The sequence below is a fragment of the Microbispora siamensis genome (assembly GCF_016863095.1).
Taxonomy (GTDB): Bacteria; Actinomycetota; Actinomycetes; order Streptosporangiales; family Streptosporangiaceae; genus Microbispora; species Microbispora siamensis.
Genome location: NZ_BOOF01000017.1, coordinates 167,752 through 223,600, shown reverse-complemented (window position 1 = coordinate 223,600; position 55,849 = coordinate 167,752). Strand labels below are relative to the sequence as shown.

Annotated in this window: 57 protein-coding genes (2 of these 57 running past the window's edge); 30 read left to right on the top strand and 27 right to left on the bottom strand. The window is 71.5% G+C overall.

What is annotated here, in order from left to right:
* The 12 genes in view from Msi02_RS17160 to Msi02_RS17110 are tightly spaced (at most 18 nt apart) and all read left to right on the top strand, a layout consistent with a single transcriptional unit that may run on beyond the window.
* Positions 1-122: the 3' portion of a nickel-dependent hydrogenase large subunit gene (locus tag Msi02_RS17160; protein WP_204049268.1), read on the top strand. The gene continues 1,654 nt to the left of window position 1, outside the view; only the last 122 of its 1,776 coding nucleotides appear in the window; the start codon falls outside the window, past its left edge; the stop codon is at positions 120-122.
* Positions 119-613, top strand: coding sequence for a NifU family protein (locus tag Msi02_RS17155; RefSeq protein WP_239108462.1), 495 nt, complete (start codon positions 119-121; stop codon positions 611-613). Before Msi02_RS17160 ends, Msi02_RS17155 begins: the two co-directional genes overlap by 4 nt.
* On the top strand, positions 610-1,221 hold the full coding sequence (locus Msi02_RS17150; RefSeq protein ID WP_204049267.1) for a DUF5947 family protein: 612 nt from the start codon (positions 610-612) through the stop codon (positions 1,219-1,221). The genes Msi02_RS17155 and Msi02_RS17150 overlap by 4 nt, the downstream gene beginning before the upstream one ends.
* A gap of 2 nt (positions 1,222-1,223) precedes the next feature.
* The gene (locus tag Msi02_RS17145; RefSeq protein WP_204049266.1) at positions 1,224-1,859 is read left to right on the top strand and encodes a DUF6084 family protein; all 636 of its coding nucleotides are present in this window, start codon (positions 1,224-1,226) and stop codon (positions 1,857-1,859) included.
* Entirely contained in the window at positions 1,856-3,133 is a 1,278-nt protein-coding gene (locus Msi02_RS17140) for a hypothetical protein (protein WP_204049265.1), read from the top strand. The genes Msi02_RS17145 and Msi02_RS17140 overlap by 4 nt, the downstream gene beginning before the upstream one ends.
* A complete protein-coding gene (locus Msi02_RS17135; protein WP_204049264.1) occupies positions 3,130-3,621 on the top strand; it encodes a hydrogenase maturation protease in 492 nt (163 codons plus the stop codon). The genes Msi02_RS17140 and Msi02_RS17135 overlap by 4 nt, the downstream gene beginning before the upstream one ends.
* The gene (locus Msi02_RS44540; RefSeq protein WP_372974768.1) at positions 3,615-3,719 is read left to right on the top strand and encodes a DUF6893 family small protein; all 105 of its coding nucleotides are present in this window, start codon (positions 3,615-3,617) and stop codon (positions 3,717-3,719) included. Before Msi02_RS17135 ends, Msi02_RS44540 begins: the two co-directional genes overlap by 7 nt.
* Positions 3,720-3,724: 5 nt before the next feature.
* Positions 3,725-4,132: a hydrogenase maturation nickel metallochaperone HypA/HybF gene (locus Msi02_RS17130; RefSeq protein ID WP_193205594.1), complete on the top strand. Its 408-nt coding sequence runs from the start codon at positions 3,725-3,727 to the stop codon at positions 4,130-4,132.
* Positions 4,107-4,355 carry a HypC/HybG/HupF family hydrogenase formation chaperone gene (locus Msi02_RS17125; RefSeq protein ID WP_373308274.1) on the top strand — a complete coding sequence of 83 codons (249 nt, stop codon included), beginning with the start codon at positions 4,107-4,109 and terminating at the stop codon, positions 4,353-4,355. Before Msi02_RS17130 ends, Msi02_RS17125 begins: the two co-directional genes overlap by 26 nt.
* 6 nt (positions 4,356-4,361) lie before the next feature.
* Positions 4,362-5,486: a hydrogenase formation protein HypD gene (gene hypD, locus Msi02_RS17120; protein WP_139579948.1), complete on the top strand. Its 1,125-nt coding sequence runs from the start codon at positions 4,362-4,364 to the stop codon at positions 5,484-5,486.
* On the top strand, positions 5,483-6,559 hold the full coding sequence (gene hypE / locus Msi02_RS17115) for a hydrogenase expression/formation protein HypE (protein WP_275414149.1): 1,077 nt from the start codon (positions 5,483-5,485) through the stop codon (positions 6,557-6,559). Before hypD ends, hypE begins: the two co-directional genes overlap by 4 nt.
* 18 nt (positions 6,560-6,577) lie before the next feature.
* Entirely contained in the window at positions 6,578-6,925 is a 348-nt protein-coding gene (locus tag Msi02_RS17110) for a hypothetical protein (RefSeq protein WP_204049262.1), read from the top strand.
* Here Msi02_RS17110 and hypF read toward each other — a convergent pair.
* The 6 genes from hypF to Msi02_RS17080 all read right to left on the bottom strand — a co-directional run bounded on the left by hypF (position 6,922) and on the right by Msi02_RS17080 (position 16,760).
* Positions 6,922-9,195 (bottom strand): carbamoyltransferase HypF, encoded by a 2,274-nt coding sequence (gene hypF / locus Msi02_RS17105; RefSeq protein WP_204049261.1) that lies wholly within the window; start codon positions 9,193-9,195, stop codon positions 6,922-6,924. The two genes, Msi02_RS17110 and hypF, sit on opposite strands and share 4 nt — an antisense overlap.
* Positions 9,196-9,266: 71 nt before the next feature.
* The gene (locus Msi02_RS17100) at positions 9,267-10,325 is read right to left on the bottom strand and encodes a cobalamin B12-binding domain-containing protein (protein ID WP_204049293.1); all 1,059 of its coding nucleotides are present in this window, start codon (positions 10,323-10,325) and stop codon (positions 9,267-9,269) included.
* Entirely contained in the window at positions 10,325-11,914 is a 1,590-nt protein-coding gene (locus Msi02_RS17095) for a PP2C family protein-serine/threonine phosphatase (protein ID WP_204049260.1), read from the bottom strand. The genes Msi02_RS17100 and Msi02_RS17095 overlap by 1 nt, the downstream gene beginning before the upstream one ends.
* A 129-nt stretch (positions 11,915-12,043) precedes the next feature.
* Positions 12,044-13,672 carry a cellulose binding domain-containing protein gene (locus Msi02_RS17090; RefSeq protein ID WP_204049259.1) on the bottom strand — a complete coding sequence of 543 codons (1,629 nt, stop codon included), beginning with the start codon at positions 13,670-13,672 and terminating at the stop codon, positions 12,044-12,046.
* 159 nt (positions 13,673-13,831) lie between these two features.
* The gene (locus Msi02_RS17085; RefSeq protein WP_204049258.1) at positions 13,832-15,802 is read right to left on the bottom strand and encodes a cellulase family glycosylhydrolase; all 1,971 of its coding nucleotides are present in this window, start codon (positions 15,800-15,802) and stop codon (positions 13,832-13,834) included.
* 34 nt (positions 15,803-15,836) lie between these two features.
* Positions 15,837-16,760, bottom strand: coding sequence for an ROK family protein (locus tag Msi02_RS17080; protein ID WP_204049257.1), 924 nt, complete (start codon positions 16,758-16,760; stop codon positions 15,837-15,839).
* Positions 16,761-17,034: 274 nt separating this feature from the next.
* Between Msi02_RS17080 and Msi02_RS17075 the strand changes: the two genes are divergently transcribed.
* Positions 17,035-17,994 (top strand): sulfite exporter TauE/SafE family protein, encoded by a 960-nt coding sequence (locus tag Msi02_RS17075; RefSeq protein WP_239108461.1) that lies wholly within the window; start codon positions 17,035-17,037, stop codon positions 17,992-17,994.
* Here the strand turns inward: Msi02_RS17075 and Msi02_RS17070 are convergent.
* Positions 17,976-18,689 (bottom strand): dienelactone hydrolase family protein, encoded by a 714-nt coding sequence (locus tag Msi02_RS17070; RefSeq protein ID WP_204049256.1) that lies wholly within the window; start codon positions 18,687-18,689, stop codon positions 17,976-17,978. The two genes, Msi02_RS17075 and Msi02_RS17070, sit on opposite strands and share 19 nt — an antisense overlap.
* A gap of 151 nt (positions 18,690-18,840) precedes the next feature.
* Between Msi02_RS17070 and Msi02_RS17065 the strand changes: the two genes are divergently transcribed.
* Positions 18,841-20,289, top strand: a complete 1,449-nt coding sequence (locus tag Msi02_RS17065) for an alpha/beta fold hydrolase (protein WP_204049255.1) — start codon at positions 18,841-18,843, stop codon at positions 20,287-20,289.
* Between the two features lie 16 nt (positions 20,290-20,305).
* On the opposite strand, the gene Msi02_RS17060 is transcribed toward Msi02_RS17065, so the two are convergent.
* Together Msi02_RS17060 and Msi02_RS17055 are read right to left on the bottom strand one after the other, a co-directional pair.
* Entirely contained in the window at positions 20,306-21,271 is a 966-nt protein-coding gene (locus Msi02_RS17060; protein WP_204049254.1) for an LLM class F420-dependent oxidoreductase, read from the bottom strand.
* 28 nt (positions 21,272-21,299) lie between these two features.
* Positions 21,300-22,412, bottom strand: coding sequence for an NADH:flavin oxidoreductase/NADH oxidase (locus Msi02_RS17055; protein ID WP_204049253.1), 1,113 nt, complete (start codon positions 22,410-22,412; stop codon positions 21,300-21,302).
* A 93-nt stretch (positions 22,413-22,505) separates the two neighbouring features.
* Between Msi02_RS17055 and Msi02_RS17050 the strand changes: the two genes are divergently transcribed.
* The 3 genes from Msi02_RS17050 to Msi02_RS17040 all read left to right on the top strand — a co-directional run bounded on the left by Msi02_RS17050 (position 22,506) and on the right by Msi02_RS17040 (position 24,192).
* On the top strand, positions 22,506-22,847 hold the full coding sequence (locus tag Msi02_RS17050; protein ID WP_204049252.1) for an ArsR/SmtB family transcription factor: 342 nt from the start codon (positions 22,506-22,508) through the stop codon (positions 22,845-22,847).
* A gap of 85 nt (positions 22,848-22,932) precedes the next feature.
* Positions 22,933-23,097, top strand: a complete 165-nt coding sequence (locus tag Msi02_RS17045) for a hypothetical protein (protein WP_204049251.1) — start codon at positions 22,933-22,935, stop codon at positions 23,095-23,097.
* A gap of 36 nt (positions 23,098-23,133) precedes the next feature.
* A complete protein-coding gene (locus tag Msi02_RS17040; RefSeq protein ID WP_204049250.1) occupies positions 23,134-24,192 on the top strand; it encodes a sulfite oxidase in 1,059 nt (352 codons plus the stop codon).
* On the opposite strand, the gene Msi02_RS17035 is transcribed toward Msi02_RS17040, so the two are convergent.
* Positions 24,189-25,178 (bottom strand): zinc-binding dehydrogenase, encoded by a 990-nt coding sequence (locus Msi02_RS17035; protein WP_204049249.1) that lies wholly within the window; start codon positions 25,176-25,178, stop codon positions 24,189-24,191. The two genes, Msi02_RS17040 and Msi02_RS17035, sit on opposite strands and share 4 nt — an antisense overlap.
* A gap of 172 nt (positions 25,179-25,350) precedes the next feature.
* Between Msi02_RS17035 and Msi02_RS17030 the strand changes: the two genes are divergently transcribed.
* The 3 genes from Msi02_RS17030 (at position 25,351) to Msi02_RS17020 (ending at position 27,738) form a co-directional block, all read left to right on the top strand.
* Positions 25,351-26,166, top strand: a complete 816-nt coding sequence (locus Msi02_RS17030) for an SAM-dependent methyltransferase (RefSeq protein ID WP_204049248.1) — start codon at positions 25,351-25,353, stop codon at positions 26,164-26,166.
* Positions 26,167-26,242: 76 nt separating this feature from the next.
* Positions 26,243-26,518, top strand: coding sequence for an isoamylase early set domain-containing protein (locus tag Msi02_RS17025; RefSeq protein WP_079313765.1), 276 nt, complete (start codon positions 26,243-26,245; stop codon positions 26,516-26,518).
* A gap of 38 nt (positions 26,519-26,556) precedes the next feature.
* Positions 26,557-27,738 (top strand): zinc-dependent alcohol dehydrogenase, encoded by a 1,182-nt coding sequence (locus Msi02_RS17020; protein WP_204049247.1) that lies wholly within the window; start codon positions 26,557-26,559, stop codon positions 27,736-27,738.
* A gap of 3 nt (positions 27,739-27,741) precedes the next feature.
* Here the strand turns inward: Msi02_RS17020 and Msi02_RS17015 are convergent, their stop codons facing one another.
* The 6 genes from Msi02_RS17015 to glnII form a co-directional block, all read right to left on the bottom strand.
* Positions 27,742-28,569, bottom strand: a complete 828-nt coding sequence (locus Msi02_RS17015) for a metal ABC transporter permease (RefSeq protein WP_204049246.1) — start codon at positions 28,567-28,569, stop codon at positions 27,742-27,744.
* Positions 28,566-29,447 (bottom strand): metal ABC transporter permease, encoded by an 882-nt coding sequence (locus tag Msi02_RS17010; protein ID WP_204049245.1) that lies wholly within the window; start codon positions 29,445-29,447, stop codon positions 28,566-28,568. The genes Msi02_RS17015 and Msi02_RS17010 overlap by 4 nt, the downstream gene beginning before the upstream one ends.
* The gene (locus Msi02_RS17005) at positions 29,444-30,205 is read right to left on the bottom strand and encodes a metal ABC transporter ATP-binding protein (RefSeq protein WP_079313769.1); all 762 of its coding nucleotides are present in this window, start codon (positions 30,203-30,205) and stop codon (positions 29,444-29,446) included. The genes Msi02_RS17010 and Msi02_RS17005 overlap by 4 nt, the downstream gene beginning before the upstream one ends.
* Positions 30,202-31,125, bottom strand: a complete 924-nt coding sequence (locus tag Msi02_RS17000) for a metal ABC transporter substrate-binding protein (RefSeq protein WP_079313770.1) — start codon at positions 31,123-31,125, stop codon at positions 30,202-30,204. Before Msi02_RS17000 ends, Msi02_RS17005 begins: the two co-directional genes overlap by 4 nt.
* A 343-nt stretch (positions 31,126-31,468) precedes the next feature.
* Complete coding sequence (locus Msi02_RS16995; protein ID WP_239108460.1) at positions 31,469-32,524, bottom strand: glycerophosphodiester phosphodiesterase; 1,056 nt, start codon at positions 32,522-32,524, stop codon at positions 31,469-31,471.
* Positions 32,525-32,626: 102 nt separating this feature from the next.
* A complete protein-coding gene (glnII, locus tag Msi02_RS16990) occupies positions 32,627-33,640 on the bottom strand; it encodes a glutamine synthetase (RefSeq protein ID WP_204049243.1) in 1,014 nt (337 codons plus the stop codon).
* A gap of 233 nt (positions 33,641-33,873) precedes the next feature.
* Here glnII and Msi02_RS16985 point away from each other — a divergent pair, with 233 nt between their 5' ends.
* Entirely contained in the window at positions 33,874-34,440 is a 567-nt protein-coding gene (locus Msi02_RS16985) for a hypothetical protein (protein WP_204049242.1), read from the top strand.
* 34 nt (positions 34,441-34,474) lie between these two features.
* Here the strand turns inward: Msi02_RS16985 and Msi02_RS16980 are convergent, their stop codons facing one another.
* Entirely contained in the window at positions 34,475-35,245 is a 771-nt protein-coding gene (locus tag Msi02_RS16980) for a DUF72 domain-containing protein (RefSeq protein WP_204049241.1), read from the bottom strand.
* A gap of 91 nt (positions 35,246-35,336) precedes the next feature.
* Between Msi02_RS16980 and Msi02_RS16975 the strand changes: the two genes are divergently transcribed.
* From Msi02_RS16975 to Msi02_RS16965, 3 genes are all read left to right on the top strand, one after another.
* Positions 35,337-35,882, top strand: coding sequence for a type 1 glutamine amidotransferase domain-containing protein (locus Msi02_RS16975; protein WP_204049240.1), 546 nt, complete (start codon positions 35,337-35,339; stop codon positions 35,880-35,882).
* Positions 35,883-35,948: 66 nt separating this feature from the next.
* Positions 35,949-36,827 (top strand): sugar kinase, encoded by an 879-nt coding sequence (locus Msi02_RS16970; protein WP_204049239.1) that lies wholly within the window; start codon positions 35,949-35,951, stop codon positions 36,825-36,827.
* Between the two features lie 766 nt (positions 36,828-37,593).
* Positions 37,594-38,022, top strand: coding sequence for a fasciclin domain-containing protein (locus Msi02_RS16965; protein ID WP_204049238.1), 429 nt, complete (start codon positions 37,594-37,596; stop codon positions 38,020-38,022).
* Here Msi02_RS16965 and Msi02_RS16960 read toward each other — a convergent pair.
* Positions 37,997-40,492, bottom strand: coding sequence for a GcvT family protein (locus tag Msi02_RS16960; RefSeq protein WP_204049237.1), 2,496 nt, complete (start codon positions 40,490-40,492; stop codon positions 37,997-37,999). The genes Msi02_RS16965 and Msi02_RS16960 overlap by 26 nt on opposite strands.
* A gap of 72 nt (positions 40,493-40,564) precedes the next feature.
* On the opposite strand from Msi02_RS16960, the gene Msi02_RS16955 reads away from it, so the two are divergent.
* Complete coding sequence (locus Msi02_RS16955) at positions 40,565-41,482, top strand: choline/ethanolamine kinase family protein (RefSeq protein WP_204049236.1); 918 nt, start codon at positions 40,565-40,567, stop codon at positions 41,480-41,482.
* An 11-nt stretch (positions 41,483-41,493) separates the two neighbouring features.
* Entirely contained in the window at positions 41,494-43,053 is a 1,560-nt protein-coding gene (locus tag Msi02_RS16950; RefSeq protein WP_204049235.1) for an amino acid permease, read from the top strand.
* 13 nt (positions 43,054-43,066) lie between these two features.
* Here the strand turns inward: Msi02_RS16950 and lipB are convergent, their stop codons facing one another.
* From lipB to Msi02_RS16920, 6 genes are all read right to left on the bottom strand, one after another.
* Positions 43,067-43,705 (bottom strand): lipoyl(octanoyl) transferase LipB, encoded by a 639-nt coding sequence (gene lipB / locus Msi02_RS16945; protein ID WP_193205629.1) that lies wholly within the window; start codon positions 43,703-43,705, stop codon positions 43,067-43,069.
* Between the two features lie 52 nt (positions 43,706-43,757).
* The gene (locus Msi02_RS16940; protein WP_079313782.1) at positions 43,758-43,973 is read right to left on the bottom strand and encodes a PspC domain-containing protein; all 216 of its coding nucleotides are present in this window, start codon (positions 43,971-43,973) and stop codon (positions 43,758-43,760) included.
* 105 nt (positions 43,974-44,078) lie between these two features.
* A complete protein-coding gene (locus Msi02_RS16935) occupies positions 44,079-44,876 on the bottom strand; it encodes an ABC transporter ATP-binding protein (protein WP_079313783.1) in 798 nt (265 codons plus the stop codon).
* Positions 44,873-45,931: a FecCD family ABC transporter permease gene (locus Msi02_RS16930; RefSeq protein WP_239108471.1), complete on the bottom strand. Its 1,059-nt coding sequence runs from the start codon at positions 45,929-45,931 to the stop codon at positions 44,873-44,875. The genes Msi02_RS16935 and Msi02_RS16930 overlap by 4 nt, the downstream gene beginning before the upstream one ends.
* 2 nt (positions 45,932-45,933) lie before the next feature.
* Positions 45,934-46,968, bottom strand: coding sequence for a FecCD family ABC transporter permease (locus Msi02_RS16925; RefSeq protein ID WP_079313784.1), 1,035 nt, complete (start codon positions 46,966-46,968; stop codon positions 45,934-45,936).
* Positions 46,969-47,007: 39 nt separating this feature from the next.
* Positions 47,008-48,057 carry an ABC transporter substrate-binding protein gene (locus tag Msi02_RS16920; protein WP_204049233.1) on the bottom strand — a complete coding sequence of 350 codons (1,050 nt, stop codon included), beginning with the start codon at positions 48,055-48,057 and terminating at the stop codon, positions 47,008-47,010.
* Between the two features lie 178 nt (positions 48,058-48,235).
* Between Msi02_RS16920 and Msi02_RS16915 the strand changes: the two genes are divergently transcribed.
* A complete protein-coding gene (locus tag Msi02_RS16915) occupies positions 48,236-48,814 on the top strand; it encodes an LURP-one-related family protein (protein ID WP_204049232.1) in 579 nt (192 codons plus the stop codon).
* A 255-nt stretch (positions 48,815-49,069) separates the two neighbouring features.
* Positions 49,070-50,212 (top strand): transcription termination factor Rho, encoded by a 1,143-nt coding sequence (gene rho, locus Msi02_RS16910; RefSeq protein WP_204049231.1) that lies wholly within the window; start codon positions 49,070-49,072, stop codon positions 50,210-50,212.
* Here the strand turns inward: rho and Msi02_RS16905 are convergent.
* From Msi02_RS16905 to deoC, 3 genes are all read right to left on the bottom strand, one after another.
* The gene (locus Msi02_RS16905; RefSeq protein WP_204049230.1) at positions 50,209-51,084 is read right to left on the bottom strand and encodes an aldehyde dehydrogenase family protein; all 876 of its coding nucleotides are present in this window, start codon (positions 51,082-51,084) and stop codon (positions 50,209-50,211) included. The two genes, rho and Msi02_RS16905, sit on opposite strands and share 4 nt — an antisense overlap.
* A gap of 224 nt (positions 51,085-51,308) precedes the next feature.
* Positions 51,309-52,736, bottom strand: coding sequence for an aldehyde dehydrogenase family protein (locus tag Msi02_RS16900; protein ID WP_204049229.1), 1,428 nt, complete (start codon positions 52,734-52,736; stop codon positions 51,309-51,311).
* A gap of 15 nt (positions 52,737-52,751) precedes the next feature.
* Positions 52,752-53,690, bottom strand: coding sequence for a deoxyribose-phosphate aldolase (gene deoC, locus Msi02_RS16895; protein ID WP_079313790.1), 939 nt, complete (start codon positions 53,688-53,690; stop codon positions 52,752-52,754).
* Between the two features lie 207 nt (positions 53,691-53,897).
* On the opposite strand from deoC, the gene Msi02_RS16890 reads away from it, so the two are divergent.
* Both Msi02_RS16890 and Msi02_RS44000 read left to right on the top strand, forming a co-directional pair.
* Entirely contained in the window at positions 53,898-54,065 is a 168-nt protein-coding gene (locus Msi02_RS16890) for a hypothetical protein (RefSeq protein ID WP_179155022.1), read from the top strand.
* A gap of 117 nt (positions 54,066-54,182) precedes the next feature.
* Positions 54,183-55,849 carry the 5' portion of an ATP-binding protein gene (locus tag Msi02_RS44000; RefSeq protein WP_275414148.1) on the top strand. 1,198 nt of this gene lie beyond the right edge of the window, so only the first 1,667 of its 2,865 coding nucleotides appear in the window; its start codon is at positions 54,183-54,185; its stop codon lies off the right edge, out of view.

Here is a 55,849-nt window from a genome sequence, read left to right as displayed (position 1 = left end):
ACATCATGCGCACGGTCCGCAGCTTCGACCCGTGCCTGCCCTGCGGCGTCCACATGTACCTCGGCCGGGGCAGGCAACTGCGCGTGGTGCACAGCCCGCACGCGTTCACGGGGACGCCATGACGTACGACGTGGCCGTGTCGGGCGAGCGGATCGAGCGGCTGCTCGGTGCGCTGGTGGACTCCGAGATCCGTGCCACGGCGGAGGAACTCCTGCGGGAGATCGTCGGCCTGTACGGCGCGGGCCTCGAACGCGTCATGGCGATCGTCACCGAGGCCGGGGCGGCCGGCGCGCTGCGCGATCTGGTGGAGGATCCGCTGGTCGCGGGCCTGCTCGTGCTGCACGACCTGCACCCGCTGACCACCGCCGAGCGGGTGCGGGCCGCGCTCGACGGCCACCCCTATGGTCACGAGGTCGAGCTGCTGGGCGTGGAGGGCGGCGTCGTACGAGTGCGCCTGAAGGGGGCCTGCGGCTGCCCCTCGTCGCGGATCGCCGTCACCGAGTCGATCGAGCGCGCCATCGCCCGGGTGGCCCCCGAGGTGGCGCGGGTGGACGTCGAGAGCCCGGTCAGGGATGCCGTGACACTCCTGCAGATCGGCAGGCGCCCGGCATGAGCACCGGCCTGCGCCGCTTCCGCGAACCGGCCCGAGCCGAGTCCGTGGAGCGGTGCGAGATGTGCGCCGAGCTCCTGGAGGGGGAGCACGGGCACGTCGTCGACCTGGAGAGCCGGGCGCTTATGTGCGTCTGCCGGGGCTGCCGCCTGCTGTTCGTCCGGCCGGGTCAGGGGCGGTATCGGGCCGTGCCCGACCGCTTCCTCTACGCGCCGTCCTTCCGGGTCTCCCCCGCCGACTGGGACGACCTGGGCATCCCGGTGCGTACGGCGTTCTTCTTCCACAACTCCTCGCTCGGCCGGACCGTGGCCTTCTATCCCAGCCCGGCCGGGGCGACCGAGTCGCTGCTCCCGCTCGCGACCTGGGAGCGGGTGCTCGCGGCCAACCCGGCGCTGGCGGAGGCCGAGCCCGACGTCGAGGCGCTGCTGGTCGACCGGGCTCCCGACGGGTCGTTCTCCTGCCATCTCGTGCCGATCGACGCCTGCTACCGGCTCGTCGGCCTCGTACGGCTGCACTGGAAGGGCTTCGGCGGCGGGCAGGAGGCGTGGGAGGCCATCGACGGCTTCTTCGCCGCCCTGCGCCGGCGGGCCCGTGTTCTGAAGGAGGTTTGACCTTGGACGATGGTCTCCGCTTCGACTGCCTGGACGCCCGGCCCGAACCGTACGCGGCCTCGCCCACGCTCGTCTTCCGCCTGCGCGTCACCGACCCCTCCCCCGAGGGCGTCCACGCCATCGCGCTGCGCTGCCAGATCAGGATCGAGCCGCACCGCAGGCCGTACGGGCCGCGGGAGGCGGCGCTGCTGGCGGACCTGTTCGGCGAGCCGGCCCGGTGGGGCGACACGCTGCGGCCGGTGCAGTTCGCCATGGCGCAGGCGATGGTGCCCGCCTTCACCGCGAGCACGGAGATCGACCTGACCGTGCCGTGCGGCTACGACCTGGAGGTGGCCGCGGGCCGGTACTTCGCCGCGCTGGACGACGGCGAGATCCCGCTGCTGCTGCTGTTCAGCGGCACCGTGCTGGCCCGCTCCGGCGGCGGGGTGAGCATGCGGCAGATCCCCTGGCACTGCGAGACCCGCCACCGCCTGCCGGTCGCGGTGTGGCGCGAGACGATCGACACCGCCTTCCCCGGTGCCGGCTGGCTGCGGCTGCGCCGCGACACCGTGCGCGAGATCCTCCGCTTCAAGTCCGAACGCGTGCTCGCGACCGTCGACGAGGCGATCGAGCTGCTCATGAAGGAGGCGGGCCGGTGACCGCGCCGATGGAGGCGGCCCGCCGCGTCGCGGACGCCGTGCTGTACGAGGGCTACCTGCTCTACCCCTACCGCGCCTCGGCCGCCAAGAACCGCATGCGCTGGCAGTTCGGCGTGCTCGTGCCGCCGAACTACCCCGGCGAGCCGTCGAGCAGCGTGACCGAGTGCCTGCTGGAGGCCCCCGGAGACGCCCAGCTCGATCTGCGCCTGCGGTTCCTGCACGTCAGGAGCAGGACGGTCGAGCGGGAGGAGGACGACGGCTACTGGCCGGTGCCGAAGCTGACCGTCGGCGGGCGCGACTACCTCAGCTTCGACGAGGCCACCGAGCGGGAGGCCCGGACCGCGGTGTCCCTGGCGCACGTGACGGCCAGGCGGTGCACGATCGAGGTCCGGGTGCCGGGCGACCGCCTCATCGAGCCCATCGACGACCCCGGCGGCGAGCGGACCGGCCGGATCGTCTGCGAGCACCAGCCGCTCGACGCGGAGATGCGGATCTCCGCCGAACGGCTGCCCGGGCCGTACGGGCTGGTCCGCCTGCGGGTCGAGGTGGAGAACACGGCCCACTGGGAGCGGGCGGACGCGCCGCGCGAGGAGGCCCTGCGCCGCTCTCTGGTCGCCGCCCACCTGTTGATCGGGGTGAGCGGAGGGGCCTTCGTCTCGCTGCTCGACCCGCCGATGTGGGCCGAGGCGGCGGCGCGGCAGTGCCGCAACGAGAACACCTGGCCGGTCCTGGTGGGCGAGCCCGGCCGCCGCGACGTCGTGCTGTCCTCGCCGATCATCCTGTACGACCACCCGGCCATCGCCCCGGAGAGCCCGGGCGACCTGTTCGACTCGACCGAGATCGACGAACTGCTCACGCTGCGCACGCTGACCCTGACCGAGGAGGAGAAGCGGGAGGCCCGGGTCACCGACCCACGCGCGGCCGAGATCCTCGAACGGGCCGCCGACCTGCCGCCGGAACTGCTCGAACGCCTCCACGGCGCCATCCGTCACCTGGAGGTCCCCGCCAGGACGACGCCGGAGGACGACGCCGTGACCGTGGCCGGGGTCCGGATCGCCAAGGGCAGCCGGGTGCGGCTGCGGCCGGGCCACCGCCGTGCCGACGCGCACGACATGTTCCTGGCCGGGCGGATCGCCCGGGTCGAGGCGGTGTTCCTCGACGTGGACGGGGTGCGCCACCTGGCCGTCACGCTGGAGGACGACCCGGGCTCCGACCTGCAGCGCGAGCAGGGACGGTTCCTCTACTTCGCGCCGGACGAGGTGGAACCCGCATGAGAACCCTGGTGGCCGGCGTGGGCAACGTCTTCCTCGGCGACGACGGTTTCGGTGTGGCGGTGGCCCGCCGCCTCGCCGACATCGGGGTGCCCGACGGGGTGGAGGTCGGCGACTTCGGCATCCGGGGCATCCATCTCGCCTACGAGCTGACCTCGGGATACGACCTCACGATCCTCGTGGACGCGATCCCGTCGGGGCGGGCCCCCGGCACGCTGTCCGTCGTCGAACCGGCACCGGAGTCCCCGACGCCGGCCCCCGGTGGATGTTTCGTGGACGCGCACGCGATGACCCCCGACGCGGTGCTCACGCTCGCCTCCGGCCTCGACCTCCCGCGGGGAGACAGAGTCCTGCTGGTCGGCTGTGAACCCGCCGACGTGTCGCCGGGGATGGACCTGAGCCCGCCGGTCGCGGCGGCCGTCCCCCAGGCCGCCGACCTCGTGCTCGAACTGATCGCACAGGAGTTCGCGGAGGAGGAACCGCGATGCTGAAACGCCTGGTCTTCGTGCTGCTGGTGACCGGGGTGGCCGTGCTGGTCGTCCAGTCGCTGCCCGACATCCGACGTTATTTGCGAATCAGAAGGATGTGACCCCGATGCACGAGTTCGGGATCGCCGAGGCCGTGGTCGACGCCGTCGAGCGCCGGGCCGACGGCAGGCGGGTGCGCCGGGCCCGGGTGCGGGCGGGCGCCCTGCTGCGCATCGCTCCCCAGGCCCTCGACCAGGCCTTCTGCCTGGCCTCCGCCGGCACGGTCGCCGAGGGCGCGACGCTCGACCTGGTCATCGAGCCCGTACGGCTCATCTGCCGGGGCTGCGGGCACTCCGCGATGTGCGCCGACCCGCTCACGATCTGCGGATTGTGCGGCGGGATCGACGTCGACACCGAGGGCGGGGACAGCCTCGTCCTCGAATCCATCCAGCTCGACCCCGACACCACTGCGGAGGCGTCCTATGTGCCTGGGCATTCCGGGCGAGATCGTGGAGATCCCGCCCGGCCAGACTGACCTCGCCAGGGTCGACGTGAGCGGGGTCCGGCGGGCCGTCAACATCGGCCTGCTCGACGGCCAGCCCCTGGGTCCCGGCGACTGGGTCCTGATCCACGTCGGCTTCGCGCTGTCGAAGATCGACGAGGCCGAGGCCAGGGCCGCGCTTGAGTTCCTGGAGGGCATCGGCCAGGCGTACGAGGACGAGCTGGCGGCTCTGCGCGACTCGTCCATAGAGAGGTGAGCGGCGGTGCGTTTCGTCGACGAGTACCGCGACGCGGACAAGGCGCGGGCGCTGTCCGCCAGGATCGCGAGCCTGTGCGAGCCGGGCCGGGCCTACAAGTTCATGGAGGTGTGCGGCGGCCACACCCACACGATCTACAAGCACGGGCTGGAGGACTACCTGCCCGAGACGATCACACTGGTGCATGGTCCCGGATGCCCGGTCTGCGTGATCCCGATGGGCCGCGTGGACGACGCGATCCACATCGCCGAACGGCCGGACGTGATCATGACGTCGTTCGGGGACATGATGCGGGTGCCGGGCGGGCGCGGGTCGTTCTTCGACTCCACGGCCCAGGGAGCCGACATCCGCATGGTCTACTCGCCGCTGGACGCCCTGAAGATCGCCCGGCGGGAGCCGGACCGCCAGGTCGTCTTCATGGCCATCGGGTTCGAGACCACCGCGCCGTCGACCGCCATGACCGTGCTGCGGGCGGCGGCCGAGGGCGTGCGGAACTTCTCGGTCTTCTGCAACCACGTGACGATCATCCCCGCGATCAAGGCCATCCTGGACTCGCCCGACCTGCGTCTCGACGGCTTCATCGGCCCCGGCCACGTCTCCACGATCATCGGCTGCCGGCCGTACGAGTTCATCGCCCGCGGCTACGGCAAGCCGCTGGTCGTGGCGGGCTTCGAGCCGCTGGACATCCTCCAGTCGGTCTACATGCTGCTGCTCCAGCTGGCGGAGGGGCGGTCGGAGGTCGAGAACCAGTACGCCCGGGTCGTGCCGTGGGCGGGCAACATCCGTGCCCTGCGGGCCGTCAACGAGGTGATGGAGCTGCGGCCTTACTTCGAGTGGCGCGGCCTGGGCTTCATCTCGCACTCGGCGCTGCGCATGCGCGAGAAGTACGCGGCGTACGACGCGGAGCGGCTGTTCGACATCCCCGGCAACCGGGTGGCCGACCCGAAGGCGTGCCAGTGCGGCGAGGTGCTCAAGGGCGTGCTCAAGCCGTGGGAGTGCAAGGTCTTCGGCACTGCCTGCACGCCGGAGACGCCGATCGGCACCTGCATGGTGTCGTCCGAGGGCGCCTGCGCGGCCTACTACAACTTCGGCCGCTTCTCCCGGCAGCGGGTGAGGGAGGCGACGCGGTGACCAGCCGTGAGGAACAGGTCCTCGAACGCATCGACCGGGCCAGGCAGCGCAAGGCCCGTGTGCGCGAGGAGCACATCACGATGGCCCACGGCGCCGGCGGCAAGGCGACCCAGACCCTGATCGAGGCGGTCTTCCTCGACGCGTTCCGCAACCCGCTGCTCGAACCGCTCGAGGACGGCGCGGTGTTCGGCGCGGGCGGCGCGCGGCTCGCGTTCACCACCGACTCCTACGTGGTCTCCCCGCTGTTCTTCCCGGGCGGCGACATCGGCGACCTCGCCGTCAACGGGACCGTGAACGACCTGTCGGTGTGCGGGGCCCGGCCGCTGTACCTGTCGGCCGGCTTCGTCCTGGAGGAGGGGTTCCCGGTCGAGGACCTGCGGCGGATCAGCGCGTCGATGGCGCGGGCCGCCGCGGCGGCGGAGGTGTCGATCGTGACCGGGGACACCAAGGTCGTGCAGCGTGGCAAGGCCGACGGCTGCTACGTCACCACGGCCGGTGTGGGACTGCTGGAGCGGGACACGCGCCTCGGCGTCGCCCACGCCCGTCCCGGCGACGCCGTCCTCGTGTCCGGCCCGGTCGGCGAGCACGGTGTCACGATCATGCTGGCCCGGGGCGAGCTGGACATCGAGGCCGACGTGACGTCGGACACCGCCCCGCTCAACGGTCTGATCGCCGCACTCCGGGCCGCTGTCGGCGAAGGGGTGCGGTGCCTGCGGGACGCCACCCGGGGCGGTGTCGCGACGATACTGAACGAGATCGCCCGCGCCTCCGGCGTCGCCGTCGTCGTCGAGGAGGACGCGGTGCCCGTACGGCCGGCCGTACGCGGAGCCTGTGAGCTGCTCGGGATCGACCCGCTCTACGTGGCCTGCGAGGGCCGGATGGTCGCGGTCGTGGACGGGGGCGCGGCCGAGTCCGCGCTCGCCGCGCTGCGGAGCCACCCGCTCGGCGAGGGCGCCGCGATCGTCGGCCGCGTCCGGGACGATCCCCCCGGACTGGTGCTGCTGAAGACCTCCTTCGGCGGCACCCGGATCATCGACGTGCTGGTCGGCGACCCGCTGCCGCGGATCTGCTGACCGGGAGGTGACTGCATCATGAGCGAGACCGAGCACGGCTACTCCCCGGATGTCGGAGGCGGCAGCGAGGAGGCCAAGCGGGCGGGCGACCTGGCGTTCCGGCCGGAGGCCGCGGGCGAGCCCGGGCCCGGGCGGAAGCCGTCCGCCGAGGAGGAGTCGGGCGTGACCGCGGGCGAGTCGCTCACCAGGGGCGGCGAGGAGCTCGCCAAGCAGGAGCAGGAACCCGGCCGGGACCAGGTGGGGGTCAAGGGCAAGACCGACCGTCCGCACGGCCGCTCCACCCTTGAGGACTCCACCGGTATCGCACCGGAGGGGCCCATCGACGAGGAGAGCCCGTCCCTGCCCGCGGGCGACCAGGGCGGCTAGATCGCGTCGCGGGCCGCGGCGACGGCGGCCTGGCCGAGGCTGACGCCGCCGTCGTTCGGGGGGACGCGGTGGTGGGTGAGCACGGTGAAGCCGCGCTCCTCCAGCAGGGTCACGGCCCGGCCGAGCAGCAGCAGGTTCTGGAACACGCCGCCCGACAGGGCCACGGTGGACACGCCCGTGGCCTCGCGGATCACCGCGCATCCGGCGGCCACGATCCCGGCCACGGCGTTGTGGAACCGTGCGGCCACGACGTCACGCGGCACACCCGCGCGCAGGTCGTCGGCTGCCCAGCGGACCAGCTCCACGCCCGGCACGGCGAACCGGGCGCCCGCGGGAACGAGGCCGCCGGGAACGAGGCCGCAGGGATAGGCCTCGTCCACCGCCGGGTCGGCGAGCTGCTCGAACTCGACCGCGGCCTGGCCCTCGTAGTTGATCGTGTCGCGTACGCCCGCGATCGCCGCCACCGCGTCGAACAGGCGGCCCATGCTGGAGGTGAGGGGCGCGTTCCCGCCCCGGCGGGCCAGCGCGACGACGGCCGGCCACCGCCCGGCGTTGCGCCGTACGACGTCCAGGTCCTGGGGGACGTCCCCGTCGTAGGCGAGATCGAGGTAGGCGGCCGCCATGCGCCAGGGCTGCCGGATCGCGGTCGCGCCCCCGGGCATCGGCACCGGCGCCAGATGGCCCGCCCGCTCGAATCCGGCCAGGTCGGCGACGAGGAACTCGCCGCCCCACAACGTGCCGTCCGAGCCGTACCCGAGGCCGTCGAAGGCCACCCCTACGACCGGCCCCGCGACGCCGTTGTCGGCCAGGCAGGAGGCGACGTGGGCGTGGTGGTGCTGCACGCCGACGAGGTCGGCGTCCTGATCGAGAGCCCACTTGGTGGACAGGTATTCCGGGTGCAGGTCGTGCGCGACCACCTCGGGCGTGATGTCGAACAGCCGCCGGAAATGCTCGACGCCCTCGGTGAACGACCGCAGGGTCTCGTGGTTCTCCAGATCGCCGATGTGGTGGGAGACGAACGCACGGTCCCCTTTGACCAGGCAGAACGTGTGCTTCAGCTCGGCGCCGCAGGCGAGCACGGGCCGGGGGGCCGCCCGGGCGAGCGGCAGCGGGTGCGGCACGTATCCCCGCGACCGCCTGATCGGCAGGTCGCGGCCCCGGAAGACCCGTACGACCGAGTCGTCCGTACGGATGTGGATGGGGCGGTCGTGGGTCAGGAAGGCGTCGGCGATGCCGCCGAGCCGTTCCAGAGCGTCCTCGTCCCGGTAGGCGATCGGCTCGTCGGACACGTTTCCGCTGGTCAGCACGATGGGCTGGCCCAGCGCCCCGAGGAGCAGGTGGTGCAGCGGGGTGTAGGGCAGCAGCACGCCCAGCCACCGGTTGCCCGGCGCTACGGAGGGCGCGACGGGCGCGTCCGGCAGCCGCCGCAGCAGCACGACGGGGCGGGCGGGCCCGGTCAGCAGGCGCTCCTCGGCCGGGTCCACCGCGCACAGCAGCCGCGCCGCGGCCAGGTCGCCCGCCATCACCGCGAAGGGCTTGTCCTCGCGGTGCTTGCGCGACCGCAGCGCCGCCACGGCGGGCTCGTCCGCCGCGAGCGCCGCCAGGTGGTAGCCGCCGAGTCCCTTGACCGCCAGCACCCCGCCTTCCCCAAGCAGCCGTACGGCCCGCTCCAGCGGGTCGCCGGCGCCCGCGGGACCGACGAAGCGCAGCCGGGGCCCGCAGGCGGGGCAGCACACGGGCTGGGCGTGGAAGCGCCGGTCGGCGGGGTCGTGGTACTCCCGGGCGCAGTCCGCGCACATCGGGAAGCCGGCCATCGTGGTGTTCACCCGGTCGTAGGGCACGTCGCGGACGATGGTGAAGCGCGGACCGCAGCCGGTGCAGTTGGTGAAGGCGTAGCCGCACCTGCGGTCGGCCGGGTCGGTCAGGTCGCGCAGGCACGCGTCGCAGGTCGCCACGTCCGGCGAGACGAGCGCGTGCCGGTCCCCACCGGCCGCGCTCGGCGCGATCACGAAGGTGCTGCGGCCGGTGACGGGCGCCGGGCCCGTGCTGATCCGCTCGATGACCGCCAGCGGCGGCGGGTCGCCGGTCAGCGCGGCGAGGAACTCCTCGACCGGCGCGCTGCCGCCCTCGACCTCGATGAAGACCCCGCGCTCGTCGTTGCCGACCAGCCCGGCGAGGCCGAGCCGCGTGGCGAGGCCGTACACGAAGGGCCGGAAGCCGACCCCCTGCACGATCCCCTCGACCCGGACGGCGACGGCACGCCTGCTCACCCCCACATTGTCTCAGCGAGGGAGGTCCAGCACGTCGTCGAGGGCGACGACCTCGATCAGGTGACGCACAATCAGACGCTCGTCTCTGTTCGTTGGTCGGCACAGCACGTCTGCGCCGCGGCGACGCCCTCCTCCAGCAGCGCCCGGGCGTGGGGGCAGTCCGTCAGTACATCACGGAAGACCCCCAGACCGAGCACGACGGACTCCGCAGGCACCTTCCTGGCCACCAGCACCTGGCAGGTCCAGGTGACGAATTCGGTGAACAGCGCGGCGTCGTGGACGTACATCGCGGCGATCAGGAAGTCGGCGATGTGACCGAGATCCTCGGCGGTGTGCTCCAGTTGCCGGGCGCTGTAGCCGCCCATCGGGGCGTACGCCTCCCTGAGCGCGTCCGTGACGCGGGCCAGCAGGTCGGCACGGTGCCGGGTCAGGTACGCGTACTCCTCGCCGCCGAGATCGGCCGCGGCGCCGCCGGGGCCGTCGTGGGCGGCGGGAAAGGACGGCAGCCCGGCGGCGAGCCGGTCGGCCGCCGCGTCGGCGGTGGGCGCCCACGCCTCCGCGCCGAGCAGGCGGGCGAAGCGGCCGTCGGCGCCGAACCCGGCCCCACCGGCCAGCACGGGGATGCCCACGGCCTGGCAGGCGGCGATGGTGGCGTGCGCGCGGGGCAGCCGGGTCGGCAGCGTGCAGCCGAGCGCGACCACGTCGGGCCCGGTCTGGTGCAGGTGCGTGATCAGATGCGGGCCGGGCACGCTGGCCCCCAGGAAGTCGACCTGCCACCCCCGCAGGCGCAGCACCTCCGCCATGATGCGGGTGGGCAGCGCGTGATACTCGCCGTCGGCGCAGGCCACGGCCACCCGGCCGCGGGTCGGAGTAGGCCGGACGCGCCCGCTGACGGCGGCCACGGCGCGCTCGCTGATCGCGGTCGCCCCGTGCTCGCGCGCCACCGACCACTCGTTCGACGCCCACAGCTCGCCCACGCGGCGCTGGCCCGGGGCGATGATCCGCAGCAGCACGTCCTCGGCGGACACGCCCTCGTCCATCAGGCCCAGGACCAGGTCGACCGCGCCGTACTCGTCGGCCCGGCCGATCAGGTCCAGGTAGCGCCCGGTGGCCGCCTCCAGGTCGTGCATCACCACGATGTCTCCGTCCGCCCCGTCCCCGCCCGTACGGCGAGCAGGGCGCGGTCGTCCTGCTGCCCGCCCCGGCCTCCGCCGAGCCACTCGGTGCTGAGCTGCTCCAGCCGCTCCACCAGGGCCTCGGCCGGCATTCCCGCGCAGGTCGCCAGCGCCTCCTTCAGCCGTGCCTCGCCATACATCTCCCGGCCGCTCGGGCCGCCGAACGCCTCGGTGATGCCGTCGCTGTACAGCAGGCACACCTCGCCGGGCGCCAGGTCGAGCGTGGCGGGCCTCAGGGTGATCTTCTTCAACGCGCCGAGGATGGAGCCGCGGACCGCGACCTCCTCCACCGTGCCGTCCCTGCGCAGGACCAGCGGCGGCGGGTGCCCGGCCACGGCCAGGTCGACCAGCACGTGATCGCCGGGTGCGGTCCGCAGCGCGGCGAGGATCATCGTGACGTAGGAGTTCGGCGACGGGGAGGCGAGCAGCGACCGGTTGAGCAGTTCGAGCAGCCGGTCGGGACGGCTTTCCAGCAGCAGCAGCGTACGCAGGCTGTGGCGGACCTGACCGGCGAGGACCGCCGCGCGGGCGCCCTTGCCGCAGACGTCGCCCAGGATGACCAGCGGCGGCCGTTCCACGATCCCGCTGTCGGGCGCCGCGTCGGGCAGGTAGACGTCGTAGAAGTCGCCGCCGATGGCGCCCGCCTGCTGCGAGGCCCGCAGCCGGCCGGCCAGCCGCATGCCCTCGATCTCCGGAAGGTCGGGCGGCAGCAGGTCACCGGTCAGGATCGTGTTGATCGTGCTCTGCTCCCGGAACAGGGAGGCCGCCGAGATCGCGGCGCCGGCCCGGGTCGCGAGGTCGCGCGCCATCACCTGGTCGTCGTCGTCGAACGGCGACCGCCCGGCGCCGCGGGCGAGCACGATCGCCCCGGCGGGCACGCCGTTGCCGGGCAGCGGGAGCACCAGCAGGTGGCCCGCCGGGCCGAACCCCTCCGGCAGCAGCCAGTCCGGCGCGCCGCCCGGGTCCTGTTGTCCCGCGACGCCGTGCCGCAGGCCCGCGAGCGCGTCGGTCAGACCGGGCACCTCCGCCGCCGCGGCGGCCGGCAACGTGCCCTCCTCCGGTCCGTACCGGCCGGCGACGGCGCGCACCCACCCCATCCGGCGGCGGGAGGTGGGCGGCAGCAGCACGATCGCCACGTCGGACAGGAAGTCGGCGCCCAGCTCCGTCGCGGCCCGGGCGCACCGGTCCGGGTTGAGCGAGGCGGACAGGCGGCGTCCCGCCTCCAGCAGGAACTCGGTGCGCCGCGCCGCGCTCAGGTCGGTCAGATACCAGGCGAGCCGGCCGTCGCCGACCGCCTCCGCGCGGATCCGGATCGCCCGGCCGCCGTGGATCACGGTCCGGCCTTCGGGGGCGGACGGGACGGAGTCGAGCGGCGCGGGCACGTGCAGGCCCGGCTCGACCCGCGGCACCAGGCGGACCGCCACCGCGTTGGCCAGCGTCACGACGCCCTCCGCGTCGCTCAGCACGATGCCCTCGCCGCTGCCTTCGAGCAGCGCCGCCACGAGATCGGGGGACAGCCGTACGGCGCCGGTGGCGCCTTTCACCCGTGCGTTCCCGTCATGGCCGCGTCCCCCGATTCCGATTCGTTCCTCCAGCCTACCTTTGCCCCATAAACGGAAATATGCACTGGTTGCCGCGGGCCGGGGCGTGTCCCGGCCCGCGGCGGGACGGGCTCAGCCCTTGGCGCAGACGGCGCCGTTGAGCGTGAACTGTGCGGGGACGCCGTTGGTGCCGGTGGTGGACCTGCCGTTCAGGCCGAAGTTGACGGAGCCGCCGGCCGGGATGGTGCCCGTCCACGACTCGTTGACGGCCGTGACCCGCTTGCCGCTCTGGGTCGCCTTGGCGTTCCAGACGCTGTTGATCGTCTGGTCACCCGGGAAGGAGAAGACGAGCGTCCAGCCGTTGATCGCCGTCGCGCCGCCGTTCTTGATCGTGACGTCGGCGTTGAAGCTGCTCCCCCAGTCCGAGAGCCGGTACGTCACCGTGCACGCGGCGGGCGTCACCGACGGCGAAGGAGACGGGGACGGAGAGGCGGAGGGAGAGGGAGAGGGTGAGGGTGAGGGCGACGGGGACGGGCTGTTCGAGGGGCCGGCGCCGTTCCTGGCCGCCTGCCGCTGCGAGTGGGCGCGGAAGGCCGCCAGTTCCGGGGCGCCCGCGGAGACGCCGAACTTCCCGTCCACGCTGCGGTCCTGATACCACCAGAACGCGCTGCCGTCGCCGTCGGCCGCCTCGAAGTCGGGGAACAACGCGCTCCACCAGGCGGAGCGATCGACGTTGTGCACGTTGAACTCGCCCATGAAGAACGGCTTGCCGACGAGGGTGTGCGAGTCGGAGATCCAGGCCCGGATCAGCGCCTTGGTCTGGTCGATGCTCAGGTTCGCCCAGGACTCGGTCGGATAGGGGTGGGCCGAGGTGAAGTCGACGTACGGCGACTGATGGATGAAGACGAACGGATTGCCCTCGTCACCGCCGAAGCCGTATTTCGTGCCGTGTCCCTCCAGGCCGGTGCCCAGCATGTGGTTGGGGTCGATCCCCTTCACGAAGGCGCCCATCTCGTCGACCCACGCGCGCAGGGTCGTTCCGCTGACGTTCTCCGAGGCGCTCTGGTCCTGGTAGCGGGGCTCGTTCATCAACTCCCAGGCGAAGATCGTCGGGTCGTCCTTGTATTTGATCCCGCTGTAGTGGTTGACGCGGTTGAGCGCGTGGCTGACGTAGTTCTTGTACGAGGTGAAGCAGCCGGGGCACCTCGTCTTGTCGAAGAACGCGGCCCGTCCCGGGTGGCCGCCCGACAGGCCCTCCCACTGGAGCCGGGTGTCGATGCCGCCGTAGGCCTCCCAGTAGTTCTCGAAGACCGGGATCAGCCGGACGCCGTGCGCCTTGGCCGACTGGATGATGTAGTCGAACTGGGCGAACTCCTGCTCGTTGTAGACGCCCTTGGACTTCTCGAACCCGTGCCAGTCCTCGTGGCTGAACATCCACACCCGCAGGACCGTGACCTTGTCGGCCTGGAGGTTCGCGAAGTGCGCGTCGATCCGCGCCTTGTCCATGTACTGCGTCTCGGTGTCACCCGAGCCGCTGCCGAAGGTGAACAGGTCGTAGGTGTTCGCGCCGGCGAAGTAGAAGGTCCTGCCGTCGAGGCAGAAGTGGATCCCGCAGCGATAGGCGAAGCCGGCGGGAACGGCCGCGGCCCCGGCGCGCCGCGCCGACGCGCCGGTCAGAACCGGCACGAGAGCGAGCAGGGCCACGGCGATCACGACGAGGACGGCGGGCAGACGGCGTAAGGCAGGGGGGTGGTCCTTCACGTGCTTCTCCCTGAATCGGTTGAGCGCCGGAATCAGAAGGTCTTCCGGTTGCCCTTGAGTCAAAAACTTAACCAGTTAAGTTTCAAGACCCAAAGTGGGGCGGCCGGGAGGCGCGGGCCGGGGGTCGGGACCGGCCCGCGCCTGCTCCTGCTCCGCCCCCTACTCGGCCCGGATGTCGTCGATGTGGAAGGTGCCGGGGCTCATCCAGACGAACATGCCGCGCACGTCCTTGAGGTCCTCCGTCGTGCAGGACATCGCCGAGGTGAGGTCGATCTCCACCGTCCCCGTGCCGTCCTGGTTCTGCCAGCCCCAGGTGGACTGGCACCAGGCCCAGCCGGAGCCGGTCTGCAGCGCGACGCTGGTCGAGGTGCCCGCGGCCCCCGTCTTGATGTCGTACTTCAGCGTGCCCTTGGCCGACAGGTCGACGGGCTCGGGGAAGGCCGCGCCGAACCAGCCGCCGCCGGTCGCGTCCACCCGCAGTCCGTACGTGCCGTCGGTGGCCCACTCGGCGGACTGGGCGACCGTGCCGGCGTCGCTCTGCCAGTTGCCGGGCGCCCAGCCCTGCACGCCGTCCTCGAAGGAGAACAGCCTGATCGCCGCGCCCGGGTCGGGCTTGACGGTCACCGTGATCGTGGCGGTGCCGGACCACCGCAGCAGGCTGTCACGCACCCGGTACGTCGCCGAGGCCCGGCCGCTGAAGCCCTCCGCGGGGGTGAAGGCGACCTTCCCCGACGCGTCGGCGGTGAACGTGCCGCCGGTCACGGTCAGGCTCGCCTGACGGCCCGCCGTGGCCGGGTCGAGATCGAGCGTCTCCGGCCTGATCCTGGCGAGGTACGCGACGTCGTTGGCGGTGGCGTCCACCGTGACCGCCGTGCCGAAGGTCGTGACGGCCGTGTCGTCGTCGGCCACCGGCGGGAAGAGCGGCAGCCTGCCGCGGATCGCCGCCGAGGCGTTGGTGATCGTCGTGCACACCGGACTGGGACAGTAGACGGTGAAGCCGTCGTAGTCGGGGTAGAGCGTGCCGTCGTCCTGCGTGCCCGCGATCAGCCAGTACAGGAAGCCCGCGCCGCCGCCGGACACGAAGGCGTCCGTCCACTCCCGGTAGACGGGGTTGCGCACGGCCTTGCTCAGCAGGCCGAACTCGCCGAGCATCACCGGCTTGCCGATCCTGCGGCCGTCGGCGAGGTGCTTCTTGATCCAGGTCGTGCCCCAGGCGGCGTCCTTGCCCCATCCGTCCGGATAGAGGTGCAGGGACATCAGGTCCATCTTCGGCAGCTTCGCCAGCGCGACGGTGTCCACGCCCTCGCCGCAGTTGTCGGTCCAGTCGGAGCCGCCCGGGTCGGTGCAGTAGAAGCCCTCGTCACCCGCGCTCACCAGGTGCTTGGCGTCCACCGACTTGATGTGCCGGGACATCTCGTCGGCCCAGGCCGTGACGGTGGCCGTGGTGCAGCCGGACGAGGTCGGGTAGTTGCCCGACCCCTTGCACCGGGGCTCGTTGGCCAGCTCCCAGGCCATGATCGTGGGGTCGTCCTTGTAGGCGACGCCGGTCAGCGTGTTGACCCGGTTGAGCAGGTGCGTGATCCAGCCCTTGAACCAGCCCTTGATCGTCGCGTTCGTGTAGAAGTCGTCGTGATACTGGCCCTTGGCCCAACGGACGTACTGGTCCATGCCGCCATAGGCGTTCCAGTTGTTGACGAACGGGATGACCAGCTTGATCCCGGACTGCCTGGCCTTCCACAGCACGTAGTCGAGGTGCTCCAGGCCGTCCGCCCCGTCGTTGTAGGCGGGTTCGGTTCCGTCCCAGTACTGGAAGTAGACGCCGTCCGCCTTGCCCTGGATGGAGTCGGACCCGTCCCGGTCGCCGATGTCCAGCGACCCCCAGTTGCGGATCACGGACAGGTCGGCGGCCTTCGCGCGGGCGAACACGTCGTCCACCATCGCGTGCGACTTGTACATCAGGTAGTAGTTGTTGCTCCCGGCGAAGCGGAACGGCTTGCCCTTCAGCACGAGCCGGGCGCCCGCGCGCTTCACGAAGCCACCGTCTCCCGTGGCGGCGCTCGCCGCGGCCGGCGCGGCCGTCAGCCCCACCAGCACGGCGGCCAGCACGGCAGCCGTACGCAGTCCTCTCATCGACGCTCCTCGTGGTCGGGGAGGCCCGGGCCGGTCAGGTGCCCGGGTCGTCGTCCTGCAACAGGACGAGGGCGGCGGCGCCGAAGAGCCCAGCGTCGCGGCCCAGGGAGGTCGGGTCCACCCGCAGGCGCCGCAGGAAGCCGAGCCCGGCGTTCCTCTCGATCGCCTGCCTGAGCGGGCCGAACAGGATCGGCCCCGCCGCGGCCACGCCCCCTCCGATGACGACGTGGTCGAGGTCGAACAGGGCGGACGCCGTGAGCACGGCGGTGGCCAGCGCGTCGGCGGCGCGCCGGAATGCGAGCGTGGCGGTGGGATGCCCGGCCCGGGCGTCGGCGGCCAGCGCCCGGGCGTCCTCACCGGTCCAGCCGTTCGCGACGGCCCACCGCACCATGCCGGGCCCGCTCGCGATGGTCTCGACGCAGCCGACGCCGCCGCAGGGGCACGGCTCGCCGTCGGGATCGACCGTGATGTGGCCGATGTGCCCGGCGTTGCCCGTCGGGCCGACGTACGGCACGCCGTCGAGGACGAAGCCCCCGCCGACGCCGGTGGAGACCACCATGCCGAGCATGGCGCGGCTCCGGGCCGCGCCGTCCTCGCTCAGGCCGCGCCACCACTCCCCGAGCGCCATGCACTGAGCGTCGCCCGCGAGCCGTACGGGCCGGCCAGGCAGCACCTCGCCGAGCGCGTCCACCAGCGGGAACTCACGCCAGGCGGGGATGTTCACGGGGCTGACGGTGCCCCGGCGCGGGTCGAGCGGCCCGGCCGAGCCCACCCCGATCCCGTCGAGGCGGGCGGGCGGCACGCGCTCGGTGATCCGGTTCACGACCTCCGACAGCGTCCGGTCGGCCGAGCCCGGGCCGCGCAGCGGCACCTCGGCGCGGGCCAGCATCTCGCCGTCGGGCGCGACGGCCGCGGCGGCGAACTTCGTGCCGCCGATGTCCACCGCGAGGACGGTCATCGCCGCATCCCCAGCCCTTCACCACATGTACCACTTAACCGGATAAGTCCCGGCAAAGGTATTGGGTGCGTGACCACCACGTCAACGGGTGATCAGCGGTGTGATCCTCCCGCGACCTCCCACAGTCTCGATCACGGCGGGAAAGCGCAGCCAGGCGCGGGTGACCGGCCCGTCACGGGGTACGCCGCGACAGATCGGCCGAACCGGTTCAGTCAGAAAGGTTCACCACGACAGGGGGTATCCATAATTCCGATGGGTTAGGTAGGGTTAGCGGGTGCATTTCGACTACACCATGGCGATCGGCTCATTCCTGGTCGCCGTCGTCGTCGGCCTCACCGGTATGGGTGGCGGCGCGCTCATGACGCCCATGCTCGTGACGTTCTTCGGCGTGCCGCCCCTCGCCGCCGTCTCCAGTGACCTCGTCGCCGCCGCCGTCATGAAGCCGGTGGGCAGCCTCGTGCACCTGCGCCGGGGGACGGTCAACCTGAGGCTCGTCGCGTGGCTGTGCGCGGGCTCGGTCCCCGCGGCGTTCTGCGGGGTGCTCATCGCCCGCGCCCTCGGCAAGGGCGAGGCCGTGCAGGAGGTGATCCAGAAGGGTCTCGGCGTCGCCCTGCTCATCGCGGCGGGGGGCCTGGCCGTACGCGGCTACCTCGCCATGCGCGACCGCGCCGAGGGCCGCACCCCCGAGACCGGCCGCCGCACCGCCGCCCCCGGCGAACCGGCCGCGACCGAGATGCCCTCCGTCACCGTACGGCCGCTGCCGACCGCACTGGTCGGGGCCGTCGGCGGGCTGGTGGTCGGCATCACCTCGGTCGGCTCCGGCTCACTCATCATCGTGGCCCTGCTGGCGCTCTACCCCGCGCTGAAGGCCAACCAGCTCGTCGGGACCGACCTCGTCCAGGCAGTGCCGCTCGTCATGTCGGCCGCGCTCGGCCACCTGCTGTTCGGCGAGTTCACGCTGTCGGTCACGGTCGCGCTGCTGGCGGGCTCCATCCCCGGCGTCTACCTCGGCTCGCGGATCTCCTCGCGCGCCCCCGGCGGGCTGATCCGCCGCGTCCTGGCGTTCGTGCTGCTCGCCTCGGCGCTGAAGATGTTCGGCGTCGGCAACACCGAGACCGTCTGGGTGCTGGTCGCCGTGCTGCTGCTCGCCCCGGCCTTCTGGATGGTCCTGCGTGTGCGGTGCGGCCTGCCCGCGCTTCCCCGGAAGCGGGAGGCTCAGGCCGCCGGGAGGTGACGGCGCAGGAAGTCCATGGCCAGCCCCCATGCCGTACGGCCCGCATCCGGGTTGTGGAACATCGGCGCGAAGAAGTTGTGGAAGGCGTGGCCGGCCTCCTCCTGCACGTGGACCTCCACGTCCGGCCGTCCGGCCGCCGCCTCCTCCACGACCGCCACCCTGTCGCGGGGGATGTAGGGGTCCCGGCCGCCGAAGTGGAACTGGATCGGGCAGCGGATGTCGCCCATCAGCCGCGGCGCGTCCGGCACGGCCGAGCCGTAGAAGGACACCACGGCCGACAGGCCGCTCCCGTCGGCGCGGGCCGCGATCGCGTAGGCCAGCGAGCCGCCGAGGCAGAAGCCGAGCGCACCGGTCCCGCCCGTCACCTCGGGCCGCGCCGCGAGCGCGGCCAGCGCGGCGGCGCAGTCGTCCGCGCCCTTCTCCGGGTCGAAGTCCGCCGACAGCTCCAGTGAGGCGCGCAGCCCCTCCTCGTCGTGCGCGGCCGCCCAGCCGGGCCGCAGCCGCCAGAACAGGTCCGGCACACCCACGACATAGCCGAGGGCGGCGAGGTCGGCGGCGACGGCCCTGATGTAGTCGCTCACGCCCCAGATCTCCGGGATCAGCAGCAGCCCCGGGCCGCTCCCCCGCTCCGGAATCCACAGGCGCAGGTCGAAGCCGCCGTCCGCGACCGTCACCGTCTGCGTGCGCTCGGGCATCGTTCCTCCCATCCGCGGTGCCGACCGCGATCATCTCACGCGCCGTCAGACCTCCGGCGTACGGCCTCGCGGCGGCCATACGGGCGAGGTAGCGACGGTCCCGCCGGACGGACGATCCCGAAGGCCGCCCGGGCCGGGAGGATCGGGAGACGTGATCAAAGCGATGGCCGCGCTCCTCGCCGCGGCCGCCCTCCTCGCCTCCCTGCAGGCCTGCGCCTCGCCGCCCCGCCCGCGCCCGGCCTCCGACTGCGGTCCCGGCGCGACCTGCGGCACCCTGCGGGTGCCGCTCGATCGGACCGACCCGGCGGCGGGCACGGTCACGATCGGCTACACCCTGGTGCGCCACCTCGACGGCTCGCGGCCCGCGCAGGGGACGGTCGTGCCCAACCCCGGCGGCCCCGGTGCCTCGGCGACCGCCGCCCTCGCCATGTACGCCACCGGTTATCGCGACCTGCTCAAAACCCACGACCTGCTGCTGGTCGACCCGCGCGGGACCGGTGTGTCGGAGCCGCTGCGCTGCCGCGCGGCCTCCGGGCTGACCACCGCGAGCCCGCGGGCCGAGATCGTGGCGGCGATCGGCGCCTGTGGTTCCGAGCTGGGTGACCGGGCCCGCCACTACACGACGGCCGCCGCCGCGGACGACATCGACGCCGTCCGCGCTCACCTGGGGATCGACCGGATCGACCTGCTCGGCCAGTCGTACGGCACCTATCTGATGACCGTCTACGCCCGGCGCCACCCTGACCACGTCGGGTCGATCGTGCTGTCGGGGGCCTACCCGCTGCGGTTCGACCCGTGGGCCAGGCAGAACGCGCGGGCCCTGCGCCGGGCGGTCGGCGCGTTGTGCGACCGCTCACGTGGCGCTTGCGAAGGGCGGGCGGTGCTGGCGGACCTCGGCGCGGTCGCCGCCCGCCTGCGGCGGAGCCCGGTGCCGCTTGAGGGCGGTCTGCTGGACGAGGCGGCCCTCGCCGGAATGGTCTACCAGGTCGCGTCGGACGACCCCGAGCTGTTCGGGCGGCTGCCCGCGATCCTGCGCCGGGCCGCCGGCGGCGACACCGGGCCGCTCGCGGCGCTGGCCGGTCAGGTCCGCGACGGCGCGGTGCGAGACGGCGACGACTTCAGCGTCGCCCTGTTCGCCGCGGTGGTCTGCGGCGACTACCCGGCGCCGTGGGACGCGGGCACGCCGGTCGCGGACCGGCCCGCACGGTATCGCGCCCGGCTGGCCCGGCTCGATCCCGAGGACTTCCGGCCCTTCAGCCCGCAGGCCTGGGTGAGCGGCATTCCCGACCGGGGCGACGTCTGCGCGGGCTGGCCGGGTGCGTCGGCGACGCCGTCCGGCGGGCCGCCGCCCCGCGTGCCGGTGCTCGTGGTGTCGGGCGAGTTCGACCTGAACACCCCGGTCGAGGAGGGACTCCTCGCGGCCCGGCAGTACCCGCGAGCCGAGTCGGTGACGGTGCCGAACAGCGGGCACGTGCCGGAGAGCGGCGGGAGCGCGGCCTCCTGTGTGGTCGCGCTGCAGACCGCCTTCGTCCGCAGCGGGAGGCTGCCCGCCACCGGCTGCCTCGGCGGCATTCCGGCCGTCGTGGTCGAGCGGGACTAGTCGTGGTCGAGCGGGACTAGAGGTCGCGCAGCGCCGGGAGGAGCTCCTTCTCCGACCACTCGAAGAACTCCCGCTGGCGCTCCCGTCCGACCTGCACGAGCGCGAGGTGGGTGAAGCCGGCCTCGGTGTACTGCCGCACGGCCTCGACCACGGCGCCGACGTCCGCGCCGCAGGGCACCTTCTCGGCCACGTCCTCCGGCCGTACGGTCTCGGTCGCGGCGGCGAAGTTCACCGGCGCGGGCAGCTCCGACATGACCTTCCAGCCGGCCACCGACCAGCGCCACAGGCGGTGCGCCCGCTCGATCGCGGCGTCCTTGTCGGGGTCGTAGCAGACGGCCAGCTGGCCGTAGACGGGCTTGCCCTCGCCGCCGGACGCGGCGAACTTCTCCACCAGCGACCCGTCCGGGTCCGTCGCCACGAGGCCGTCGCCGAGCTCGCCCGCGATGTCCACCGACTGCTCGCCGGACGCCGCGACCGCGATGGGCACCGGCCGTTCGGGCAGGTCGAACAGCCGGGCCGAGTCGATGTCGAAGTACTCGCCGCGGTAGTTGCGGTAACCGCCCTGGAAGAGCTCCTTGATGACCTCGATGGCCTCGCGGAACATGTCGTGCCGGGTGTTCACCGGCGGCCAGCCGTGCCCCACCACGTGCTCGTTCAGGTTCTCGCCCGCGCCCACGCCGAGGGTGAACCGGCCGTCGCTGAGCACGCCCATCGTGGCCGCCTTCTGCGCCACCACCGCCGGGTGGTAGCGCATGATCGGGCACGTCACGTAGGTCATCAGCGGCAGCCGTTCGGTGGCCTGCGCCACCGCGCCCAGCACCGACCAGGCGTACGGAGAGTGGCCCATCTCCTCAAGCCACGGGAAGTAGTGGTCGGAGATGACCGCATAGCCGAACCCCACTCGCTCGGCCGTGACCGCGTCCTCCACCAGCTCCTTCGCGGGTGACTGCTCGCACATGAGTGTGAATCCGATCTCTGCCATACGGCCACCCCTACCCACTGGCGCGCGGTCAGACCGCGCGGTGGTACTGGTCGGGCCACCGCCCGGGCACACCCAGTCCCCGAGAACCCAGCTCGCGCGCCGCCAGGTTCGGCCAGTAGGGGTTGCGCAGCAGCTCACGGCCGAGCATGACCGCGTCGGCCTGCCCGGAGGCGACGATCTCCTCCGCCTGGCGCGGCTCGGTGATGAGGCCGACGGCCGACGTGGGCAGGTCGGTCTCCGCCTTCACCCGGGCCGCGAACGGCACCTGATATCCCGGCTCCACCGGGATCCGGGCCTTCGGCGCGTTGCCGCCCGTCGAGACGTCGAGCAGGTCCACCCCGTGGGCGAGCAGTTCCTTGGCCAGCCGCACCGTGTCGTCGGCCGTCCAGCCCTCGCGGGGGTCCTCGGGGTTCTCGCTCAGCCAGTCGGTGGCCGAGACCCGGAAGAACAGCGGCAGCTCGTCCGGCCACTCGGCGCGTACGGCGTCGACCACCTCCAGGGCGAAGCGGGCGCGGTTGGCGAAGGAGCCGCCGTACGCGTCGGTGCGCCGATTGCTGAACGGCGACAGGAACTCGTGGATCAGGTAGCCGTGGGCGCCGTGGATCTCCACCACCGTGAAGCCCGCCGCGAGCGCGCGCCGCGCGGCCGCCGCGAAGTCCTCCACCACCCGCCGGATGTCCGCCTCGCTCAGCTCCTCCGGCACCGGGTGGCCCTCGTCGAACGGGATCGGGCTGGGCGCGACCGGTTGCCAGCCGTGCTGCTCGGGGCCGACCGGCGCGCCGCCGCGCCAGGAGCGGTCGGTGGACGCCTTACGCCCGGCGTGGCCGAGCTGGATGCCGGGCACCGCGCCGTGCTCGGTGAGGAACCGGGTGATGCGGCCGAACTGCGCTTGTTGGCGCTCGTTCCACAGCCCGAGGTCGGCGGGGCTGATCCGGCCCTCGGGGGACACGGCGGTGGCCTCGACCACGATCAGACCCGCCCCGCCCACCGCCCGGGAGCCGAGATGGGTGAGGTGCCAGTCGGTGGGCACGCCCTGCTCGGGCCCCTCCACGGCCGCGCTGTACTGGCACATCGGCGCCATCCAGGCGCGGTTGGGGATGGTCAGGCTCCGCAGGGTCAGGGGCTCGAACAACGCGCTCACGCCGCGCTCCTCTCTCATCGGGACCCTTGTACGATAGCTTTCGTAGTACGGCATCTGTCAAACTACGAAGACCTTCGTACAAAGGGAGGCCCGATGACCTCACAACCCCGGACGCTCGACCATCCGGACCGGTCCGAGATCCGGCTGGAGGACGTGCTGCACGCGCTGTCCGACCCCGTACGCCTCCAGATCGTGTGCTTCCTGGCCGCCGAGGGCGAGTCCTCCTGCTCGGCGATCGACCTCGCGGTCAGCAAGTCGACGACCACCCACCACTTCCGGGTGCTCCGCGAAGCGGGCGTGATCAGGCAGGTCTACCGGGGAACCGCGAAGATGAGCTCCCTGCGCCGCGAGGATCTCGACGCCCTCTTCCCCGGCCTGCTCGACACCGTGGTCACCGCACACGAGGCCCAGCAGGCCAGGACTGTGACCGTTTAAACGGACTTGACCAGTCACACCCTTTGCCGTACCTTTGTAACTGCCAAAGAAATTTAAGACAGTTACAACGGGGACCTGGACGGTAATGATGTTCTACGACTACTCCCTGGCCACCGAGCGCGTCACGCAGTTGCACCGCGAGGCCGACAACGCACGCGTCGCCAGCCGCCTGGTCGCGGCCCGGCGCTGGTCGCGTCTCGCGTCCTGGGCACAGCGTCAGGCCCGCAGGGCGAGCCACGACCTGGGCTGACGGCCGTCACCGCGTCGGTCCGGAGGGGAAGGGCCGATGCGTACGACACGCGACATCCGCACGGCGGTGGTGAAGCCGGTCATCGCCGCCCTCATGGAGGACGCGGGCACCGGCCTCGACTACGGCACCCGGCCCGACCGCCTGCCGGGCCTGCTCACTCCCCTTGACCGTTTCTTCGTCCGCAACCACGCCCCGACTCCCCGTCTCGACGCGAGAACCTGGACGCTGCGCGTCGAGGGCGGCGGCGTGCGCCGCACCGTCCGCTACACCTACGACGACCTGTGGCGCCGGTTCCCGCTCGTGTCCGTCGTCCGGACGCTGGAGTGCGCGGGCAACCGGCGCGCCCTCTTCGGCGCCGAGCACGGGCGCCGCTTCGGCGGGGTGCAGTGGGGCCGCGGCGCGATCGGCACCGCCGAGTGGACCGGGATCCCGCTGCGCGACCTGCTCGAACCCGCGGGCCTGACGGACGCCGCCGTCGAGGTCATGCCGGAAGGGCTCGACGAGGCGCGCGGACGCCGCCCGATGCCCCTCGCCAAGGCCCTGGCCCCCGACACCCTGCTCGCGCTCGCCATGAACGGCGAGATCCTGCCGCCCGACCACGGCTTCCCCGCCCGCGTGGTGGTCTCCGGCTGGCTCGGCGCCGCGAGCATCAAGTGGGTGGGCCGGATCGAGGTGTCCGACCGGCCGCTGCGCGTGCCGTGGAACACCGAGGACTACGTGATCGTCGCCCCCGGCCGTCCGGCCGTGCCGATCACCTCCACGCCGGTCGCGAGCCTGGTCGAGCTGCCCTGGCCCGCACGGCTGCATCCCGGCCCGCAGACGATCCGCGGCCGGGCGTACGCCGGGGAGGACCGCGTGGCCGCCGTCGACTACCGGATCGACGACGGCCCCTGGCGGCCGGCCACACTCGACGGGCCGGACCTCGCGGGCGCCTGGACCCGCTGGCGGTTCCCCTGGGACCCCGCCCCCGGCGCACACGTCCTGCGGGTGCGGGCCACCGACGAGCACGGCCGCTCCCAGCCCGAGGCCACCCCCTGGAACGACCTCGGCTACTGCCACAACTCGGTGCTCCCCCACCCGATCCTGGTCGCTTAGGGGACGAGCACCACCTTGCCCGTGGTCGCACGGGTCTCCAGCGCGGCGTGCGCGGCGGCGGCGTCCTTGAGCGCGATGCTCTGCACCAGCGGGACCAGCGCCCCCGACCCCGCGGCCGCCAGCGCCCGCTCCTCCAGGCCCCGCAGGCCACCCGGCCGCTTCAGCACCCGGGGGCCGACCGCCACCGCCGCAGTGATGCCGCGCGCGTACAGGTCCTCCGTGGTCAGCGCGGTCGGGCCGCCCTCGGCGTCCGCCCAGCCGAACAGCACGATCCTGCCGCCGACGCCGAGCAACTCCAGGGTCTTGCGCCCGAGGTCCCCGCCGACGCCGTCGAGCGCCAGTGTGACCTCCCGGTCGCCGAGGAGCGCCCGCACCTCATCGGGCCAGCCGGGAACGGCGTAGTCCACGGCGTGGTGCGCGCCCAGCGCCAGCACCCGGCTCACCTTGGCCGCGCCGCCCGCGAGCCCGACGACCGTGGCCCCGGCCCGCACCGCCGCCTGCACCAGCAGGTTGCCGATGCCCCCCGCCGCCGCCGTCACCACGACGACGTCGTCCGCCCGGATCTCCGCGACGTCGAGGATGCCCATGGTGGTCCGGCCGGTGCCGATCATCGCCACCGCCTCGCCGTACCCCAGGCCGTCCGGGATCTCGTGGATCGCCGAGACGTCCCGTACGGCCAGTTCGGCGTAGCCGCCGGGAGCCATGCCGAGGTGGGTCACCACCCGCCTGCCGACCAGGCCCGGGTCGACCCCGGAACCGACGGCGTCGACGACCCCGGCGACCTCGCGGCCGGGGATCGTGGGCAGATCGGGAACTGGGATCGGACCGCCGGCGTACTTCCCCGCCCGCAGCGTGGTGTCGACCAGGTGCACCCCCGCCGCCCGTACGGCCACGCGGACCTGGCCGGGCCCCGGCTCGGGATCCTCGACCTCCTCGTAGACGAGATTCTCGGCGGGACCAAAGGCGTGCAGTCGTATGGCGTACATGTGTCCCGTTATAGATCTCCGGGACACGCCCCCACATCGGACGATGGTCCTAGGTCGTATGTAGGCCGATAGATGGAGTCACAGAGTTATGGCGTTCTTCGTTGGGTTTTTCCTCGGCGGCCCTTATGCTCGCACCAAGTCCTCTTTACTACCGTGAGTGAGGAGATGTTGCGTGGCTGATGACGCGCCGCCACCTGGTATCGATGCGCGCGTCCCCAATCCCGCGCGCATGTACAACTACTTTCTCGGCGGAAAGGACAACTTCGCGGCCGACCGGGAAGCCGCGGAGAAAGTGCTGAAGGTCGCGCCCGAGGCCCCCGCGCTGGCCCGCCGCAACCGCGCCTTCCTGCGCCGGGCCGTACGCCATCTGGTGGCCGAGGCCGGGATCCGGCAGTTCGTGGACATCGGGACCGGACTGCCGACCGAGGGCAGCGTCCACGAGGTGGCGCACGAGATGGACCCCGGTGTCCGGGTGGCGTACGTGGACAACGACCCGGTGGTGCTCGCGCACTCCCGGGCCCTGCTGTCGGGCACCGCCGCCACCACCGTCACCGTGCGGGGGGACCTGCGGCGCCCCGAGGAGATCCTGGCCGATCCGGAGCTGCGGTCACTGATCGATCTTTCCGAGCCGGTCGCCATCCTGCTCGTGGCCGTGGTGCACTTCCTCACCGACGACAAGCCGGCCGAGCTCGTGGCCCGCCTCAGGGAGTCCGTGGCCCCCGGAAGCCACCTCGTGCTGTCCCATGTCACCGACGAGGAACGGGCCGGCGACGCCCGCGAGGGGGCGGCCGTCTACCGGCAGGCCAGCACCGGCGTCACGCTGCGGAGCCGCGAGCAGATCCGCGAGCTGTTCGACGGCTTCCACCTCATCGAACCGGGCCTCGTCCCGCTCGACGACTGGCGGCCCGACGACGAGAACCTGCTCGCCCGGCAGGCCCGCCGTCACCTGCCCACGTGGTTCCTCTGCGGGGTCGGACACGCGCCCTGAAAAGGCCGTGAATATTGTGTTACGTCCTGCGTGTACTTGTTTCTTCCTTTAGGGGCGATACGCCAGGCTATGCGGCATGCTCAAGCGCACCAGGTTGTTCGGGCAGAAGACCCGAGTCACCTTCACCCTGCCCGTTGACGAGCCCTCGGGGACGGTCAGCGTGGTGGGCGACTTCAACGACTGGCTGCCCGGCCGCCACGAACTGCTGCGGCGCAGGAACGGCACCCGCACCGTGTCGGTGATCCTCCCGCCCGGCGCGCACCGGTTCCGCTATCTCGCGACGGGCGGCGTCTGGTTCGACGACGACAGCGCCGACCAGGTGGACGACCAGGGCAGCGTGCTGCACCTCTGACTGTTTCTCCGGCTGGAAGCAGGGCAGACGGGGAAACCATGAAGGCAGTTACCTGGCACGGCAAACGCGACGTACGGGTGGAAGAGGTCCCCGACCCCGCCATCAAGGAACCCACCGACGCGATCATCCGGGTCACCACGACCGCCATCTGCGGCTCCGACCTGCACCTGTACGAGGTGCTCGGCCCGTTCATCGGCGAGGGCGACATCCTCGGCCACGAGCCGATGGGCATCGTGGAGGAGGTCGGCGCGGAGGTCACCCACATCTCCCCCGGCGACCGCGTGGTGATCCCGTTCAACATCTCGTGCGGCCACTGCTTCATGTGCGACCGCGCGTTGTACGCCCAGTGCGAGACCACCCAGGTCCGCGAGTACGACACCGGCGCCGCCCTCTTCGGCTACACGAAACTGTACGGCGAGGTGCCCGGCGGCCAGGCGCAATACCTGCGCGTCCCGCAGGCGCACTTCGGGCCGATCAAGGTGCCGGACGGGCCGCCGGACGAGAGGTTCGTCTACCTCTCCGACGTGCTGCCCACCTCCTGGCAGGCCGTCGAATGGGCCGAGGTGCCCGACGGCGGCAGCGTCACCGTCTTCGGCCTCGGACCGATCGGGCAGATGTCGGCCCGCATCGCGCGCCACCGCGGCTACCGCGTGATCGGCGTGGACATCGTCCCGGAACGCCTGGAGATGGCCCGGCGGCACGGCATCGAGGTGATCGACGGGAACGAGACCGACGACGTGCCCGAGGCGATCCGGTCGATGACCGGGGGCCGGGGCACCGACTCGGTCATCGACGCCGTCGGCATGGAGGCGCACGGCTACACCGTGGGCAAACTCGCTCAAACGGTCACCGGGATGCTGCCCGACAAGGCCGCCGCCGCCATGATGACCCGCGCCGGCCTCGACCGGCTCGCCGCCCTGCAGGACGCCATCGAGACCGTACGCCGCGGCGGCACGATCTCGATCAGCGGCGTGTACGGCGGGATGACCGACCCCATGCCGATGCTGCAGATGTTCGACAAGGGCATCACGCTCAGGATGGGCCAGGCCCACGTCAAGCGGTGGGTGGACGACCTCATGCCGCTCCTGACCGGCGACGGCGATCCCCTGGGGGTCGAGGACCTGGCGACCCACCGCCTGCCGCTCGACCAGGCCCCGCACGGCTACGAGATCTTCCAGAAGAAGGAGGACGGCGCGATCAAGGTGCTGCTCAAGCCCTGACGATCAAGCCCTGACGGCCGCGGCCCGCCTGACCCGGCCGCGTACGGCGGTGCCGAGGAAGACCGCACCGAACACCAGGCCCACGAACAGGGCGATGGAGGCCCCGGTCGCGACGTTCCACAGCGTGGAGACCCACACGCCCGCGAGGGCGCACGCGACCCCGATCGCGGCGGCGAGCGGGAACAGCGGCGCGAGCCTGTCGGTGAGCAGGCGGGCGGTCGCGGCCGGGCCCACGATCAGCGCCACGGCGAGGATCGTCCCCAGCGCGGGCACGGTGGCGACGACGGTCACCTCGACGACCGCGAGCAGCGCGAAGTCCAGCAGCACGGTGGGCAGCCCGAGCGCCGCCGCCCCCACCGGGTCGAACGCCGCGAGCAGCAGTTCCTTGCCCATCAGGGCGAGCAGGAGCAGCACGCCGGCGGCGACGGCGGTGGTCGCCACCAGGTCGCCCGTGCCGACGGCGAGGACGTCCCCCACCGTGTAGGCCGCCAGGTCCTTGGTGAAGCCGTCCTGGGCCGACACCAGCACCACACCGAGCGCGAAGCCGCCCGACAACGCGATGCCGGTGGCCGTGGTGAAGTCCTGCCCGCGGCCCCGGCCGAACGCGAGGACGGCGGCGACCACCAGCAGCCCGAACAGCCCGCCGCCGAGATAGAGGTTCACCCCGAGCAGCGCCGCGATGACGATGCCGGGGAACGTCGCGTGGGTGAGGGCCATCGTGAAGAACGGCAGCCGCCGCGCGATCACGAAGACCCCGACCACCCCTCCCAGCACGCCGACCAGGACGGCCTCGACGAGAGCCCGGTGAACGGTGGAGTCGAGCCAGTTCACGCCGCCTCCAGGACCGAGCGGCGGCGGGCCCGGCTCAGGCCGGCCTTCCTGCGGACGAACCCGGCGGCGTGGGCCAGGCCGTACATCGCCACCAGGACGAGCACGACGGTCGCGCCGGAGGCGAGCCTGACGCCGTACCCGACCGACGCCTCGTAGCTCACGACGAGCCCGAGCCACCCGGCGGCCGCGCCGACGAGGCAGGCGAGCGGCACGATGACCGCGAGCCGGTCCGACAGGCTCCGCGCCGCCGCGGCCGGCACGATGAGCAGCGCGATCACGAGGATCGTGCCGACCGCCTTGACGGCGGCCACGACGACCAGCGCGACCGCGACGTTCAGCACGAGGTCGAGCAGGCCCACGCGCACACCGGCCGCCTGGGCGCCCTCGGGGTCGAAGGCGCGCAGCAGCAGCGGCCGCCGCAGCACCGCGAGCAACGCCACGACCACGACCGTCACGACGGCGGTCTGCGCGAGTTGCGCCTCGGTGACCGTCAGCACCCGCCCGAACAGGAACGCGGTGAGGTCGGAGGTGAAGCCCGTCTGCCGCGACACCAGCACCACGCCGACCGCGAACAGCGTGGTCAGCAGCATGGCGAGCGCGGCGTCCTCGCTCACCCGGCGGCGCTGCGTGAGCAGCGTGAGCAGGACGGCCGTGGCGACCCCGGCGGCCAGCGCACCCCAGAAGATGCCGCCGTCCCCGGCCATGAGGTGGCCGATGACCACGCCGGGGAAGACGGTGTGCGTCAGGGTGTCGCTGACGAAGGCGAGCCGGCGCAGCAGCACCAGCACGCCGACCGTGCCCGCGAGCGCGCCGAGGACGACCAGTTCGACCAGCGCGCGGGCCATGAACGGCAGGTGGAAGGGTTCGAAGAGAATCATGTCTGGGTCACGATCACGCGGTCGCCGCGCAGTTCGAGCGCGTGCCCGCCGTACGTCGCCCGCAGCCGCTCGGGCGTCAGCACGTCGCCGGTCGGGCCGAAGCCGAACTGGTGCCGGTTGAGCAGGCACACCTCGTCGCAGGCGAGGTGCGCGATGGCGAGGTCGTGGGTGCTGACGACGACGGAGGCGCCCTTCGCCTTCAGCGAGCCGATCGCCTCCAGCAGCGCGTGCTGGCTGACCGCGTCCACGCCGTTGAACGGCTCGTCGAGCAGCAGCATCCGAGGCTTGGCGGCGATGGCCCTGGCCAGCAGCACCCGCTGGCGCTGCCCGCCCGACAGCGTGCCGAACCGGTCGCGCGCCCGCCCGGCCAGCCCGACCCGCTCCAGGGCGTCGGCCACCTCGGCCCGGTCCTCGGCGGAGGGGCGGCGCAGCCAGCCGATCCGCCGGTAGCGGCCCATCATCACCACCTGCTCGACCGACACCGGGAAGTCGGGGTCGAGCGTGTCGGCCTGGGGCACGTAGGCGACGTCGCGGCGGGCCTGCGCCGGGGGCCGGCCCAGCACCTCGATCCGGCCGCGTACGACCGGCACCAGGCCGAGCAGCGCCTTGATGAACGTGGACTTGCCGGCGCCGTTCGGGCCGATCAGCGCCACGGCCTCGCCCTCGTGGACGACGCCGTGCAACTCCTCCAGGACCGGGACGTCGCCGTAGGCCACGCTCGCCCGGTCGAGCACCAGGGTCGGCGCGCGCTCACTCATGCGGCGGTCCCCCTCAACGCGTTGACGATGGTGTCGGTATTGTGCTCCTCCATCTGCAGGTAGGTCGCACCGGCCGACCCCTCGGGGCCCAGTGAGTCGCCGTACAGCGCGTCCTCGCCGGCCACGACCGTCACCCCGGCCTCGCGGCCGATCGCCTCGGCCGTCTTGGGCGGCAGCGACGCCTCCGAGAAGATCGCGGCCACCCCGGTCGCCTTGATCTTGGCGACGAGGTCGGACACCTGCTTGGCGGACAACTCGGCCGAGGTGTCGAAGCTCGGGATGATCGAGCCGACGAACGTCAGCTTGTAACGGTCGAGGTAGTAGCCGAAGGCGTCGTGGTTGGTCACCAGCTTGCGCCGGTCGGCGGGGACGGACTCGATCTTCTTCGCGATCTCGGTGTCGAGCGCGCCGAGCTTCGCGTCGTACGCCGCCCGGTTGGCCTGGTAGGCCGCGGCGTCGTCCGGATCGGCGGCGGCGAACCCCTTCTCGATCGTGGCGACCATCGTCTTGACGTTCAGCGGGTTGTGCCAGATGTGGGGATCGCCGTTGCGGATCCGTACGCCCTGGGAGGCGTCGACCACGGGCCCGTCGAAACCGGCGGCCGAGATCGTCTCGTCCAGCCACTTCTCCAGGCCCACCCCGTTCTTGACGAGCACGTCGGCCTCGGCGATGGCCTGCATGTCGGCCGGGGACGGCTCGTAGTCATGGGGATCGACGTTCGGCTTGAGCAACTGGTGGACGCTGACCCGGTCGCCGCCGACGTTGCGGGCGAAGTCGGCCACCTGTGTGGTGGTCGCCACCACCTTCAGCGGCCGAGCCGGGTCGGAAGAGGAAGTGGGCTTGTCCGCGCCGCCGCACCCGGCGGCGAGCAGGACGAGCAGGGCGGCGGACGACAACGTACGGGCAAGCGGCGAGAGCACGACGAATCCTCAAGTCGGCATATCAAAGTCGGTGCATCAGGGGAAACATCCCTTCCAAATGTCTCGCAAATGAAAATCATTGTCAACTTAGGACACTTCGGCCGTTAGTACGGCCGTGCCACCAGTCCACCGGCAGCGCCGGCCGTCACCCAGGGCGACTGCGAGTACGTTCAGACGGCACGCCGCGAGCTCGTGACCGCGTCCGAGCAGAGCGTCATGGACATGACGCAGATCTTCAAGCTGGTCGAGCTGGGCAGTATCGTCTGGTTCCTCCCCGCCTCGATCGCACGGCGCTACCCCCGGCCTGAGATCGCCTACCGCGCCGTCGCCGGCCTCGATCCGGTCACGCTGTCGGTCGCCTGGCCGCAGGACGCGCGCTCGGGTCCGTCGCCGCCTTCGTCCGCGCGGCCATGGCGGTCGCGGACATGGCGGTCGCGGACAGCACGGCCCGGGCCGTGCCGGGGTTGTCGGCGAACACGCCGTCCACGCCGAGGTCGTAGAGCATCGCCAGCCAGCCCATCACGTCGCCGGTCGCCCGCGCGTACGCCGGAGAGGCCGGGTCGCCGCGCCGGAAGTCGGCCGGGAGATGGGCGTTCTCGTCGCGGACGGTCCACACGTGCACGTCGAGACCGGCCCGGTGGGCGTCCCGCACCAGCGTCGTGGGGGCAAGGAGGCGGCCGTCGGGTCCCGTCGGGACGACCCGCGAAGTCGCCACGCCGATGCCGTCCGCGTACGTCGCGACCTCCGCGAGCCCATCGGGCGTGACCATCCGGTCGTACGGCGTGCCGGAGCCGCTGACGAGCTGGATCAGCGGCAGCCGTGTCTTCCCGCGCAGCTCGCGCAGGTTGGCCGCTTCGAACGACTGGATGAAGACCCGATCGTCCCGGTCGCGCCGGCCGTGCCGGCCCAGCACGTCGAGCAGCGGCTCCTCCAGCGGCAGGCCGATGGAGGCGAAGTAGGTGGGGTGCTTGGTCTCCGGGTACACGCCCACGCCGTGCCGCGTGGCCAGCTCCACGACCTCGTCGAACGTCGGGATCGGGGCCAGTCCGTCGAAGGCGGTGTTGCCCGGGCGCAGGTCGGGGATGCGCTCGACGGCCCGCAGCGTGCGCAGTTCGCCGAGCGTGAAGTCCTCGGTGAACCAGCCGGTGACCGCGACGCCGTCGATGGTCTTGGTGGTGCGGCGGTCGGCGAACTCGGGGTGGCTCGCCACGTCGGTGGTCCCCGAGATCTCGTTCTCGTGGCGGGCCACCAGGACGTGGTCCCTGGTGGAGACCAGGTCGGGCTCGATGTAGTCGGCTCCGAGCGCGATCGCCGTCTCGTACGACGGCAGCGTGTGCTCGGGGCGCAGGGCGCTGGCGCCCCGGTGGCCGATGACGACGGGTTCCGGCTGGTGTGACACAGCGGCCACCGTACCGCCACCGTCATACGCGTACGGCTCCCGCGCCTGGACGCGGGAGCCGTACGGAGATGGGGGAACCGTGTCAGTTCCTCGTGGAGCCGATCAGACCTGGCCGGCCTTCTCCAGAGCGGTGCAGCAGGTGTCGACCATCAGGCGGGTGACGACGTAGGGGTCGACGTTGGCGTTGGGGCGCCGGTCCTCGATGTAGCCCTTCTTGTCCACCTCGACCTGCCACGGGATGCGGACCGAGGCGCCGCGGTCGGAGACGCCGTAGCTGAACTTGTCCCACGGGGCCGTCTCGTGGTGGCCGGTGAGGCGGTCCTCGATGCCGTGGCCGTAGTTCTTGACGTGCTCCATGGCGTTGTCGGCCAGGGCCTCGCACGCGGTGATGATCGGGTCGTAGCCCTCACGCATGGCCTTGGTGGAGAAGTTGGTGTGCGCGCCCGCGCCGTTCCAGTCGCCCTTCACCGGCTTGGGGTCGAGCGTGGCGGCGACGTCGAACTCCTCGGCGGTGCGGTAGAGCAGCCAGCGGGCGACCCACATGTGGTCGCCGACCTCCAGCGGACCCCCCGGACCCACCTGGAACTCCCACTGGCCGGGCATGACCTCGGCGTTGATGCCGGAGATCTTGAGGCCGGCGGCCAGGCAGCGGTCGAGGTGCAGCTCGACGATGTCACGGCCGAACACCTCGTCGGCGCCGACACCGCAGTAGTAGCCACCCTGGGGGGCGGGGAAACCGCCCAGCGGGAAGCCGAGCGGGCGGCCCTCCTTGAAGAAGGTGTACTCCTGCTCGATGCCGAACCACGGGTCCTGGTCGGCGAACCGCTCGGCCACCTCGGCGAGCGGGGAGCGGGTGTTGCTGGCGTGCGGGGTCATGTCGGTGTGCAGGACCTCGCACAGGACCAGCACGTTGTCGCCGCCGCGGATCGGGTCGGGGCAGGTGAACACCGGCTTGAGCACCAGATCGGAGGAGTGACCGGTGGCCTGGTTGGTGCTGGACCCGTCGAAGCCCCACAGCGGCGGCTCGGCGCCGTCGGCAAGGACCTTGGTCTTGGAACGGAGCTTCGCGGTCGGCTCCGTGCCGTCGATCCAGATGTACTCGGCCTTGTAGGTCACGTCGATCCCTTTCGAACGAGGCGGCCTGGCGTTCGTCCGCCACGCTCGAGATTGCCCTTTTGGCATTTCGTAGCTTTTGCCCGTTTGTGAACACGGTGTTAACGCGGATTCTTTGCCTTGCCCTCCCGGTGACCTCGTGTGAGCTGAGGCACATGATCCGCGCCTGTGCGGGCAGTCGGAGAGCGTCCACGAATCGCAACCGCACAGCAACCAGTGTTTGGGAGTGAAGGCAGATGGTCTTATTGGGCCTGCTTCTGGTCCTGATCGCCGCGGCTGCCGTCATCGAGGTGTCGGTCAACGACACCGCGAACACCATGCCGATCACGGTCCTGGACCGCACGTTCAACCTCAGCCCGTTCGAGCTGTTCATCGCCGGCGTCGTGACCGCCGCCGTGTTCGTCGCCGGCCTGCTGCTCATCACCGGCGGCATGCGCCGTGCCGCCGTCAAGCGCCGCCGCCTGCGTGAGGCGCGCCTGGCGGAGCGGGACCGCGTCTCCCGCCTGGAGGCCGAGAAGCGCGACCTGGAGCGCCGCCTGGAGACGACCTCGACCACCTCGACGGCCCCGACCGCGACGTCCACCCCGGCAGCCGCCGAGCCCGTCACCAAGCAGTATCCGAAGGTCGACCGGGACCGCGACGGCGTCGACGACCGGGCCGAGCGCACCGACCGCACCGAGCGCACCGAGCGCACCGAGCGTCCCACCGCGCCGCACAACCGCCTCTCCGTGCCCGCCCAGCAGTCGTCCCCCGACCAGCTGGTGGCGGGCGGGCGTCACGCGGCCGACGAGCGCCGCGCCTGACCCGTCATGTCGGGGGTGACACTCGCCCGTCCGGTCATGACCGGACGGGCTCGGGGGACCGCTCGGGAAGCCGCGCCCTGCTGACGTCCCGCCCCTGCGCGCACGCCAGCTCCGCGAAGGTGATCGCGTTGCGTACGGCGGCGCCGCCGGGGTCGTTGTTGAAGTAGACGTAGGCGTCCGGCACGTCCCCCAGGCGGTCCACCCAACTGCGCAGCGCACGCCGGCCGTAGTTGGGCCAGGGTTCGGCCCCTCCCTCGTGGAAGCGCAGATAGACCCAGTCGGCCGTACGCCACAGGGGTCCGGCCGGCCGGCCGAGACGGTCCGCCCAGCACAACGCGGCCCCGAACTCGGTCAGCAGGGCGCGGATCTCGTCGGTCCACCACGAGGCGTGCCGCGGCTCGACGGCGACCCGTACGGCACGCGGGAACCGGGCCAGGCAGCCCCGCAGCCGCTCGACGTCCACCTGCAGGGTCGGCGGCAGTTGGAGCAGGATGGGGCCCAGCTTCTGGCCGAGCCCCTCGGCCACGCCCATCAGCCGCTCGACCGGCTCCTCCGGGTCCTTCAGCCGCTTGATGTGCGTCAGGAAGCGGCTCGCCTTGACCGCCATGACGAAGTCGGGCGGCGTACGGTCCCGCCACGACTCAAACGTCTCCCGTTTCGGCAGCCGGTAGAAGGCGTTGTTGTTCTCGACCGTGGCGAAGATCTCGCCATAGCTCTCCAGCCACAGCCTCTGGGGTACGCCGCGGTAGACGAGGTCGCGCCAGTCGGCGTACTGCCACCCAGAGGTCCCCACCAGCACGGGCATGTCCTTCCCCTACCCAGCGGACGGCATAGATCGCGGTCAACGGGGCACGCGACGTCAAGAACGAGCAAAAACGCCAAGAAAGGGGAGCACGATGATCCAGGGCAAGACGATCGCATTCCTCGTCGCCCCCGAAGGAGTCGAGCAGGTCGAGCTCACCGAGCCGTGGCGGGCCGTCCAGCAGGCGGGCGGCACGCCGAGGCTGGTCTCGGTGGAGCGCGGGGAGATCCAGGCGTTCAACCACCTCGACAAGGCCGACACCTTCCCCGTGGACGCCGTGGCCGGAGAGGTCTCCGCCGCCGACTTCGACGGGCTGGTCCTCCCCGGCGGGGTCGCCAACCCCGATTTCCTGCGGATGCGGCCGGAGGCCGTACGGTTCGTCAAGGAGTTCTTCGACGCGGGCAAGCCGGTCGCGGCGATCTGCCACGCGCCGTGGACCCTCGTGGAGGCCGACGTGGTGCGCGGGCGCACCCTGACCTCGTGGCCAAGCCTCCAGACCGACCTGCGCAATGCGGGGGCGACCTGGGTGGACCAGGAGGTCATGGTCTGTACGGGCGGCCCGAACACGCTGGTGACCAGCCGGAAGCCGGACGACCTGAAGGCCTTCTGCCAGGCCGCCGTGGACGCGTTCGGCGCCTGAGCGAGGGCTTTCCCGGCGGATCAGGCTCTGTCATGCTTTCCCGGTGCAATCCCGCGGACTTACGGCATGACCGAGGTTTTCACGCTCGGAGAGGCATTGGGGGTCGTCTCCGGCGACCGGCTCCGGCATGACATGACCATCCGCCTCGACGTGGAGGGGCCCGAGCTGACGACGGCGGTCGGCCTGGCCCGGCTCGGCCACACGGTGAGTTGGCTGGGCCGGGTCAGCGCCGACGAACTCGGCATGCGCACGCTGACCGTGCTGCGCGGCGAGGGTGTGGACGTCTCCCACGTACGGGTGGACGAGACGGCGGCGACCGGGCTGATCCTCCGCCAGCGGCGCATCGGCCGTTCGTCGCATGCCGTCCACTACCGGGAGGGCTCGGCCGGGTCGCACCTGTCGACCGGCGACGTGCCCGGTGAGGCCGTCCAGTCGGCGCGGATCCTGCACGTCACCGGCGTCACCCTCGGGCTGAGCGGCCTCGCGTGGAGTGCCGTCCACCACGCCGTCAAGCTCGCCAGGGACGCCGGCGTGCTCGTCTCCGTGGACGTCAACCACCGCGCGAACCTCTGGGAGAGCGCCGAGGAGGCCCGGCAGGGGCTCACCGAACTCGCCGCCTCGGCCGACGTGCTCTTCGCGACCCAGGACGAGCTCATGCTCGTGGAGCCCGTGCTCGCGTCCACGCCCGAACTGGTCGTGACCCGAGGCGCCAAGGGCGCAAGCGCCACCGTCGAGGGCCTGCGCTACGACACCCAGGCCGCCCCCGTGACCGCGGTCGATCCCTCCGAGGTCGGCGGCGCGTTCGTCGCGGGCTACCTCAGCGCGATCCTGGACGGGCTGCACCCTGCGGACCGCCTCAAGCGCGGCATCTCCGTGGCCGCCTTCGCGGTCGCCAGCCACAGCTCCTGGCAGGGCCTGCCCACCCGCGGCGAACTGCCCCCGTGACGATTGGCACGCCGGCACCACGATCTACGCGTCAGGCGAGTCGTTTGCGCAGGCTTCAGAGTTAGAGAAGCCGAAGCTACTCGGCAGTAGCGATACTTGGATGTGAGTGGGGTGACCCACGGCGTCCGGCGTCCAACTCATCAGGCTCATACCGAGGCCGAGCCGATGCGACCGGATATGCCCACACAGGCCCTGTGGCTCCGCCGTATTTCGATTCGCGAACGGCCGACCCGGCCTGCAAGCACCAGATCTCCGTCGTGCAGGAGGCAGAGCCATGAAGAAGAGGGCCCTTCTCGCGTCCACCTTCAGCGCGGTCAGCGTCGCCTTCGGCGTCATGCCGCAACTCGCCGGCGCGGCCCAGTGGTCCGCGGTCAACCCCAATCCCGCACCCCCCTCGCCACCTGCCAACCCGGAGGCTCCGCCCGCCAACCCTGAGGCACCCCAGGCTCCGCACACAAAGGCGCCTCCTTTACCGCCGCCGCATGGTTCGGCTCCGCCACCTCATAGCCCGTTTCCGCCGCGCCACAGCCCATTTCCGTCACCGGGCAGTCCGCGGCCGTCACCCCACAGCCCGCTCACGACGTCGCCTGGCTCGCCCTCGCCGTCTCCCTGTGCGGTTCAGCCGCCGCGGTGCCAGGGTCGGTATCGGTCGCCCCACTGTCCGGTTCGGCCGCCTCACTGTCCGGGTTGGCAGCCGGACGATTCGGGACAACGGCAGCGCCAGGATGGGCCGCCGGCCGTGCCGTCCGGCTCCGGCTGCTCGGCCGTGACCGGCACCGAGGCCATGAGCGGGCAGCCGGTGGCCACCGCGATCGCCGGCGTTCCCGACCTGTCGAAGATGGCGTCGGCCCTTTCGAAGGCCGACCTGGCTCAGTATCTCGATTCGACCAAGGACATCACCGTGTTCGTGCCGGTGAACGAAGCGTTCGGGAAGCTGCCGAAGTTCGAGCTGGACCGGATGTTCTCCGACGACAAGGACTGGGAGCGCCAGGTCCTGGCATACCACGTGGTCGAAGGGCGCAAGACCCGAAACGACCTGACCAACGCCAAGCTCACCACCAAGGAGGGCCGCGAGCTCACCACTCGCCTGTCCGGTCAGGACCTCATCGTCGGCAACGACGCCAAGGTGCTCTGCGGAGAGATCCAGACGGCCAACGCCACCGTTTATCTCATCGACAAAGTGCTGATCCCGTAGTGAATGCGGAGCCGCGGGACACGCCGGATCCGGCCGCACCGGATGCCGTCCAGGGCTCGGCCCTGACTCGGGTGCCCTCGGGGTCGTAGAGCGGCTCACGGGTGATGGTGGCGCCCACGCGACGGCCGTTGACGCCTACCTCGACACGTCCGCCGGGCTCGACCTCCACCGGCAGGTAGGCGTACGCGATTGAGCGGCCGACGCGGTGGCCGAACCCGCCGCTGGTGACACGGGAGACCGGACGACCGTCCAGCCGGACGGGCTCGCCGCCCAGGCAGACGTCACGCTCGTCGTCGAGCACCAGGCAGCGCAGCGCCGTACGGGGACGCGGCAGGGCGGCCCGGCGCTCTGCCCGTACGGCGAAGCCGAGCCCGGCCTCCAGCGGGGTGGTTTCGGGCGTGATGTCGAGGCCCCAGACGCGGTAGCCCTTCTCCAGCCGCAGCGAATCGAGCGCGCGGTAGCCCGCCGGTCGCATGCCGTACGGCAGGCCCGCCTCGACGAGGGAGTCCCACAACGTCAGCCCGTACTCGGATGGGCAATAGAGCTCCCAGCCGAACTCGCCCACGAACGTGACCCGCTGGGCGAGCACCGGGACGTGCCCCACGCTGATCTCGGCCGCCCGCAGGTAGCCGAAGGTCAGGTCGTCGTCCGTCAGCGACGCCAGGATCTCGTACGCACGAGGCCCCCACAGGCAGTAGCACGCGTAGGCGGAGGTGACGTCGGCGACCGACAGCCCGTGACGGCGCAGCAGCGCGGCGTCGTGGACTCCGAACGCCGTGCCGGTGACGAGGCGGAACCGGTCCTCCGCCAGCCGGGTCACGGTCACGTCCGCCTCGATGCCGCCGCGTTCGTTGAGCAGTTGCGTGTAGACCACCGGGTAGACCGGCGGGTGAACCTCTGCGCCCACGGGCCGATCCAGGGCGTTGCCCGCGAGCCGCTCCAGGTCAGCGACAGATCCGGATATTTCCAGCTTGGCGAAGGACGTCTGGTCGAACAGCCCGGCGGCGTCCCGCGTCGCCAGGCACTCCTCGCGGATCGCCGGAGACCAGACCCGGCCCGCCCAGCCCCTCGGCCGTACAGTCTCGGCGTCCGACGTGGGCGGATACCAGTTGACCCGCTCCCAACCGGCCTTCTCGCCGAAGGTCGCGCCCAGCGCCTCGTGCCGCACCCAGGCGGGCGAACGGCGCAGCGGCCGGGCGGCGGTGCGCTCCTCGCCGGGATAGACGATGTCGTAGTACTTGCTGTAGGAGTCCAGGGCCCTGGCGCGGGCCCAGCGGGCCGACCGGGCATGGACACCGAAACGGCGCACGTCCATGCCGAAGACGTCGTATTCGGGAGCGCCCTCGACGATCCACTCGGCCATGACCTTGCCCACACCGCCGGCGGCGGCCAGGCCGTGCACGCAGAAGCCGGCCGCCACCCACAGTCCGCCGACCTCGGTCTCCCCCAGTAGGAACTCCCCGTCGGGCGTGAAGGCTTCCGGCCCGTGCACGACCTTGCGGAACGCCGCCGGGTCGTCGCCGTCCCCGACCGGCTTCAGTGACGGCACCCGCCGGACCGCCGAGTCCCACGACTCGCGGAACTTCGGCATGTCGGGCGTGAAGAGGGTCCGGGGCTCGGACAACGGCCGGTTGGCGTCCCAGATCTGCGGGCTCCTGATGTAGCCGCCGACGAGGATGCCGCCGTCCTCCTCGCGGAAGTACACGATGTTGTCCGGGTCCCGCACGGTCGGCGTGTCCGCCGGGACGCCGGACTCCGGGGTCACCACGTACTGGTGCTTGATCGGCACGATCGGGATCTCCGCCCCGGCCATGCGGCCGACCACCCCGGACGCCGCCCCGGCCGCGTTCACTACGGTCTCCGTGCGCACGACGTGCTCACCGTCCTCACCGCGCAGCCGTACGGCACGCACGCGGCCGTCGTGGACGTCGATGCCGGTGACCTCCACGCCAGTGAAGATCCGTACGCCGAGCCTGCGGGCGCCCTCGGCCAGCGCGTGACCGAGCCGGGCCGGGTCGAGCCAGCCGTCACCGGGCAGCCACAGCGACCCGAGGACGTCGCCCACCTCCAGCAGCGGCAGCCGGTCGAGCGTGCCCCGGGGGTCGAGCACCTCCAGATCGAGCCCGTACGTCTCGGCCGCCCCGGCCTGGCGCAGCAGTTCCTCCATGCGCTCGGAGGTGGTGGCCAGGCGCAGGCCGCCCACGCCGTGCCAGCCCGGATCGAGCCCGGTCAGCTCGCGCAACTCGGGGTAGAGACCGGCCGAGTACATGATCATCCGGGTCTGCGTCACGGTGGACCTGAGCTGGCCGACGAAGCCGGCGGAGTGCCAGGTCGTGCCCTCGGTGAGGTCGTGCCGTTCGACCAGGATCACGTCGGTCCAGCCGAGCCGGGCGAGGTGATAGGCGACGCTGCATCCGGCCACTCCGCCACCGATGACGACGGCGTGGGCGTCTGCGGGAAGTTGCGACATCGGTACCGTCCTGTAACACCCGGCCCAGACAATCGGATCAATGGTCTGAAGGTAGACCAAAAGGAGCCGGGCATGCCAGATCCCGTCGCAGACGCAATGGATCTCGTCACGGCCTGGGCCGGGCGGCCCCTGACCTTCACGACGATCAAGGGCGGGCTCAGCCACCACATCGCCAGGGTCGACAGCGAGGACGGCGACCGCTGGCTCCTGCGGGTGCTCGACCCGCGCATCGCCGAGACCGGTCTCGGCATCCCGCTCGACCAAGAGATCGCCAACACGGTCGCCGCGGCGTCGTCCGGGATCGGCCCCCGCGTCGTCCACGTGCTGCCGGGCGTCCTCCTCCTGGAGTACCTCGACGGAGTCACCCTCGACGCCCCGGCCGTGGCCGCCCGGATCGAGCAGGTGGCGGACGCCTGCCGCCGCCTGCACACCGGCCCCCGCTTCGGCAACGATTTCTCGATCTTCGACAAGCTCCGCGAGTTCGTGGCGCGGTGCCGCGCCTGCGGCCTGGCCCTCCCCGCCGGATACGAGGATGTGCTGCCGGTCGTGGCCGACATCGAGGCGGCGCTGGCCCGGCGGCCGCTTCCCACGGTCCCCTGCCACAACGACCTGCTGGCCGAGAACCTGATCGCCACCGGCGACGGTGTCCGGATCGTCGACTACCAGCTCTCCGGCAACAACGACCCCTGTTTCGAGCTGGGGGACATCGCCGCCGAGTCCGATTTCGACCCCGACCAGGTCGTACGGCTCACGCGGGCCTATTTCGGCGACGACGAGCACGTCCCCCGGGTGCGGCTGAATCTGATCATGTCCAACCTCGCCTGGACCCTCTGGTTCGTCATCCACCAGGGGCTGGTCCGCTCCGGGGCCCTGCCCGGATTCGACTACTCCGCCGAGGCCGCCGACAAGTTCGCCCAAGCCGTACGCGACCTCGGGGATCCCAGCTTCGGACGCCTGCTCGACGGCGTCCGGAAACTCCGCACCAGTTAGAGGAGGCCTCAGTGGCGCAAGCCCTCGACGACGACGCCAAACGACTAGCGGAACTCGGCTACAAGCAGGAACTGGCCCGCACCTGGAGCGGGTTCTCCAACTTCGCGATCTCCTTCTCCATCATCTCGATCCTGGCCGGGTGCTTCACCACCTTCAGTCAGGCGTGGAACAACGGCGGACCCCTTGCGATCTCCATCGGCTGGCCGCTGATCTCGGCGTTCATTCTGATCATCGGGTTCTGCATGGCGGAGCTGGTCTCCGCGTACCCGACGGCGGGCGGCATCTACTGGTGGGCCGCGAAGCTGGGCAGGCCGGTCCACGGCTGGTTCACCGGCTGGCTCAACCTGATCGGCCTGATCGCGGTGACCGCGTCGGTCGACTACGGCTGCGCGACGTTCCTGAACATCACGATCGGCCGGTTCAGCGACTCCTGGGCCGACGGCGACGCGCTGCGCCAGACGTTCCTGCTGTTCGCGATCGTCCTGGTGCTGCACGCGTTGATCAACATCTTCAGCCACCGCCTGATCTCACTACTGCAGAACGTCTCGGTGTGGTGGCATGTGTTCGGCGCGGCGGCCGTCGTGCTGATCCTGATCTTCGGCCCGTCGAAGCACCAGAACGTGGGCTTCCTGTTCGAGACGTTCAACCACTCCGGCTTCGGCGAGGGCGACTCGGGCCCGGCGTTCTGGCTGTACGTGCTGCCGCTGGGCTTCCTGCTCACGCAGTACACGATCACCGGCTTCGACGCCTGCGCCCACGTGTCGGAGGAGACCCACGGCGCGGCCCGCACCGCGGCCAAGGGCCTGTGGCAGTCGATCTTCTACTCCGCGATCGGTGGCTGGATCCTGCTGCTGTCGTTCCTGTTCGCGGCCACGAACGTGGACGCGGTCGACGCCGAGGGCGGCTTCGTCGGAGCCATCTTCACCTCGTCGCTGTCGTCCACCCTCGCCACCGTCGTCTTCGGCATCTCCACGATCGGGCAGTTCTTCTGCGGTATGAGCTGCGTGACCTCGATGTCGCGGATGACGTACGCGTTCTCCCGCGACGGCGCGGTGCCGGGCTGGCGGCTGTGGTCGAAGGTCGACCGCAACCGCACGCCGGTCAACGCGATCATCGGCGGCTGCGGGGTCGCGCTGCTGATCACGCTGCCCGCGCTCTACGCGCCCGAGGGCACGACGACCCCGGTGGCGTTCCTCGCCGTGGTGTCCATCGCGGTGATCGGGCTCTACCTCGCGTTCCTCATCCCGATCTGGCTGCGCCTGCGCGCCGGGGACTCCTTCCAGCCCGGGCCGTGGACCCTCGGCCGCAAGTACAAGGCGCTGTCCTGGATCGCCGTGATCGAGATCGCGATCATCTCGATCTACTTCATCCTGCCCATCGCCCCCGCCGGCGTCCCGGGCACCGAGGACTTCACCTGGACGTCGGTGAACTACGCCCCCATCGCCGTGGGCGCCGTACTCATCGGCATCGCGCTGTGGTGGCACCTGTCCGCCAAGCACTGGTTCACCGGGCCCCGCCGTACGGTTGACGATATGGGCGACGACGTCGGCGAGCCCGAGCCCGTCGCGTGACCCGCTAGAACCCTCAGGAGGCCTCGAACGCCTCCGCGACGACTCGGCGGGTCTCCTCCATAGAGGCCCGTCCGAGCTCGCGGGCGATCGAGGTCATCTCCACGTCGGGCATGCCGCAGGGGACGGCGAGGTCCCACGGCGTGAGGTCGCCGTCCACGTTGAGCGCGAAGCCGTGGCTGGTGACCGACCGGCTCGACCGCATGCCGATCGAGACGATCTTCCGCCCGGTGTCCCGGGTCCACACGCCGGTGAGCAGCTCCGACCCGGGCGGGGTGTCGCGGCGCTCGGCCGGGACGCCGAGCGTGCCCAGCGCCTCGACCAGCCGCAGCTCGACCTCGCGGATGTAGTCGACCACGCCCTCGCCGTCGCGCAGCTTCACGATGAGATAGCCGACGAGCTGCCCGGGCCCGTGATAGGTGAGCTGGCCGCCGCGGCCGGTCGGCACCACGGGGATGCCGGCCGACGGGTCGGGCAGGTGGGTCTCCAGCGTCCGCTTGCCGACCGTGAAGACCGGCGGATGACTGAGCAGCCACAAGGTGTCGGGCCGCGCGTCGTCCTGCCGTTCCTCGACCAGCGCGGCCATGCGCTCCATGGCCTTCTCGTAGTCGACCAGGTCGTCCTGGACCAGCGTCAGGGGCCGTTGCCGCATCATCGCTCACCTCTCCTGATGTGAGCATAAACGGGCCCGCGCGGCCTCGTGCCGCCTACCTCCGCCCGTACGAGTAGTCGTAGTGCGGGGCGGAAGCGGCCGGGGCCTTGGGGAACAGCACCCACATGATGAGGTAGGCCACGAACTGCGGACCCGGCAAGATGCAGGACAGCAGGAACAGCACCCGCACGACCGTCGGCGACATGCCGTACCGGTCCGCGATCCCCCCGCAGACGCCAGCGATGATCTTGTGCTGCCTCGATCGGTACATCGATCGGCTCCTTTCGTCATCCGGTTCAACGGACGGCGTCGGGAGTCACGTTCCACGAGGAACCCTGAGAAAACCCCGATCCCCCGACCCTGAGGTGACAGGGGCCTATCCGCGCTGCCAGGGGGCGCCCGGTACGACCAGTGGACCGCCCGTGACCGGGTCCGGCACGACGACCGACGTGAGTCCGAAGACCTCGTGGACCAGATCCGCGGTGATGATGTCGCCCGGTGCGCCCTGGGCGACGATTCGTCCCGCCTTCATGGCGATGAGGTGGTCGGCGTAGCGGGCGGCCTGGTTGAGGTCGTGCAGGACGACGACGACAGTCCGGCCGCGCTCGCGGTTGAGTTGCCGGACCAGGTCGAGCACCTCGACCTGGTGCGCGATGTCGAGGTAGGTCGTCGGCTCGTCGAGCAGCAGGAGGTCGGTGTCCTGGGCGAGGGCCATCGCGATCCAGGCCCGCTGCCGCTGGCCACCGGACAGCTCGTCGACCAGCCGCTCCGCGAGATCGCCGGTCGCGGTGCGGTCCATCGCCTCGCCGACGGCCTTCTCGTCCGCCTCCGTCCACTGCTGCCACCACTTGTGGTGTGGCTGCCGCCCGCGGGTCACCAGTTCGGAGACCGTGATCCCCTCCGGCGGCACGGGGGTCTGCGGCAGCAGCCCGATCTCCTGGGCGACTCGCCTGGTGGGGATGCGTGCCAGCTCGGTGCCGTCCAGCAGGACCGAGCCACGCCGCGGCTTGAGCAGCCGGCCCAACGCGCGGAGGAGGGTGGACTTGCCACACGCGTTGGGCCCGATGATGACCGTGACCCGCCCGTCCGGGATCTCCAGGTCGAGGCCGTCCACGACCGTACGGTCCTCGTACGTGAGCACGAGCCCCTCGGCCCTCAGGCGGTTCCCGGTCATGCGGTGCCTCCGGAACGGCTGCGAGTGCGGACGATCAGCCACATCAGATACGGGGCGCCCACCGCCGCGGTGAACACGCCGACCGGCAGCTCGATCGGGGAGAACAGCTTGCGGGCCAGCAGATCCGCGACGGTGACGATCAGGGCGCCGGTCAACGCGGAGCCGACCAGGGGGATCTGCGCGGTGCGGGTGAGGCGGCGGGCGATCTGCGGGGCGAGCAGCGCGACGAAGTCGACCGGGCCCGCCGCGGCCGTCGCCACCGATGCCAGGACGACGCCGAGGACGGTCAGGCACAGGCGGACCCGGCCGAGCCGTACGCCGAGAGCGGTCGCCGTGTCGTCGTCGAACGACACCGTGCGCTGGGCCCGGGCCGCCCAGAACAGCGCCGGCGTCAGCACGAGCAGGATCGAGGCGAGCGGTGCGGCATGGTCGTAGCCGCGGCCGTTGAGCGATCCGGTGAGCCAGACCTTGGCCTGCTGGGCCACCAGGTAGTCGCCCTTGGTGAGGAGCAGCTGTGTCAGGGAGCCGAGGGCCACCGAGATGCCGATGCCGATGAGCACGAAGCGGGCGGCGTGCAGGCCCTTGCGCCAGGCGAAGACGTAGACCAGGGCCGCGGCGGCCAGGCCGCCGAGGATCGAGACGTACGGCAGGGTGCTGTGCGCGGCGACGCCGAAGGTCATCGCGGCGACGGTCGCCGCGCCGGCGCCATGTGTCACACCGATCACGTCCGGACTGGCGAGCGGGTTGCGTGCCACGGTCTGGATGAAGGATCCGGCGACGCCGAAGGCGGCGCCGGCGAGCAGACCGACCACGAGGCGGGGCATCCGCAGGGTGCCGACCACGAACTCGTCGGGGCTCGGCTGCCCGGCAAGCACGCGGACGACCTCCCCGGGACCGACGAAGGATTCACCGACGCACAGATAGACGACGGCGGTCACCGCGAGGGACGCGCCGAGCAGGGTGGCGACGAGGGTCGCCCTGCGGTGCAGCAGGAAGCTGCCCCGCCCCGCGCGCAGGACGGCAAACCCGGTGGGGCGCGTGGGGCTTTTGGGCATCGTCACGCCGCCACCACCGCCTTCCTGCGTACCAGTGCGATCAGGAACGGTACGCCGAGCAGTGCGGTCATGACGGCCACCGGCACCTCCGAGGGCGGGAAGACGACGCGGCCGAGGACGTCCGCGACCAGGAGCATCACGGGACCGAGCAGGGCCGCCGCGGGAAGGACCCAGCGGTGGTCGGTGCCCACGAGCGCTCGCGCGATGTGCGGGACGGCCAGGCCGGTGAAGGCGATCGGACCGGCGGCGGCGACCGCGACGCCGGTCAGGACGGTGGCGCCGAGACCTCCGAGGATCCGCAGCAGGGGGACGTTGTGGCCGAGCCCCGCGGCCACGTCCTCCCCGAGCGCGAGCGCGTCGAGTCCCCGGGCCGTCGCGGCGACCAGCAGCAGCCCCGCGAGGAGGAACGGCCAGGTCTGACCGGCGATCTCGGCGCTCCGGCCGCTGATCGAGCCGACATGCCAGAACCGGAACTCGTCCAGGGCCTCGGCGTCGGTCGTCACGATGCCGGAGACCACGGAGGCGAGCAGGGCGTTCATCGCGGTGCCTGCCAGGGCGAGCTTGACCGGGGTGGCGCCGCCGCGCCCGCCGCTGGCGATGACGTAGACCGCGACCGCCGCGATCCCCGCCCCTGCGAAGGCGAACCACACATAACCGCTCAGCGAGTGCACTCCGAGGAACGCGATCGCGCACACCACGCCCACCGAGGCGCCCTGGCTGACGCCCAGGATGCCGGGCTCGGCGATGGGGTTGCGGGTGATGCCCTGCATGACGGTGCCGGCCACGGCGAGGGCGACGCCCACCATCACCCCGATGAGGGTGCGCGGCACCCGCAACGCCCGTACGACCTGGGCGTCGTCGCTGCCGCCGCCGTGCACCCCACCATGTATCAGGGCGTCCACCACCACGCTCGGCGCGATCTGGCGGCTGCCCACCGCGAGGCTGAGCAGCACGGCGAGCACCAGCAGTCCGGTGAGGACCAGCAGGAGCGCGCCCCCGGCCGTCGGGCCGATGCGGCGTCGGGTGGCACGGGACATTCGTTCGCTTTCTCGGAGCCGGGGAGGGACCGCGTGCGCCTATCCGGCGAGGTATCGCTCCAGATCCCCGACGACCTCCATGGCGGCGGTGACACCGAGGCCGAGATACCAGGTCTCGTCCGGGACCTCGTAGGCGTGCCCGGCCTTGACCGCCTTGAGGTTCTTCCACAGCGGATTGCCCTGGACCGCCGACTTGTCGGTGGCCTTCGGATCGCCGTAGACACCGGTGAAGATGACGTCCGCGTCCGCCTGGTCGATGTTCTCCGCGCTCACCTCGGCGGCGAGGTCGGGGATGTTCTGGTTGGCCGGGCGCGGGACGCCTGCGTCCTGGAGGATGGTGCCGATGAAGGAGGCGTTGGCGTAGAGCCGGATCACGCCGTTCGGCAGGAAACGCACCATCGAGACGACGGGCTTGTCGTCGCCCAGCTTCGCGCCGAGGTCCTTCACCTTGCGGTCGTACTCGGCGAGTTTTGCCTTGGCCTCCTCGGTCTTGTCGAGGGCGGCCGCGTTGAGGAGGTAGTTCTCCTTCCAGGTGAAGCCGGGACGGATGGAGAACACGGTCGGGGCGATCTTCGACAGCTCGTCGTACTGGTCGGCGGCGCGCAACTGGCTGCCGAGGATCAGATCCGGGTGCAGCCCGGCGATCGCCTCCAGGTTGAGGTTGTTGATGGTGCCGACGTTCTTCGGGGTTCCGGCGTCCTGCTTCAGGTAGGACGGCAGCTCGGGAGAGCCCTCGCTGGGCGCGAAGCCGACCGGCTTGACGCCGAGGGACACGACGTTGTCGAGCTCTCCGACGTCCAGGACGACGACCCGGGTGGGCGGGGCCTTGATCTCGGTCGTGCCCATGGCGTGGGTGACGGTGCGCGGCCACTCGCCCGGCTTCGCGGCGGTGCCCATCGCGGCGGTCTTCTCCGCGGCGGTGCCGAAGTCCTCGCCGCCCTTGGCGACGGCCTTCTTGGCGGCCTCGGCGGCGGGCTTACCTGTGTCGGCGCCGGTGCCGGTGCCGGAGGAGGTGCCGCAGGCAGCCAGTGAGAGTGCGACCGCGACGGCGCCGATACCGAGACCGATACCGCGGTGCCGGAGAAACATACAGGGCTCCCTGCCGAGAGTGATTAGGTAAGCCTTACCTTATAGGGATCTTCCCTGGTTTCATCAAGCCCGAAAAGTGTGGTTATGGTCACTGAAGTCGTCCAGCGCGCATCTCGTTGGTGATCTTCTTCTGGAAGAGGGCATATAGGGAGGCAAAAGACCGTCCTTGGAGTCTCATATGGATATAGCGACCCTGCAGGCACAGACCCGCCTGTACCTGCGCCAGAAGATCACCGTGATGGTGAACAGGTACGTCGTCCATATGGCTCTCCCCGACGGTTCCGAGGGCGAGGTCGTGGCCTTCGCCGAGCAGAAGCGGATGGCCCTCAAGGAGCAGGTGACGCTCTACACCGACGAGTCCCGGCAGGCGACGCTGGCCGGGTTCAAGGCGCGCAAGGTCCTCGACCTCGCCGGCGAGTACGACGTGGTGGACGACGCGGGGAACCCCGTCGGCACGTTCCGCAAGGATTTCCGCCGGTCGCTGCTCCGCTCGACCTGGCACCTCCAGCAGCCGGGACTGCCGACGCTGACCGGACAGGAGCGGAACCTCGCGGTCGCCCTGCTGCGCCGGTTCTCCGACTCGCTGGAGTGGCTGCCCTACCACTTCGACTTCAGCATCGGCGCCTCGATCGCGTTCTCCGTGGACCGCAGGTGGGGCCTGCGCGACCGGTACGCCATCGACATCCGCGACCCGCGCCTCGACCGCCGCCTGGTCATCGCCATGGCGGTGGCGCTCGATGCCCTGCAGGCCCGATAACCCACGGGGGAATTGCCGGATCACATGAGCCTGTTATAGTCAGCGACAAGCCGTATGGTTCTGGCTCCGCGGTCTGGTGACCGCCAGTGAACACTGACGAGCCCATACGCGCATCGCACGTATTCCACGAGCACCTCTCAGCCACCGGCCGAAGCACCACGGGCCGACATGCGCGCTGAGACGCTGCGCCGATCCGGCCGAATCGGCCATCTCCCACCTCACTTGTACCGGCACATCCCAGACTCAAGGAGTCCCATGACCACCAGCACTCTCAGCGTTCCCAAGCCGCGCAGCGTCTCCCGCACCACGCCGGCCCGTACGAAGAACACCCGGACTACCGAGGTCACCGGCCTGCTCGACCGGGCGGGCAGGAACACGGTGATCCGGACGAACGGCTACCTGCCCGGCCCGAAGGACGTGACCGTCCCGGCCGCGCTCGCGGACGCGCTCGACCTGCGCCGCGGCGACCACGTCCGCGGCGTCGCCCAGAACGGCATGCTCACCGCCGTCACCGTCGTGAACGGCGAACCCGTCGACACCGCGCGGCCGCACTTCGCCGACCTCGTGCCGATCTACCCCGACGAGCGGCTGCGCCTGGAGACGACGCGCAACGTGCTCGCCACGCGGGTCATCGACCTGTTCGCGCCGATCGGCAAGGGCCAGCGCGGCCTGATCGTCGCCCCGCCGAAGGCCGGCAAGACGATGTTCCTCAAGGCCGTCGCGAACGCGATTACGACCAACCACCCCGAATGCCACCTCATGGTCGTCCTGGTGGACGAGCGGCCCGAGGAGGTCACCGACATGCGCGAGTCGGTCCGGGCCGAGGTGACCGCCTCGACCTTCGACCGTGCGCCGCAGGACCACATCACCGCGGCGGAACTCGCCGTCGAGCGGGCCAAGCGGCTCGTGGAGGCGGGCCGCGACGTGGTCGTGCTCATCGACTCGATCACCCGCCTCGGCCGGGCGTACAACATGGCCGCGCCGAGCGGCGGGCGCCTGCTCACGGGCGGCATGGACGCCCGTGCCCTGCACCAGCCCAAGAAGGTGCTCGGCGCCGCCCGCAACATCGAGGACGGCGGCTCACTCACGATCCTCGCCACCGCGCTGGTCGAGACCGGCTCGAAGATGGACGACAACCTCTTCGAGGAGTTCAAGAGCACCGGCAACATGGAGCTGAAGCTGAGCCGGAGCCTGGCCGACCGCCGCGTCTTCCCCGCCGTCGACGTCGTCGCCTCCGGCACGCGGCGCGAGGAACTGCTGCTCCACCCTGCGGAGCAGCCGCTGGTCTGGCGGCTGCGCCGGGCGTTGCAGGACCAGGAGGCGTTCGAACGCTTCCTCACCTCGATGAAGAACACCGGCTCGAACGCCGAACTCCTCCTGGCCCTGGCGAAAGGCTAGATCCCGATCGGATGCCAGACGGTCTTGGTCTCCAGGAACGCCGTCATCCGCTCGATGCCGGGGTCGGCGAGCCAGTCCACGCGATCGGCCGGCGGCCGGAGCACCCGCTTGAGGTTCTCCGCGGCCAGTTCCTCACACGTGACGGCCAGCTCGGGGCCGGCGCCCGTCAGGTCGACGCCGTTGACGTCCATGTGGCCCGCGAGCCAGGGGGCCATCTCGGCGGCCGAGCCGGTGAGGATGTTGACCACCCCGCCTGGCAGGTCGGAGGTCGCCAGTACCTCGGCCAGCGTGATCGCCGGCAGCGGCGCGCGCTCGGAGGCGACCACCACGCAGGTGTTGCCGGTCACGATCACCGGCGCGATCACGCTGACCAGTCCCAGCAGCGGTCCCGCCTGCGGGGCCACCACCGCGACCACGCCCGTCGGCTCCGGGCTCGACAGGTTGAAGTACGGCCCGGCCACCGGATTGGCCGATCCGAGGACCGCACCGATCTTGTCCGACCAGCCCGCGTACCAGACCAGCCGGTCCACCGCGGCGTCCACCAGCTCGCCGGCCTTCTTCGCGGAGACTCCGTCGGCGTCGGCGACCTCGGCGGCGAACTGGGCGCGGCGGCCCTCCAGCATCTCGGCGATCCGGTACAGGATCTGGCCCCTGTTGTACGCCGTGGCGCCCGACCAGCCGGGGAACGCCTTCCGCGCGGCCGAGACCGCGTCCCTGGCGTCCTTGCGCGAGGCCCTGGCCGCGTTGGCGAGGAAGTCGCCCTTGGAGGAGGTCACGACATACGACCTTCCGCTCTCCGAACGCGGGAACGCGCCGCCGATGAACAGCTTGTACGTCTTGCGCACGCTCAACCGTTCGGTGCGCTCACTCATCGAAGGTTCCAATCTCCAGAGGACGGGCCGGCTGATAGGTCTGGCCGCACCGGCACACGCCGCCGCGATGCGCGAACCAGCCGTGCCGTACGGCGAAGCGGCGGGAGCGGCGGCCCCGGGAGAACCCCTCCCCGGCCCCCGCGCGGGCCCGGCGCATAAGGCGGCGGCGCTGCCCGTCGTCGCACCTGCTGAACGACTGGCCGGACGGGCTGCCGGAGGGATGATCACACCGCAAGGTAGGCCTCCAGACCGTGCCGCCCGCCCTCGCGGCCGTAGCCCGACTCCTTGTAGCCGCCGAACGGCGAGGTGGGATCGAACCGGTTGAACGTGTTGGACCAGACGACGCCGGCCCGCAGCCGGGACGCCATCCACAGCATGAGCGAGCCCTTCTCGGTCCACACGCCCGCCGACAGCCCGTACGGCGTGTTGTTGGCCTTCTCCACCGCCTCGGCGGGGGTGCGGAAGGTCAGCACCGACAGCACCGGCCCGAAGATCTCCTCCCGGGCGATGCGGTGCGACTGGGCCACGCCGGTGAAGACGGTGGGCGGGAACCAGTAGCCGCGGTCGGGGATCGGGCAGGCGGGCGACCACCGCTCGGCGCCCTCGGCCTCCCCGGCCTCCGACAGCTCGCGGATCTTGGCGAGCTGCTCGGCCGAGTTGATCGCGCCGATGTCGGTGTTCTTGTCCAGCGGGTCGCCGAGCCGCAGCGTGCCGAGGCGCCGCTTGAGCGCCTCCAGCAGGTCCGCGGCGACCGACTCCTGCACCAGCAGCCGCGACCCGGCGCAGCAGACGTGGCCCTGGTTGAAGAAGATGCCGTTGACGATGCCCTCGACGGCCTGGTCCAGCGGCGCGTCCTCGAACACGATGTTGGCGGCCTTGCCGCCGAGCTCCAGCGTGAGCTTCTTGCGGATCCCCGCGAGGCTCCTGGCGATGAGGCGGCCGACCTCGGTCGAGCCGGTGAAGGCGACCTTGTCCACGCCGGGGTGGTTCACGAGCGCGGCGCCCGTCTCGCCCGCGCCGGTGACGATGTTGACGACCCCCGGCGGAAGGTCGGCCTGGCGGCAGATCTCGGCGAACGCCAGCGCGGTCAGCGGCGTGGTCTCGGCCGGCTTGAGCACGACCGTGTTGCCGCAGGCCAGCGCGGGCGCGATCTTCCAGGCCAGCATGAGCAGCGGGAAGTTCCACGGGATGACCTGCCCGGCCACGCCCAGCGGACGCGGGTCAGGACCGAACCCGGCGTACGACAGCTTGTCGGCCCAGCCCGCGTAGTAGAAGAAGTGGGCGGCGACCAGCGGGAGGTCCACGTCGCGGGACTCCCTGATCGGCTTGCCGTTGTCGAGCGTCTCCAGGACGGCCAGCTCACGCGCCCGTTCCTGGATGATCCGGGCGATCCGGAACAGGTACTTGGCCCGCTCGGCGCCCGGCATGGCCGACCACACGGGGAACGCCTTGGCCGCGGCCTGGACCGCGCGGTCGACGTCGGCCTCCCCCGCCCACGCGACCTCCGCGAGCACCTCCTCGGTGGCCGGGTTGACGGTCTTGTGGCGCTCCTCGCCCTGCGGCTCGACCCACTCGCCGTTGATGAACAGGCCGTACGACGGCCGGATGTCGACGATGTCCCGCGACTCGGGCGCGGGTGCGTATTCGAACATGCCTCAGTCCAGCCCTCAGTCCAGCGTGAAGTAGTCGGGACCGGCGTACCGGCCGGTGGCCATCTTCTGCCGCTGCATGAGCAGGTCGTTCAGCAGCGAGGAGGCGCCGAGGCGGAACCAGTCGGGGTGCAGCCAGTCCGGCCCGGCGGTCTCGTTGACCAGCACCAGGTACTTGATCGCGTCCTTGGTGGTGCGGATGCCGCCCGCGGGCTTCACGCCCACCTTGCGGCCGGTCGCGGCCAGGAAGTCGCGCACGGCCTCCAGCATGACGAGCGTCACCGGGAGGGTCGCGGCCGGCGACACCTTGCCGGTGGAGGTCTTGATGAAGTCCGCCCCGGCGATCATCGCGAGCCAGGAGGCCCGCCGCACGTTGTCGTACGTCGCGAGCTCGCCGGTCTCCAGGATCACCTTCAGATGCGCGTCGGCACAGGCTTCCTTGGTGGCGACGATCTCCTCGTAAACCTTGAGGTAGTCGCCGGCGAGGAACGCGCCGCGGTCGATGACCATGTCGATCTCGGCTGCTCCGGCGGCCACGGCGAGGGACGTCTCGGCGACCTTCACCTCCAGGGAGGACCGGCCGCTGGGGAACGACGTGGCGACGGACGCGACCTTCACGCCGGATCCGGCGAGGGCCTCGACCGCGGTCGCGACCAGGTCGGGGTAGACGCAGACGGCGGCGACCGGCGGCACCGACGCGTCGGCTGGGTCGGGCCGCACCGCCTTGGCGCACATCGCCCTGACCTTGCCGGGGGTGTCCGCGCCTTCCAGGGTGGTGAGGTCGACCATTCCGATGGCCATGTCGATGGCCTGCTTCTTGGCGGTCGTCTTGATGGATCGCGTGCCCAGCATCGCGGCCCGGGCGTCCGCCCCGACCCGGTCGACCCCGGGCAGTCCGTGGAGGAACGCCCGCAGCGTCGAGGGTGAGGAGGCGACCTCCGCGAGCGGAGTAGTCATAGTTGGCACGAGACCAGCATCCCCGACCAGTCGGAATGATTCCAAACCCGGGGATCCCGGCGTCCCTAAGGCATCGCCTTACCCGCCTTAGAAGTCCTATGCCGTAAGCCGGTGCCAGAGATAGGGCATCCGCCCGATGTGCCGCACCACGCCTTAGACCGAACCTTGAGGAGTACGGAAAGAGACCCCGAACAAGGAGACACCGAGATGGGTCCGGAACTGCACTACCAGGTAATGATCAGCCGGGCGACCGAGCTCCAGGAGGAGGCCGCCGAGCACCGCCGCGCCCGCCAGGCGCAGGCGGGCAGGAAGGCTCAGCAGCGCTCCGGCCAGCGCCGGCTGCGTGCGGCCTTCGGCAAGCTCCGCACCTCATGAAACGCGTACGAAGGCCCGGCCGGACCCTCCCTCCCGGCCGGGCCTTTCAGCCGCCCTGACAGGTGCTCCGAAAAATTCATGCGAACCCACGCAAAGGGTCATGACATGCTTGAGGACATGACACGCCGGGCGGTGAGCCCCGTCTTCGTCGGGCGGGGCGCGGAGCTTGAAACCCTGGGCGAGGCCTACGACCAGGCCAGAAAGCAGATCACCGCGGCGGTGCTCATCGGCGGCGAGGCGGGCGTGGGGAAGACCCGCCTCGCCGGCCGGTTCGCCGAGCAGGCGGCGCAGGACGGCGCCCACGTGCTCGTCGGGGGCTGCGTGGAGCTGTCCGCCGAGGGTCTGGCCTACGCGCCGTTCACCGCCGCGCTGCGGCAGCTCGTCCGGGAGGGCGGCGCGGCCGAGGTCGCCGCCCTGCTGCCCGACGGCGCCGCCCGCGACCTGGCCAGGCTGCTGCCCGAGTTCGGCGAGCCGAGCGGCGACGGGGAGACCGAGTCGGCCCGCGCCCGGCTGTTCGAGCTGATCCTCGCCCTGCTGGAGCGCCTCGCCGAGCGGCGGCCGGTGGTGCTCGTCATCGAGGACATCCACTGGGCGGACCGCTCCAGCCGGGACCTCATCGCCTTCCTCAGCCGCAACATCAGGTCGGCTCCCGTCCTGATGGTCATGACGTACCGCTCGGACGAGTTGCACCGCACCCATCCCCTGCGGCCGGTGCTGGCCGAGCTGGGGCGGGTCGACGGCGTGGTCCGGGTGGACCTGCCCCGCTTCACCCAGGACGAGGTCGCCGCGCAGATGGCCGGGATCCTCGGGGTGACCCCCGAGTTCGCCAGGGTGGACCGGGTCTTCGAACGCAGCGGCGGCATTCCGCTGTTCGTGGAGGCGCTGCTCGACTGCGGCGACGAGTGCTCGTTCCCCGACTCGCTGCACGACCTGATCATCGGCTCGGTGGAGCGGCTGCCCGAGGAGACCCAGCGGGTGCTCCGGGTCGCCGCCGCCGGTGGCGTACGCGTCGGGCACGGCCTGCTCGCGGCCGTCAGCGGCCTGTCCGACGTGGACCTGGAGAACGCGCTGCGGCCGGCCATCGCGGCCAACGTGCTGCAGGTGGCCGACGGCGGGGCGTACGCGTTCCGGCACGCCCTGATCCGCGAGGCGGTCCACGACGAGCTGCTGCCCGGCGAGCACGCGCGGATGCACGCGCGGTACGCCGAGGAGATCGACCGGGACCGCACCCTGGTGCCCCCGGGCCGGGCGGCCATCGAGATCGCTCACCACTGGTACTCCGCCCGCGACGACCTGTGGGCGCTGATCTCGGCCTGGGAGGCGGCCGAGAAGGCGGCCAAGTCGTTCGCCTACACCGAGCAGGTCCAGCTCCTCGAACGCGTGCTGACGCTGTGGGACAAGGTCCCCGACGCCGCCGAGCGGATCGGCCACGACCACTGCACGGTGCTCGAGCGGGCCTCCGAGGCGGCGTACGTCAGCGGCGACATGGAGCAGAGCACCAAGTACGTGCGCGGCGCGCTCGCCGAGCTGGACGAGCGGACCTCCCCCGAACGGGTCGCCGAACTGCTGGTCCGCCTGGCGAACATCAAGAACCAGAAGGGCAGGACCAACGGGCTGGAGGAGCTGCGGCGCGCCGAACGCCTGGTCCCGCTGCCCGGCGACATCCGCGCGCTCGTGCTGACCCGGCTGGGCACAGTGCTGATCAACTCCGACGAGATCGCCGAGGGGACCGCGCTCACCCAGGAGGCGTTGCGCATCGCCCGCGAGACGGGCGACGAGGTCCA

What these genes read in the sequence shown, in the direction of transcription:
- Msi02_RS17155 (WP_239108462.1), top strand. Translation starts at nt 119, where the DNA reads ATGACGTACGACGTGGCCGTGTCGGGCGAGCGGATCGAGCGGCTGCTC.
- Msi02_RS17150 (WP_204049267.1), top strand. Translation starts at nt 610, where the DNA reads ATGAGCACCGGCCTGCGCCGCTTCCGCGAACCGGCCCGAGCCGAGTCC.
- Msi02_RS17135 (WP_204049264.1), top strand. Translation starts at nt 3,130, where the DNA reads ATGAGAACCCTGGTGGCCGGCGTGGGCAACGTCTTCCTCGGCGACGAC.
- Msi02_RS44540 (WP_372974768.1), top strand. Translation starts at nt 3,615, where the DNA reads ATGCTGAAACGCCTGGTCTTCGTGCTGCTGGTGACCGGGGTGGCCGTG.
- Msi02_RS17130 (WP_193205594.1), top strand. Translation starts at nt 3,725, where the DNA reads ATGCACGAGTTCGGGATCGCCGAGGCCGTGGTCGACGCCGTCGAGCGC.
- Msi02_RS17110 (WP_204049262.1), top strand. Translation starts at nt 6,578, where the DNA reads ATGAGCGAGACCGAGCACGGCTACTCCCCGGATGTCGGAGGCGGCAGC.
- Msi02_RS17100 (WP_204049293.1), bottom strand. Translation starts at nt 10,325, where the DNA reads ATGCACGACCTGGAGGCGGCCACCGGGCGCTACCTGGACCTGATCGGC.
- Msi02_RS17085 (WP_204049258.1), bottom strand. Translation starts at nt 15,802, where the DNA reads ATGAGAGGACTGCGTACGGCTGCCGTGCTGGCCGCCGTGCTGGTGGGG.
- Msi02_RS17080 (WP_204049257.1), bottom strand. Translation starts at nt 16,760, where the DNA reads ATGACCGTCCTCGCGGTGGACATCGGCGGCACGAAGTTCGCCGCCGCG.
- Msi02_RS17070 (WP_204049256.1), bottom strand. Translation starts at nt 18,689, where the DNA reads ATGCCCGAGCGCACGCAGACGGTGACGGTCGCGGACGGCGGCTTCGAC.
- Msi02_RS17060 (WP_204049254.1), bottom strand. Translation starts at nt 21,271, where the DNA reads ATGGCAGAGATCGGATTCACACTCATGTGCGAGCAGTCACCCGCGAAG.
- Msi02_RS17050 (WP_204049252.1), top strand. Translation starts at nt 22,506, where the DNA reads ATGACCTCACAACCCCGGACGCTCGACCATCCGGACCGGTCCGAGATC.
- Msi02_RS17045 (WP_204049251.1), top strand. Translation starts at nt 22,933, where the DNA reads ATGATGTTCTACGACTACTCCCTGGCCACCGAGCGCGTCACGCAGTTG.
- Msi02_RS17040 (WP_204049250.1), top strand. Translation starts at nt 23,134, where the DNA reads ATGCGTACGACACGCGACATCCGCACGGCGGTGGTGAAGCCGGTCATC.
- Msi02_RS17035 (WP_204049249.1), bottom strand. Translation starts at nt 25,178, where the DNA reads ATGTACGCCATACGACTGCACGCCTTTGGTCCCGCCGAGAATCTCGTC.
- Msi02_RS17025 (WP_079313765.1), top strand. Translation starts at nt 26,243, where the DNA reads ATGCTCAAGCGCACCAGGTTGTTCGGGCAGAAGACCCGAGTCACCTTC.
- Msi02_RS17020 (WP_204049247.1), top strand. Translation starts at nt 26,557, where the DNA reads ATGAAGGCAGTTACCTGGCACGGCAAACGCGACGTACGGGTGGAAGAG.
- Msi02_RS17010 (WP_204049245.1), bottom strand. Translation starts at nt 29,447, where the DNA reads ATGATTCTCTTCGAACCCTTCCACCTGCCGTTCATGGCCCGCGCGCTG.
- Msi02_RS17005 (WP_079313769.1), bottom strand. Translation starts at nt 30,205, where the DNA reads ATGAGTGAGCGCGCGCCGACCCTGGTGCTCGACCGGGCGAGCGTGGCC.
- Msi02_RS16985 (WP_204049242.1), top strand. Translation starts at nt 33,874, where the DNA reads ATGGTCTTATTGGGCCTGCTTCTGGTCCTGATCGCCGCGGCTGCCGTC.
- Msi02_RS16980 (WP_204049241.1), bottom strand. Translation starts at nt 35,245, where the DNA reads ATGCCCGTGCTGGTGGGGACCTCTGGGTGGCAGTACGCCGACTGGCGC.
- Msi02_RS16975 (WP_204049240.1), top strand. Translation starts at nt 35,337, where the DNA reads ATGATCCAGGGCAAGACGATCGCATTCCTCGTCGCCCCCGAAGGAGTC.
- Msi02_RS16970 (WP_204049239.1), top strand. Translation starts at nt 35,949, where the DNA reads ATGACCGAGGTTTTCACGCTCGGAGAGGCATTGGGGGTCGTCTCCGGC.
- Msi02_RS16960 (WP_204049237.1), bottom strand. Translation starts at nt 40,492, where the DNA reads ATGTCGCAACTTCCCGCAGACGCCCACGCCGTCGTCATCGGTGGCGGA.
- Msi02_RS16955 (WP_204049236.1), top strand. Translation starts at nt 40,565, where the DNA reads ATGCCAGATCCCGTCGCAGACGCAATGGATCTCGTCACGGCCTGGGCC.
- lipB (WP_193205629.1), bottom strand. Translation starts at nt 43,705, where the DNA reads ATGATGCGGCAACGGCCCCTGACGCTGGTCCAGGACGACCTGGTCGAC.
- Msi02_RS16940 (WP_079313782.1), bottom strand. Translation starts at nt 43,973, where the DNA reads ATGTACCGATCGAGGCAGCACAAGATCATCGCTGGCGTCTGCGGGGGG.
- Msi02_RS16935 (WP_079313783.1), bottom strand. Translation starts at nt 44,876, where the DNA reads ATGACCGGGAACCGCCTGAGGGCCGAGGGGCTCGTGCTCACGTACGAG.
- Msi02_RS16930 (WP_239108471.1), bottom strand. Translation starts at nt 45,931, where the DNA reads ATGCCCAAAAGCCCCACGCGCCCCACCGGGTTTGCCGTCCTGCGCGCG.
- Msi02_RS16925 (WP_079313784.1), bottom strand. Translation starts at nt 46,968, where the DNA reads ATGTCCCGTGCCACCCGACGCCGCATCGGCCCGACGGCCGGGGGCGCG.
- Msi02_RS16920 (WP_204049233.1), bottom strand. Translation starts at nt 48,057, where the DNA reads ATGTTTCTCCGGCACCGCGGTATCGGTCTCGGTATCGGCGCCGTCGCG.
- Msi02_RS16915 (WP_204049232.1), top strand. Translation starts at nt 48,236, where the DNA reads ATGGATATAGCGACCCTGCAGGCACAGACCCGCCTGTACCTGCGCCAG.
- rho (WP_204049231.1), top strand. Translation starts at nt 49,070, where the DNA reads ATGACCACCAGCACTCTCAGCGTTCCCAAGCCGCGCAGCGTCTCCCGC.
- Msi02_RS16905 (WP_204049230.1), bottom strand. Translation starts at nt 51,084, where the DNA reads ATGAGTGAGCGCACCGAACGGTTGAGCGTGCGCAAGACGTACAAGCTG.
- Msi02_RS16900 (WP_204049229.1), bottom strand. Translation starts at nt 52,736, where the DNA reads ATGTTCGAATACGCACCCGCGCCCGAGTCGCGGGACATCGTCGACATC.
- deoC (WP_079313790.1), bottom strand. Translation starts at nt 53,690, where the DNA reads ATGACTACTCCGCTCGCGGAGGTCGCCTCCTCACCCTCGACGCTGCGG.
- Msi02_RS16890 (WP_179155022.1), top strand. Translation starts at nt 53,898, where the DNA reads ATGGGTCCGGAACTGCACTACCAGGTAATGATCAGCCGGGCGACCGAG.